Origin of the sequence: Pontibacter aquaedesilientis (genome assembly GCF_014773225.1) — a bacterium.
GTDB lineage: Bacteria > Bacteroidota > Bacteroidia > Cytophagales > Hymenobacteraceae > Pontibacter > Pontibacter aquaedesilientis.
Map to the genome: position 1 here is coordinate 230,687 of NZ_JACXAJ010000004.1, position 57,671 is coordinate 288,357.

Here is a 57,671-nt window from a genome sequence, read left to right on the forward strand (position 1 = left end):
GAGATAAATCCCAGGAAAGTAACCATCATTTATGATTACCCAACATGCCACCAAGAGATTATTGCATCTGGGATATTCAAAACAGTTTCCAACAAAACATACAGAAATCAACAGGGGTTTGACATTAAGCTATACACCAATGAGGTTTAACCCTTCCAGATATCCATGTAATTGTGTAATTATATGCTCGTTAGCCAAACAGAAGGTTTAATGATTAAACTGGTTACCTACAACACAGTCCCTAGTTGCTTTAAAACCTTGCCAATAGCCTTATCGCTACAAATGACAGCTGGTTGCTTGCCTTTCGAGGCCTGGATCACCTTCCGGGCCACAGCGGCCAGGAAGTTTGCCAGCCCCGAACGGCCGGTGCGGTGGCAGTAGAGTCCCCGCAGCACGGGCGCCCCCTCCGGCACCGGGCCGCCCGCTCGCGCAGCCCCCTGCCAGGCGCAGGCCAGCAGCCGCCCCCCGGCCCCCCAGGTATAGCACCGCTCCCCCGACTCGAAGCGCCGCATCGCCTCCGACAGAAACTCCCACCGCGTCCGCAGTGAGCCACTGTCCTCGTAGTTTAACAGGTCTTCTAACTTATTATAACTGATGTTTAGTGAAACATTGGTGTCAATCTGAGCAAGGCCAGCTACTGGAATGTTATAAAATTTTGTTTTAGGCTCGGGAATCTTTGAAAACAACAAACTCAATCCGGACGACAGTAGTGCTCCTGTTTTTTTCTTCAGAAGGTATATCTTCTTCCTGATAGCTAATTCCACTGACATCGGCCTTAAGCCTGCTCTTATCAGCCGATTATGTATTTTATTCTTGATTTGCTTTTTAAAGAAGAAACTTAATTTATTACTAACTACAAGCTCATATACATAGTCATGTGTTGTGGCCATCCGTTCTTTATAGGAATCCCCGCCCGGGGTCAGGTCAAAACAAGCAACATCTTCTTTTGAAAGGAGTTGTCCCAGCATTATAAAATGCACGAACCCGGGCGAGTAATAATTTGCATACATAGGAGAATGTATGTTAATCCCCCCCAAATGCACCCAATCCTTACTAATGATGGCTGCTATGGCTGCAATGATCTCACCATTCACTTTCAGGACAGTTGCATGCACTATCCCCTGTTCAAAAAGCTCTTGCAGGAAGATGGCCTTGCGCGGGTTCTCCCGGAAGCGGTTCTTGTTGTAGAGGGCCCCCTGCCGGAAGTCGTACTGCACGGCCAGTTCCCCGAGCACGGCCGAGAAGGCCCCGGCATCGGTCACGCGCTCCAGCCGCACCTCGCCCAGCCGGCGCAAACGGTTAAGTTTATTCATGAATTCCGATTTTCTGAATAGTTTAGGCAGTCCGGGGTCGTCCATCTCCATGAGGGGCCTTCGGGCGGCCTGTAGCACGCACCGGGACCGCCAGCCCGGGTCGGTCCGGGCCCAGTCCAGGGGGGCGCCCGGGGGAAGGAAGCGGAAGAGCACGGGGCTGCGCGCGAAGCGCCTGCCCAGCTGCTCGAGGGCGGCCGTGATGAAGACCTCCCCCTGGGCCTGCCCGTCCGCCAGCCAGCACTGGTACTCGGCCTCGAAGTGGCCGGCCCCCAGCAGCGGCGCCCCGGCCGCCGGCTGGGCCCCGGCCTGGGCCAGGGCCAGCAGGCCCGTCAGCCGCCCGCCCGGCCCCCGCGTCAGGGCCAGCACCGGCAGGTAGCGCTCCCGGTAGGTGCGGTACCAGGCGCCCACAAAGCCCCGGCTCTGGAAAACCGTCCCCCAGGGGCAGGCCTCGTACAGGGCGTCCCAACCACTTTGGAAATCCTGGTCCGATAGTAGTTCAAAAACATCCTTGCCTACGCATATTTCTAAACCTTTGACAACTATTGGCGATGTGGCTATATCGTGATCAACTATAGTTTGCATAGGCTATTATATTAAATTGTCTAGGTTATACCTGTACCTTCATTAAACGCTATCAAGCATATTACCGAAGCAGCAAGGTATAGAGGCTCAATGATTCATCAGAATGCAGGGATAGCGGGCACAGCCAGATTGACTTGAACTTCTTTTACAGAATCAACAATTTGCTGTAGATTCTCAAATGACAATTCCTGATGGACAGGCAAGGCCAGTACCCCTTCTCTCAACAATCTGCTTCTTGGGAATTCATCCACAGGAAGAGACGGGTGTGGATTTAACCAAAAGAGAAGCCCCATAACTCCTTTTAAACGTAACCGGGCAAGGAAGTCTCTCGGTTCGTTTACTTCAATTGGAAACGCAAAGGGACTGGCACCTTCAGGGAGAAATGCAAAGGGAGCAGGGACCATGTCCCCTAAGTGCTTTAGTAAGAATCTATAATTTTCTCTTCTTCGATCGGCTGTTTTCTCATCTACAATCTTGGGAATCAAAAATTTTGTCATACGGGTAGGTGGTGAGGAAACATCCCCGACCTCGAATTCCTTGTGTATTCTTTTGTTGATTCTATTCCAGAACCTGTTTAAATTGGTTTGGATGGGCTTTAGCATGAGATGGAAATATCCCAACTCTTTTCTACGTGTTGCCAGCCAGTTTATATGCCTTTTAAAAACACGCCATGATCCTGAATTAGACTGCCCGGTGGGACGAGGAGGAGGAAAATCAGCGATAACAGCCCCGCCATCTGGAAGACCATATGTCTTATAAAGACAAAACACCCCCATATGTCCAAAAGAACCTACTGGCTTATCATTCAGTGTAGCAAGTAATGCTTGCGCGGCGTCCTCTATCAGCAGAATACCCCTGTTATCGCACCATTGCCTCCAAAAAGCGGCATCTTGAGGAAAACCTAAGTAATGTATGATATATAAAGCCCGCACGTCCGTGCTCATCAAAGACTGTAGTTCCTCAGGTTCAGGTTCAAGGTTTTGATTGACCTCATAGTATCGAACTTGAAGACCCGCTTGTAGTAATGCTTCGATTTCAGAGCCATGATGGTATGCAGGGACCAGTACGGTGTCATTGGGATGAAGTCCTAACGCAGCGCATGTGTTCCATATCGCCTGTCTTGCCAGGGAAAACACTCTGCAATTAGCCTGGTCCAGCGGAAATGGCTTCCAAACTGAGTTGCTTCTGAAGTAGACGTCTAATGGCAAAGTTGGCCAAATAAGTAGACTGCGAGCCGGATATAACTTTCTCATATCGTGGTTTAACTAAATTGTTTTCATAGAATCAGTTCATTTGGTGCACTTTATCAGAAGCTCTATGCTGGTAAGTAGAAGAAATAATCTTACCTGTGCCGATCATCTTGTGCCACTTTTGAAATTTAAGGATGAGCGGTTGCCAAATACCTACTACACGACAGATATTTTCAGCAAATGAAGCGCCCTCCAAAAACCCAAACCTTGGCAGTTCGTAACTGTGCTTTAATTTTTCCTTGGTTAGATAACAAGGCTTATTGGTGAAGGCAAGCTTATAGTTAAGCATACCCAGCAATTGGATTTCACGATTTCCATAATCTCCATTAGGGTAAGCAAAGCTTACAACATCATTTTGGATCCATGATTCGAGTTTATATTTCGATAGGCAAAGTTCATCATAGACTTGGGCGCTATCGCAATTGACAAGTATAGGATGGCTATGCGTGTGGCCGCCGATCGTTACGAATTCGGAAGATGCCATACGTTTAACTTGCTCAACCGTAAGAGCCTCCCGCTCTAATAACTTGACTTTCTTAATCGTGTTTATGAGTGCCAGACGGTCGTCGTTATTGATTTTCTTTAACGATTGCTTAGATGGGAGATCCGGTATGATTTCGTTAGCAACGCTTAAATATGACCACCAGTACGCTCCTTCTTCAACGGGTTCTGTAGAAACAAAAATCGTTACAGGCACACGATGCGTTTTAGCGACTTCAACTACATTAGTTTCATTGGATTGCCACCCGTCATCAAGAGTGAGCAATACCGCGCCTTTGGGTAAAGGCAGGTCATGTTCAATTATCTTTAAAATGTCTTCAATACTCAGAAAAGTAAAGTTGTTTTTTTTCAACCACTTTATACATCTTTCAAACTCAGCCTTGGAGGGTTTATGAAAGTAAAGGGATAAAATGAAATCTCCATTCAAAGCTTTCATTTTAGCATTACGAACATTGCCCAGGAGTATTAATACAGAAGCAATTGCCCATGAGAAGATGTTCCTGACAGACATTTTCATTTGAAAGAGATTTTAGATGGTGAACTAATACCTTTAATTAGATTCACAGTTTAAAAACTGCTGATCTACGCTTCCTTTAAAAAGAATTTCAAAACTTGGATCTAGAAATTACGCCTATGTAACACCAAATGACTAGCTATATTTTATACCAAAATTTCGTATATAAGTTATATATATTTGATTAAAAAAGTACACCTTCAATCACCAGGGTTGTCCAATCCATTTAAGCTATTTAGCAGGTATCCGTTTTCCAGCATCTCATGCTATGAGGCTTAAAAGTTCAGCCTGAAAATGGAATCAACTGTACATTTATTTAAAAAAGGAAACACCATTTCTGCTCACCCGGATGTTATCGTAGAAAAGCACGCGCTTGTCTGTGGTCGTCTTCTCACTTGCCCAACGCGACTTGTAAACGCCCATCTTCCACTTCGGCAGCGGTCCGTCGTACATGTTGCCGCCTTTGCGCGAGACGATCTTCTTGCCGTTGACCCATACCTCGGTCAGTCCGTCCGAACCGTAGGAGTGCACCATGTGCACCACCACACTCTGCCACTGGTCCTTCACCACTGGCCCCAGGTCGATCTTCTCACGGGTGTCGGCGTTGTTACCCACGCGCAGCTGCAGGCGGCCGCCCTTGGTGCGCAGCGCCGCGGACGGTGTGCCCATCCCGCTCTGGTACCATTGGTTGATCACCTCGTCGTTGTCCTCGTCCACGTAGTCCTTGGCCGGGAAGTAGGCCTCGAAGGCGTACCACATTTCTTTTTGCGTCTCGTCCTTGATCACCGTGACCTCGGCTCGGCGGCTGCCCTTCACGTCCGGGTCGTTCTGGCGCAGCTCGAAGCGGGAGGTCTTGCCTCCGCCGCCCGGGCGGTCCACCACCGTCAGTGAGTGGGAGGCTCCCACCTCAATGCCGTGGAAGGAGTCCAGGGGATTGCCGCCCTCAAAGCTCTGGTTGAAAAGCAGACTGGCCGGCAAATAGAATCTAATCGCCTGTTGCTCAATTTCTTTATGAAAGTATACAACTACTACAATTCCTATTAATACGCTTGTTAATATACTACCTGCACTATACTTCATTTATTTAGAAATAGATAATAGTCTACATTCAAAATGCAACCTGAATACTGCTGTGAACAAAAGATTTCAAACTAAGTGATACATATATGTCTACTTAATTAGAATAACATAGTTTAATTATAGCAATATTATTTTACCTTATACCTATAATAATGAGTTAACCCTACTAATTAATTAGTGCCTCCCTTACCTTATCTGTTTTGATTACATTTTATGAGCTCTTAGATAATGAATTTGAATTGGTCTTTAAAGTATGTAAAAGCAAAGAGCGGTAAAGGAAAATTCCTTTACCGCTCTATTTGTCTAACAGGCTTGATTAAGCTTTAAGAATTATAACCTATTACGATTCTTTGCCTTCTTCATACCTAACATATGCCTATCCTTTTTTATTCTGCCCCTTATTGTTAGGAGCTTTTTTGTTGGAATTCGGCGCTTCAGTAGCTGGTGGCGTCGTAGTAGTAGGCTCCTCAGTGGTAGGAGTCGTTGTTGTAGGAGGAGTCGTTGTAGTAGGCACCTCTGTGGTTGGAGTCGTGGTAGTGGTTCCAGAGGCGAGCATATCGGCTAAAGTAGCACCGACTTTGCCTACCCGGATATTATCGAAGAAGAGCACACGTCTATCAGTTGTGGTTGTCTGGCTAGCCCATGCGGACTTGTAAACACCCATTTTCCACTTCGGCAGCGGTCCGTCGTACATGTTGCCGCCTTTGCGCGAGACGATCTTCTTGCCGTTGACCCATACCTCGGTCAGTCCGTCCGAACCGTAGGAGTGCACCATGTGCACCACCACACTCTGCCACTGGTCCTTCACCACTGGCCCCAGGTCGATCTTCTCACGGGTGTCGGCGTTGTTACCCACGCGCAGCTGCAGGCGGCCGCCCTTGGTGCGCAGCGCCGCGGACGGTGTGCCCATCCCGCTCTGGTACCATTGGTTGATCACCTCGTCGTTGTCCTCGTCCACGTAGTCCTTGGCCGGGAAGTAGGCCTCGAAGGCGTACCACATTTCTTTTTGCGTCTCATCCTTGATCACCGTGAATTCAGCGCGGCGGCTGCCCTTCACGTCCGGGTCGTTCTGGCGCAGCTCGAAGCGGGAGGTCTTGCCGCCGCCACCCGGGCGGTCCACCACCGTCAGTGAGTGGGAGGCTCCCACCTCAATGCCGTGGAAGGAGTCCAGGGGATTGCTGCCCTCAAAGCCCTGGTTGAAAAGCAGGCTGGCAGAGGTAGCAAGCGATGAGGCCGAGGCACTCATATCGGGAGAAATCTCCTCCATGTCTTTTTTGTCGCATGAGAAGGCTAGGGCACCTACCAGAACAGGCGCTAAAATATAACGAAGTCTAAAGTTCATCTTGTTTTGGCTAAAGTTGAAATCTTAATTTTAATATTGTACTAATACAGTAATGTTACTTTATTTTTATTTATAAACTCGCTTCCCAACACAAGGAATCAACTGTTCATAAATATAACTTTTGATAAATAAACACTTCTAAAAATTTAATCAAATACGTTCAGTTTATAATTGATAATCAATGTTTAATATCATTTTAATAAATCATCAAAACCATGCTAATTATTGAACATTTTATTAAAACATCCTACACAAAGGTAACGGACTAAAATCTTAAAATAAAAATCGAGATAGTGAAAAAATAACAAATGAAACAAATTTCATAGTTTTCATAATTTAAATCATATAAAAACACATAAATAACTGAAACAAAGGCAGATAGCTGGCGTAATTAAGCATTTTCAAAATTGCACATTTATAATTTAAAATAATAAATAAACCATTACTACAATTCGACACTTACGCTTAATAAAATCATAGACCGCACCATTTTTACAGGTAGCTTGATTCATTTGATTTTATTTAAACAGAAAAGCACTGCTTCAAAAGTGTTGATACACCAATTGCCAAAAGTAGCATTGCACTTTGTTCAAGCTAATTGAACCCCTGAGCGTAGTCAAGTTTTAGATTTTCTGGCAATCCATAATGGATCTATCAAATCAGTTTTATATAGCCAGTAGAATCTATCCAAATGTGCAAAGTGCTTAAAAGAGTATTATCCCTGTGGTCATTTAGGAAGAATATTTGGCAGATTTATCTCGTCATTTGGAAGTACCCCACCATTTTTACATCAGGAGGAAGTTGATAGCTACTGCAGCCCAGCCAATAAGTTGAGCATGATAATAAACAGACATGTACGGTAGTTAAGTAGTTTTTAATTCAGGTATACATCTTAACTTATTATTAAAAACTAGGTGTGCTACATTAGTCAGATCATGAATAATAGAATGTGCGTATTCGGCAACTACCTAAAGGAATAAATACGGCTTTCACAGATCCGCTCTTCAAATTGACCTAAAACCTCCTTTTACATACAGGAAGGCATTTTAACTGTACCCTGTGGCAAAGCTATACCTTGTCTTTAGCCGATCAGTCGATTCAACAGCATGGTATACGCCCTGTGTTAGCGTAGATATGTATTGAAACTGGATTTAGCTGTTGAGCCACCGAACATTTAGTGTAAAGGGCAAAAAAAAGGCAGCTAAATAAATTAGCTGCCTTTTATAAGTTTGAGAACTCATGCTGGTAAGGTCATTAGTTTACCTGCTTTTATCTCTCAGTTATTTAGTGATCGTAAAGTTGATTTTGTTAGTAGGGCCTGAAGCGGCGCCTGGGTCGCTCTTGGTGCCTTTGTGCGGCGTGCCTACCAGCGTATAGTTACCCAGAGCAAACGTCCAGCTGCTGTAGTCGCCCTGACGGTCTCCGAACAGTGCGTAAGGAAGCTCGTCGTCTACTCTCACCTTCTGACCAGCACCGCTCAGCTCAAGCTGCACGTTGCCTACCGTGGCAGGGAAAGTGTTAACTCGCACGTTGAATTTCTTGGCACCCAGGGCGCTAAGGCTCAACACATCACCGTTCTTAATCTCTCTGATATCTTTGTTAGTCTCAGAGTTCACCAAGGTATAGCTTACGATTCTATCACCACTAATTGCAACATTTCCACCACCTTTCACAACAGAAAAGTTGATTTTGTTAGTAGGGCCTGAAGCGGCGCCTGGGTCGCTCTTGGTGCCTTTGTGCGGCGTGCCTACCAGCGTATAGTTACCCAGAGCAAACGTCCAGCTGCTGTAGTCACCCTGACGGTCTCCGAACAGTGCGTAAGGAAGCTCGTCGTCTACTCTCACCTTCTGACCAGCACCGCTCAGTTCAAGCTGCACGTTGCCCACCGTGGCAGGGAAAGTGTTAACTCGCACGTTGAACGTCTTAGCATCCAGAGTACTTAAGTCCAACACATCACCATCTTTGATCTCTCTGATATCTTTGTTAGTCTCAGAGTTCACCAAGGTATAGCTTATGATTTTGTCAGTACCTACAGTTCCAGTTGTTGGCTCCTGAGTGCCTGTAGTTGGCTCTGGAGTGCCTATAGTTGGCTCCTGAGTTGAAGGTGTCTGCGTAGCTGGAGGTGTTACCGTGGCAGTAGAAGGCATCATGTCAGCTAGCGTAGCGCCGGCCTTGCCCACACGGATGTTATCGTAGAAAAGTACGCGCTTGTCTGTGGTCGTCTTCTCACTTGCCCAACGCGACTTGTAAACGCCCATCTTCCACTTCGGCAGCGGTCCGTCGTACATGTTGCCGCCTTTGCGCGAAACGATCTTCTTGCCATTAATCCACACCTCGGTCAGACCGTCTGATCCGTAGGAGTGCACCATGTGCACCACCACACTCTGCCACTGGTCTTTTACCACTGGTCCCAAGTCGATCTTCTCGCGGTTACTGGAGTTGTTGCCCACGCGGAGTTCAAGGCGGCCACCTAAGGTGCGCAGTGCCGCGGACGGTGTGCCCATCCCGCTCTGGTACCACTGGTTGATTACCTCGTCGTTAGCCTCGTCCACGTAGTCCTTGGCCGGGAAGTAGGCCTCGAAGGCGTACCACATTTCTTTTTGCGTCTCGTCCTTGATCACCGTGAATTCAGCGCGGCGGCTGCCCTTCACGTCCGGGTCGTTCTGGCGCAGCTCGAAGCGGGAGGTCTTGCCGCCGCCGCCCGGGCGATCCACCACCGTCAGTGAATGGGAGGCTCCCACCTCAATGCCGTGGAAAGAGTCCAGGGGATTGCTGCCCTCAAAGCCCTGGTTGAAAAGCAGGCTGGCAGAGGTGGCCAGTGAAGAGGCCGAGGCACTCATGTCAGTTGAAATCTCCTCCATGTCTTTTTTGTCGCATGAGAAGGCTAGGGCACCTACCAAAGCAGGCGCTAAAATATAACGAAGTCTAAAGTTCATCTTGTTTTGGCTAAAGTTGAAAATTTAATTTGGCTAAAGTTGAAAATTAATCTGTTTTTAATTGTACTTAAACGGTATTATATATTTTGTTATATGTTTCTCCCTCCTTGAAGAGAGCTTATAAAAATAATTGCTTTAAAATATAACTTTTAATTAATGATACCCCCTAAAAGTATAATCATATAACCCTCCTTTCTAATTAATAATCAATACTTAATGACATTTAAATAAGCAGCACAACAACTAAATAATTATTGGACATTTTATCTAAATCCCTTTTGCAAATGTAATGGAGATTATCCCAAAAATAAAAATAGAGAAGACCTAAAACGGCCATAAAATCAATAATTCCTGATTTAAAATAGGATAAGTGCAAATTAAACTAGAGTAATGGTGTAACTCCAAACAGTTTACGCCGTTGATTGGCTAATTTAAAAATTGTACCCTATAAGCTGCATAATTTTAAATGCCTTTAATTTCTATCACTGAAATTAAAATACAAACCCTTGATAAATAATTCTATGCAGGAATAATAACGCTACTATTTATCCTAATAAGCAATTGAGAATATAGTATTTCGCCATCATAAACAGAGTTAAAAGATGCTTTGAAACAAGGAATTGTACTTAGCTTGTATCGTGATGAATATAAAGATAACTCTACCCGATTTTATTTTCCATGACGCTTGAAATCTCCTATCAGTCAATCATTTATACTCCAAGGCATATTTTTATTCATCAAAACATAATCATTATTTATTGACTTGATTAAAATCTATAGAATGAAATTATCCTGTTGAGTATATGCAAAGCAGAAGATCATATGCTGATCAGGCCAAAACATTAACATTCAAAAAGTACCCATCTACAAAGTAAAATAAATATCTTACCATTTTTTATAACTTTTAGACAACATACCCCCTCTAAAACCATATATACCTGCAGAAAAGTGTCTCAAAAATTTATATAGGAAATTTTATATGAAGATGATACGCTGACACTGCAATCATTGGAAGTAATTTAAATTATATTGAACCCTCTCACATATTAACCCCCTAAGCTCCATATGAAAAAGTTCTTCTTACTATTATTATGCTCCCTCTTTATTCATATGGGAGTATTTGCGCAGTTTTCCTCCATAACACCCTTGGCCCATCAACAAATAGATGTAGGGGCAGGCACCCAAGACAAGTCGCAGTCCAAAACATTTTATCACCAAGGAAAACAGTGGGCGGTTTTTGCGAATTCTACAGGAACGCATCTGTGGCGATTAGACGATACCTCCTGGACACACATCATGAGGCTCACCACGAGAAGAGGGAGAGCTGATTGCAAAGTTGTTGACAACGTCGTTCACGTATTTGTTTTTCAAAAAAATACTTCACAGCTAATTTCTATTGAGTATCAAGCCTCTTCCAACTCCTATCAATTGTGGGGTTCCCGACCTTCCATTGTTAACTTTTCATTCAATGGTGAAGTACCCACCGCAACCATTGATATGGATGGGACCGGGAGACTTTGGCTTGGCCATGTAAGGGGAACCTCTGTACAGGTACAGTGGAGCGATGCGCCTTATTCTAACTGGAGTAATCCGATCACAATTGCCTCAAACGTGCGCAGCGATGATGCGGCGGCCATTATCTCTTTACCTGGCAAAATCGGGGTATTATGGTCGAACCAGGTTACGAAGCGATGGGGTTTCAAAACGCATACAGATGGAGACAGCCCGTCCAACTGGTCGTCTGACGAAGTACCCGCTTCTCAGTCAGCTTACAATGTAGGCCATGGCATGGCTGATAACCATATGAACTTGAAGGCGTCGAGCGACGGAACTTTATACTGCGCCATCAAAACTGGATTTAACGATCAGGATTATCCCTTAATAGGCTTGTTAGTCCGTAGGCCAAACGGCTCATGGGACGATCTCTATGATGTCTCTCATATTGGCACCACCCCCATCGTCGCACTAAATGAAGCAGCAGGCAAACTACGGGTTATATACCCATCAAAGACGTATGGTGGGGATATCTTGTATAGGGAATCCCCTTTATCGAATATTTCTATAGGCCCTCAGATGACTTTATTGGCTGGCTCGGCCTACCGTGATCCAAGTAGCAGTAAACAAAATTTTAATTCGGCAGGAGTAGTGATTACAACCGATGCTGAGGCGGGTGTCGTGGAGGGCGTTCTATTAAATGACAATGCCACTCCCCCTCCTACTGTACCCAATGCACCTGTATTGGCATCGCCAGCGAATGGTGCCACAGGGATTGAGAGCAGTTCTACGCTCTCTTGGAATGCCGCTGCTGGTGCTTCTACTTATCGGGTTCAGGTAGCTACCTCGACAACGTTTACCTCCAACGTTTATGATCAGAACGGCATAGTCGGCAACTCCATACAGGTAAACGATCTCTCAAACGGCACCACCTACTACTGGAGGGTACAAGCTTCTAACTCGGTGGGTAATAGTGGCTGGTCCGATGTGTGGAGTTTCTCAACCATAAACAATCCAACGCCTACTGTACCAGCCGTGCCATCGCTGGTTTCGCCATCCCACGAAGCAACAGGTATTGCGCTGCCTCCTACTTTGAACTGGAGCGGCTCCACTGGTGCTGATTCGTACAGGGTTCAGGTTTCGAGATCTTCAGATTTTTCGTCACTTGCCTTCGATCGGAACGGTCTGGCGAGTACATCTGTACAGGTAAACGACTTAGCGCATAACACTGTTTATTACTGGAGGGCAAGCGCTCAAAACTCAGCGGGCACAAGCGATTGGTCTGCGAGTTGGCGCTTTACAACTTCCGCGAGCACTCCTCCACCCTCCACGGCTAGCCTGGTTGGTCACTGGAAGATGGACGAGGGAAGTGGCAGTGTATTAGTTGATGACTCCGGATATGGAAACAATGCTGTCTTACAGAACACCTCTAAGGTTAACTGGATTGCGGGAGTTAATGGACTAGCATTGGATTTGCCAGGAAACTGGTATCGCTTTGCTATTGCCCCCAATAACGCCTCCTTGAATATGACCAATGAAATAACGATTTCGGCCTGGATAAAGCCACAGGTTCGCAAGGGCAGAATGATATTAAGCAAGGTAGATCCGGATGGCTACCAGTTGGGCACAAATGGTAACGGCAAGATTGAATTCTGGTTTAATTCAACATCCAACGGTACTGCTTACCGCTTATATTCTAACGCCAACTATCCGTTCGATGGAAATACTTGGATGCATGTTGCCGCCACTTTCGATGGACAGACGTCTAAAATCTATATTAATGGTGTAGAGGATAAAGCTGTAAGATACGCTTCTTCTTTAACTTTAATCTCTAATACATCGGACCTAGTTATTGGGGCATTGAAAGAGGACAACAGATGGAACGGGGCATTAGACGATGTAAGACTTTACAACAAAGCGTTAGGTGCTTCCGAAATCGCAGCTTTAGTCAATTCTGGTTCTGCCTTCAATAGCAGTAATGTTGCCCAAAAGAATGAGCTAGTTGAGCCAGTGCATGAGCATGAATTGTCAGTATACCCTAACCCCTTCTCTACAGTTGCTAAACTAAGTTTTTACATGCATGAGGCCGGCGACTATACCTTAGAATTGTACGACAGTAAGGGAGTGCTGGTGAAAAAGCTGAAGCAGGGCCAAGCTACCTTAGGGGAGCACAACACAGTTGAAATAGATGGCTCTCAACTCAGCAAGGGGCTCTACATGGTGCGACTGCAAACAGCCAAGGGCAGCCGAGCGCTCCGGTTGATTTTACAAAAGTAAGCCATCCCCCGTTAGTGCTCAAAAGCCGTAGTGCTGTGATATAGATAGGTACTAGGTATAAAGACTGATATTGTTGTTACCTCCACTACAAGGTACACGAATACAGGTCGAGCAATGGATGCCTTAAGTACAGGCAGAAGCAAGGCCCCTTTTCTTAGAAAGAGAAGGGGCCTTGCTTTGCCAAAAGATTAAGAAGCTCTGTTAAGCCGTTCTGTTAAATATTGTACACAGCTAAAATATGACAGTCGACCTGAGCAACCACAAGCCTATAAGTTTGCGAATAGCCAATCTGACCTAAAGGGAGTTGCTTTGAATATTACCGGTTGTGGAATAATGATTAAGCAAAATTGTGAACGAACCATAATAGGTATAGTACAAAACAATGCGCATTAATTTGATTGATGCAAAACTCTTGTCTACTACTATATCATCTAACTGTGAGCAAATAAATAATTTATAAAAATACTATTAATAAGCATGACATAGTGTTTTAATCTATTATAAAAAGCCCAAAAATATAAAATATATATAAATGAATCGATTTTAAATTATAAACGTAAGCATTTAATAATACCTCTACCAGTGCTTTGCAAGATCATTGGGGTAGTTAATTAATGTCTTAAACGATCTTCATTTTTTATTCTACTTTACAGATTGTTGTATGCGTAACTGAATATAAATACAATTTAACCTTAACCGCTTTGTCACTATGAAAGCCAGATTTACGCTTCTTATAATCTGCACCCTTCTTATATTTCATGAGTCAGCTGCACAGTTCAGTTCCGTTACCGAACTCACCCCATTACAAGCAAGTCCTTTTGCGACAAGAGAAAAACAGCAGTCTAAAGTCTTCACGTATGCTGACAAGCATTGGTCCATTCTAGCAAGTTCTACTGGCACGCACCTCTGGCGTCTGGACGGTTCTGCATGGGTAAAAGCCTTGGAACTGGTCACAAGAAACTCCAGAGCTGACTATGCAATAGATGGCGATGTCGTGCATATACTTTTATACTCGGGCACTTCTTCGCAGTTCGTCTCCATTAAGTATAACAAGGCTGCGAATAAGTTTGAAAAGTGGGACCAGAACAAATTGCCTGTTTCCATCAATCTGGAAGAAGGAGTCCAGATTGCTTCTGTGGATAGGGACAAAACCGGCAGGATGTGGATTGCCTCTACCGGTCTCAATGGTACAGTCAATTTGCGTTGGAGCGACACCCCCTACACGACCTGGAGTTCTCCGATTGTAATAGCCAATGGATTAAAGGAAGATGACGCAGCAGCTGTCATTGCGATGCCGCACCAAAATCAAATAGGTGTTCTTTGGTCTAACCAAAACACAAAGCGATGGGGATTCAAGGTTCACCGGGATGGAGATAGCCCTACAAGCTGGTCGCAGGACGAGGTACCGGCGTCTCAATCTGCCCTTAGTACGGGATCAGGTATGACCGATGACCATATGAGCATGAAGGTAGCAAGCGATGGCTCATTGTTCTGTGCCATCAAGACAGGTTATAACCGGGAAGGCCTTCCCCTTATTGCCTTATTGGTAAGGCGCCCGACAGGCTTATGGGAAAATTTGCATGAGGTTTCGCAAAAGGGCACGCTGCCAATTATCGTACTCAACGAGGCCATAGGCAAATTAAAAGTGATATACACTTCCCAAACTTATGGCGGAGACATTCTTTACAAAGAGTCCTTGATGTCTAAAATCTCTTTCTGTACTGAGCATACCCTTATTCGGGGCAATTATAATTATGCGACAAGCACTAAGCAGCTATACTCAGACAATGTCGTCATATTGGCTTCGAATGAGACGCAGGTGGTTGGGGTAATCGGTACAGATGCCCTGTCTGGTTCTGACGTCTCCCTGGCCTGTGATGTCGATCTTGAGCCAAAGAATAATTTATTCATAGCGTACCCCAACCCTTTTGAATTGGAAGCAACTGTCAGCTTTGTTTTAAACCGGGACAGTGACTACTCCTTGATCTTATATGATAGCAAAGGTTCGCAAGTGGTCATCCTTAAAGAAGGGAACGCAGTAGCAGGCGAAACCAATCATGTGAACCTGGATGGATCAATGTTATCCCGTGGCCTCTATTCGTTGAAGTTGCAGACAACAGATGGACACAGAGGAATCAAGCTCATCCATCATCAATAGATTTAACTTCTGATTCACTCGCTTTGAATTAAAACTGGCTCGATGTTGCAATCATATACCCCTTTCTACCATATAGCAGTGGCTCCAAATCATAGCCATCTCTTTTAATATCTGCTACTAAGTCATCGCATTCCCGTATTACCCTTTTGAGAATACGAGAATATATGAGTACACTGCAAGCTAACGATATCTTTGCTGAGCACTATCTGCTGAAAACACGCCTCAGTTCTGGCCCCATTGCGGAGGTATGGGCGGCTGAGGATTGGACGGCAAAAGAGAGAATAGTGGCGCTAAAAATACATGGCGCTGCTAGCAAGCTGGATGACCAAACCTTGGAAATGCTGCGTCAGGAGGTTGAGGAGATCCAGTCCCTTGAACACCCACAGCTTTTATTACCTTACCAATTCGACGTTTTCCAAGGTATACCCTACCAGGTAATGCCCTACGTGGAACAAGGGTCGCTTGGCAAGTATCTATTGGAGCACGGTCCCTTTAACGAGGAAAAAATAGCCCTGTTATTGAGTCAAGTCGGCAGCGCGTTGGAGTATCTTCATACCCACCAACCTCCTATACTGCACCGTCAGGTTACGCCAGACAACATCCTGCTGCTGGACAATGGGGACTATACCCTGACCGCACCAGGATTAAGCAACCAACTAAGCACTGCTCTGCTTAAAGCTACCGCGAACAATTATGCCGCCGCAACAGCATACGCCGCACCGGAGCTTTTCAGCGCTCACCCTCAACAGCAGCAAGCAAGTGATATCTTTGCACTTGGCGTTACGCTCTATGAACTGTGCACCGGTGCACTACCCTGGCTTGGCAATGGTGGCCTGAGTTTGCAGCAAGGGGCTGAAGTTCCCTATCTGCCAGCCCCCTATTCCCGTGTCTTGAGTAACCTGGTTCGGGCATGCCTGCAGCCAGATTGGGAAAAGCGCCCTTCTGCCGGACAACTCGTTGAGGAAGCCGATTATTTTCTTGAAAATGGCAACTGGAAACCCTACGGCATTTTTGGCAATGTGACTGCCGAGACCATCGTGTATAAAGAAAGACCTCCCTATGTCTCCATTTTACTGATCGCATTGCTGGCAGGTGTGGTCTTGGCGGCAGTGTATTTTATTTTTTTCCGGGATCAGTCAGACCGTGAGGCGGAAATAGCGCAGGTAGAAAATGCAGCAGAGAACTCACCTCTACCAACTGAGGAGCCGCCTGTAGAGGTCCAGCCACCAATGCAGGGCGACAGCGCTGACCAAGAAGTCAAACAGGCAGCCAATGGAAAGCAGATCGCTCAAGATACCCCGCCCACCACTACGCCACCTCCTGTGCAACAGCCGGAAGTAACACCACGTCCTGCCCTTACGCAAAAAACTTCCTACCCCCGGCCTAAAAACCTGGAAGGTTACTTAAGTGCGATGCTAGATGAAGAAATCCCTTTACAAGTCAAGGACCGATGGCGGCCAACTGTGAGGAAGTATTTTGCTCCGGATGCCATCGTGTACGCCCAAATGAATGACTCCCCGCTTGGTAGTTTTGGGGTAGCTGAATTCTTGGATATCTTGCTTAGCAGTGAAGCCGGAAGCTCCATCCGTATCGACAAGGTTATCTTAGACGAGCAGGAGGAGAAAATCGATGAGATCAATGTAAGCCTCTATTCAAGAAAATAAGTTGACTGCCTCTTAGGCTTGGCGCCCTATACCTGCACATGTCCTGAAAGAGTCTCAGCCAATTCTGATTTGTTCTGCTAAAGTGCTAAACCCCCTACATGCTGTTTGATTTGTAGATATTTATCACAATATTTATAAATCAATATATTTTAAGACAGCATGTTCGGAATTTTACTCGCACAGCAATGGAAACAAGCCCGACGCTCCCCGGTTTTTCAGAAGAGCGTCGTGGTCAACATCATTCTTGGCTTCCTGATCCTGTACTTCTCGCTCATATTTATATCACTGGGCTTTTTCGCCGATAAAGTCTTGCTCAAACTATACCCTGCCCAGAGCGTAGTGGACTCCCTGAACAGTTTCCTGCTGCATTATTTCCTGATTGATCTGTTTATGCGTTTCATGCTGCAGGACCTGCCTGTAGTAACTGTCCAACCTTACCTGCACTTGCCTGTCAGCCGCAGCAAGCTTGTACATTTTGCGCTGCTCCGCTCCCTACCCAGCATGTTCAATCTGCTAATGCTTCTGTTATTCGTGCCGTTCATGCTTCGGGTTGTCACCCCTGCGCATGGATCAGGTATAGCGGGTGTCTGGCTGGCTTCTTTGCTTCTGCTAACTTTCTTCAACAATTTCCTGCTTATTTATTTTAAGCGACAGTTGGTAAGCAAGCCGAAGCGTACCTTGCTTTTCGGACTTGCGGTTGCAGGCCTTTTCCTGCTTGACTATAGTAGTGTGCTCTCGCTCCGACAAATTTCAAGGGTAGCATTCGGGAGCCTACTGCAACAACCCTGGCTGGTGAGTGTACCCGCCGCTTTGCTGGCCATTGCCTATTGGTTGAATTTCCGCTTTTTGCGTGATAACCTGTACCCCGAAGAAATATCCATCAAAAAGGTGTCTTCTGTTGCAGGGGGAGACATTGCCTTCCTCAATCGCTTTGGTGACACAGGCAGGCTCATCGCCCTGGAACTGAAACTCATATGGCGTCATAAGCGACCACGTTCTATTATCGTTATGTCGGCTCTCATGTTGTTTTACGGCATGATATTCTACACGAACGAGAAATACCAGGAAGGCTATGGCATGCTTATTTTCGTGGGCATTTTTGTGACTGGCTCACCCATGTTCAATTATGGGCAGTTTATACCTGGCTGGCAGAGCAACCATTACGACGCTTTGCTCACCCGGCCCATTTCAACTTACCAGTATCTGCACGCCAAATACTGGATGTTTGCCCCGGCCGTGCTCCTGGCATTTATCCTCACGTTGCCTTATGTTTTTTTTGGATATAAGATACTGCTCATCAACCTGGCTGCCTGCCTTTTCAACATCGGCGTAAACAGCTTTATGATCTTTTATTTTGCCGTTTTCAATAAAGACCGGCTTGACCTAAGCAGTGGCTCCGCCTTTAACTGGCAAGGAGTTGGCGCCTCTAAGTTTGTGATGATGCTGCCGATGATTCTGCTTCCTATCCTACTCTATTTGCCCTTTAGTTTTTTGGATTTACCGGAGTGGGGCATCTTTGCCATCGGTTTGGCGGGGCTTCTGGGCATTGCGTTTCATAAGCACTTGCTGGCCTTGACTACCCGCCGCTTTGTTTCACACAAATACAAACTGGCCAGTGGCTTCCGGCAAGGCTAGCAGCGACCTCCTATACCTGTACCATTGAATGAGATCAAAAGAAGACTTACAAAATAGAATGATAGAAGTAAAGAACCTAGAGAAGTCCTACAGCGGCACTACTGTCGTAAAAATAAACGCCCTGCAGGTTACAAGCGGAGAATCCGTGGGATTGGTGGGCAACAACGGGGCAGGCAAAACCACTCTTTTCCGGATGATGCTCGACCTGGTGCGGCCTACCGGAGGCGAAGTGTTTTCTAAAGGTATAGCAGTGGCTGAAACAGATGCCTGGAAGTATTACACTGGTTCGCACCTGGATGAAGGTTTCCTGATTGACTACCTGACGCCGGAAGAATACTTTAAGTTTATCGGTGAGCTGCACGGACTTTCGCAAGGCGATGTACAGGAGCGGCTTTTACCTTTCATGGATTTTTTCAACGGAGAGGTCTTGCAGCAGCGTAAGTACATCCGCGATTTCTCGAAGGGCAACCAAAAGAAGATAGGTATAGCTGCAGCAGCCCTCTCTCACCCGGAACTGCTGGTGCTCGACGAGCCCTTCGCCAACCTGGACCCGACCTCCCAGATTCGGCTGAAGAATTTGCTGAAATACCTGCACGCACAGCACAACATGACCATGCTGATTTCCAGCCACGACCTCAACCACGTGATAGAAGTCTGCGAGCGCATAGTTATCCTGGAGAAAGGACAGATCGTGCAGGACATGCAAACCACTGAGAATACCCTGCAGGCATTGGAAGCGTACTTTACGGTGTAACGCACTAGAATTATACCTCCTTATACCTGAACAAAGCCGCCCGTCAGTTAGCTGGTGGCTTTTGCGTTGCCACTTTCCAGCTTGATTTACGTTGAGTAAATCGTGTCCTTCAGCAAACCCTTTGGCCTCGGCTAAGGAGCCATACCGGTCCTTCTTGAACTTTTGGCCGTAAAGACATGGAGCAGGCACCGCACCTGGAAGGTATGCGGGCTGGGGACACTTACTTGCACACAGCTTACATTTTGCACGAACTTAAAAAACTGAAAAAACCGCTGCGATAGAAATGCTGAACCTAAGGACCCTTTGCCTGTTAGGTGTGCATTATACCTTAATCTGACCAAAACTCTTACAACATGAAATTAAAAGCTCTCCTGACATTTGCCGGCATGCTGGCGATTCTTTTTGCCACAGCCCAGAAAAACCACCCAGACCAGATCAAGACAGACAAAGGCCCACTCACTATACAGCCTGTCCTGCACGGCACGGTTGCCCTCACCTGGGACAACAAAACCATTTACGTTGACCCTTACGGCGGCGCAGCGGCCTTTGCTGGTATAGCCGCCCCAGACCTTATCCTCATCACCGACATCCACGGCGACCACCTGGACCTGAAAACCCTGGATGCCATCAACACAGACAAAGCGCGATTGGTGGTACCGCAGGCCGTTGCGGATAAGCTGCCGGAGCCCTTGAGGCAAAAGGCTGTTGTGATCGGAAATGATGAGCACACCGAGCAGCTGGGAATAGCCATCAAAGCAATACCAATGTATAACCTGCCCGAGAGCGAAGACTCCCGCCATACCAAGGGCCGCGGCAATGGGTACGTTTTAACGATGGGTGGCAAGACCGTATACCTGTCCGGCGACACAGAGGACATACCTGAAATGCGTGCGCTGCGCCACATCGATGTGGCCTTTGTGTGCATGAACCTTCCCTATACCATGGACATTGACCAAGCCGCATCTGCTGTGCTGGCGTTCAAGCCCGCCATCGTGTATCCTTACCACTACAGAGGTCAGGGCGGTCTGAGCGATGTAGAAGCTTTTAAGCAGAAGGTGAATGCCGGCAACAAGCGTATCGACGTGCGCCTGCGCAACTGGTACCCCGAAAACTCGCGTTAACTCGGCTATGCAGGTATGGCGTCATCCTGACAGGCAGATTTTACGTTAACCCAGGGATAGTACATTTCGGAGTTTACGTAAAAATTGCCTAACGCCAAACTATGCACGATTTCAGGCTATACATAGAGTACATTGCACGCGTCATCGAAGCCATTGGCGTCCTGATTATAGCAGTCGGAGCCGCCATCGCCCTGTTCAGATTTATATTCCCGCTGCAAGGCAACACGCACAGATCCTACAGAAAGCTGCGCCATGACCTCGGCAAAGCAATCCTGCTTGGCCTCGAGATATTGGTGGCTGCCGACATCATTGCCACGGTCGTGACCGAGCCCACCATGGACCGTGTGCTGACACTCGGGCTTATCGTACTTATCCGTACCTTTCTGAGCATCTCCCTTCAGGTGGAGTTAGAGGGGCGTTTACCCTGGCAGCAAAAGCAAAATACCGAAATTCCGGAGTGATGTCAGCTTTTGCCGCTGATGCGTATACAGAGTAAGCCCCGTTATACGCCCCCACCGCCCATGGCCGCACAGGCCATGCTATCGTTCGCTGCTATACCTGACTCCGATTGACTCCTTGAAGACGCGCACCAAAACTATACATATAGTACAAACTGCCATTCTCGTTCTCGCCTTATTTTTGGTAGCATTTATTTTGTACAGGCACTTCTATGCTTATACCCGGTTAAGTGGTCATTATACCATCGGTGTGATTTTGAACAACATCGAGCTTAGCCCAAGCGACATGGAGGTGGTAAAGTCCATTATAAGCAAGCGCCTGGAGCAAATAAACCAACAGGGCGGTATCAACGGCAAAGAACTTCGCGTAACATACCTCGATGACCAGGGCAGCCCCGAAACTGCCCAACAAGTCGTAAGGGAGACCATGAACGACAAACACCTGATCGGGTACATCGGCTGTTGGAGCTCCACCAGATCCAAAGCCGTCTCTACCCTGATAGGCCCTGCCCGGATTCCATTTATAGGAGGCTATGCCCTGACTAACCTCTTCGAACAATACCCAAACATGTACACAGCTGAGCAGGGTATCAGGAATGTAGCGGCCAACTTCGAGAAGCTTTTGCTGTCAGGCTACCTACGGCCCTCGTTCGTCGGGAAGAAAGATGACCTTTACTCCATTGCCATACTGGAGAAGATGTATGAACTGGAAAGAAAAAACCCCTCCTTTAGGGTGGTTCATGAGAAATGGTTTCCGGGTGAACATACCTATATCCAAGCCGACTTCGACTCGCTCAACAAAGTCCTGAAGGCAGAGAAATCTGACTTCCTGGTCCTTTCCTTCGAAAGTCTGACAACGTCCGCACTCATCAAGGAAATCAGGAAAGCTGGAATTGACGTCCCGGTTTTCACAGCACTCGGGGATCTGGGCTTTGTGGCATCCATCATCGACAAGAGACTGGCTGGTGAGCTGTATGACCTGAATGTAGTGGGTATACCCGGCACCTTCAACCTGAGATTGCAGGAGCAGATTCCCGCTTTTCGCAGGGAGATTAGGCATAGCGAAACGCTGGAACTGCAACTGAGCTTCGGTGCCCGGTTGGCAGACAGTATTGGTATTATAGCAGAGGCTGCCAAGTCTGGTAACGCAGATCCAGCCGATAACATAAGAGAGCGGATTAACAGAAACATGATGCGCTATATTGGCGGTAGCCGCATTTACAGAGGCTGGTTCAATGACTGGTATTTCACGCCGGAAAGGGCGATTGCCGGGGATGTGCTGCTTGCCTGGAAACCATCCACTTCACGACAGCTCATCCTGGCCCCCAAACAGTATATGCCTATAAACGACACGCTGCGCCAGGTACCGGTACTTTATACCCATATGGACATGGTGCAGCTAAACCGGGTAAGCGACACCGAGGGCAGCTTCTATGCTTCTTTCTACCTCGAAATTACCTCGTCAAACCCTTTTTCGATGCAGCAGCTCGATTTTACGAACGCGGCACGCAGCGAAACCAGCCACGAGTACCTGCTCGACATCAAAAAAATAAGGGAGAGAAGGCAGCTCCACGATATGCACCTTTACAACTACATGTATAAAATTTCCGGCAAGTTTCTGTTTGAGCCGGATTTACGCAACTACCCCTTCGACCGGCAGCGGTTCTCGATCTCTTTCCAACCTTCGAGTGCCCTATACCCCTTCCTGGTACAGCCCTCCCCTCCCGAAACGCGCGACACCGTGTTTCAGGTAAGAGGCTGGGAATACAGCAGTCACTACGTAGGCTTCGACCATGACATCATTAGCTTTGTCAACACTTTCCGGCAGACACAGCAAACCGTGCCGTTCTACAAATTCAGCTATACCTTTGTGCTGGAGCGGGCCCGCATCGATTTCTTCCTGAAAGTGCTCACGCCCCTGCTCGTCATCCTGACCATCACCTATTTTTCGGTCTATATTCCGCTGTACCGTTTCGAGACGCTGGAGGCCATACAGGTCACGTCACTTTTGGCATCCATTGCCCTGTACTTCTCCGCCTACAAACCCCAGATGGAGTATGCCACCATCTCCGATAAGATTTTCATATTCACCTACATCATGATCACATCCCTGATCGGCACCTCTATACTTCAGTTTGTGAAACGCAAGAAACACAACACTGAGAGCCACCTCGCCAAGGCGTACCAGCGCTATGTATTTCCCATTATTGTCCTGACTTTCACGCTCCTGATCGTCTGGTAGCCCTGGTGTTGGCCTCCAATTCAGAGGCAACCGGCGACCTGATGTAGAACTAATTGGCCCAACCCGCTGTTCAGCCTTGATGTGACGGACGGGCTGTTTGAGAGGGGGCAGCATCCAAGGCGTGTATACCTCCCGCCAATTCCTTTATGGCCGGACGACACAATAAAAAAGGGAATATTAAAGTTAGGGTAAAAAGGTTCTTGAATTAACGGCATAAAATACGCCTTCCTACTTTCTTCAAAAAATATTATTTTTATATTTACCGCAGTACAAATTTCATTCTTATTCAATTCAACATGAGAGCATTCTTTCTTTCCTTATTGATTGTGCTGACATTCGCAGCACCACTGGTTCAGGCACAGGGAACAGCTACAGAAGACAACAAACTTTCAGGTCAGTTCAACGACCTCAAGACCAATTCCAATTCTTACAGCGAGGGCAACAGAGAGTACAAAGTTGTGAACGTAAGTCTGCTCAATGCCTTCTGGCAAAGCGTGCAGGCCACCATCAAGCAAACAGAGCAGAAGCAGATCAAAGATTTGAATGCGACCAAGGCCGATCTTGCCACGGCACGCGCCAAAATAAACGAGCAGGAGAAGCAGCTACAGGCCCTGAAACTGGACAACGCCGCCAAGGAGGCTGCAGTGCAGCAGAGCGAGGATGCCGTAAACAACATATCGGTGCTCGGCATTGGCATACACAAGCAGGTATACGTGATCATCAACACGGCTATTATCGCCTTGCTGCTGATTGCCCTGGGCGTCATCTACACGCAGTATAAGAGCAGCAAGAAGGTGACAGACGAGAAAAGAAAGGAATTCGAAAGCATCGACCAGGAGTACAACGACTTCAAGAAGAACGCCCGCGAGCGTGAAATCAAAATAAAAAGAGAACTACAGACAGAAATGAACCTGGTGGCTGAGTTAAACGATCAGATCGCTTCTTTGCAGAAAAAGGTGCACGCTTAGCCTGTCTGTTCACAATTCCTATACCTGCGCACCAACCAGGTAGAGACATGCCGCTCCTTTCTGTGGAAAGGAGCGGCATTTTTTCGTTAACCCATAAAACCTATACCTGAGATTCAAGGCCAGAAATGGTCATAGAATCTTCGCCTTCTCTTGCTATTGCTATCTTTGGCGTACATGTAATACACAAAGTATCCCACAGCATACAGGGCCAATACGGAGGTGATGATGATAATTTCCATGAATATCTATACGTAAATCTGTAACAACGGACATATACAGGTATAGGCCAACCTATTGCGTCTGGTATTTTATTCTTGGCCAACCAATCGGCATATACACATAAAATTTAGGTATCAGCTATCAGAACTCAAACCGCAGGGCCAGCCCCGGGTGTGACGCTATTTTACAGATGATAAAAGGCGCATACACGCCATTGGCACAACTTGGCAGCTCAACCTGCTCTAAAGGCTCCCCTTTATGGGTAAACTTCGCCAGAAGAATTTTAGCCGAGGGATCGAAGCACCTGTTGTGCAGCAGCAAGTCACGCAGCGAATTTGACAAGCCATAACATACCCAGTAAGTGGGGTTTTGAAAATCGGTTTGAAGAATCAGCGCATATTTCATAATACCAAATCTTTACACCTTTTTTAGTACGAAATTAACCTCCATTGGTATTATACAAATCCTAAACTGTTGAGGCACCTATTACTGCAAACGGAAGACTTTATCTTGACATCCTGCTTTAGGTCATGTTGCAGTTTGTCCGTCCCTGTTCTTTTCACCCCTAATTGCCTGACTCTGTCAACGTAGCCGTAAATGGCGCAGATTCAAGCAGATATAGGACATCTCCTCCCGTTTTTTTGCGTTTATAACTGTCAAAAGACAACTATTTTCAATTTATTTCATATATAAACATATTTTAATCGTTTGACAAGCAAGATGATAAGTGTTATCTTTTTGATTCAAATTGATGAAACAAAATATACACCGACCATAACGAAACCAGACAAACCTAAAATATTTGAATCAGGTATAGAAACCGAAGCAAACCTATGCGAATCACCGATTTTCAATATATTAAAACTACGTACCCATGATCTAAAGCCTGCCTTTTAAAAGTTTACACATCATATTCTTTCACCTTGAAACATTGCGAGTCCTATGAAAAACACATTTACTTTAATCATGTTATTCCTCCTTACCTGCTGGTCCACCAGCGTTGCGGCACAGCAACGGGAGGTTAGCGGCCGTGTGACAGCAGCCGACACCGGCACAGGTATGCCGGGGGTGAGCGTGGCCGTAAAAGGCACCACCACTGGTGTGGCCACCGACACCGACGGCAACTACCAGATCCGGGTACCCGACAACAACGCTATACTGGTGTTCCGTTTTCTGGGCTATCAAACCCGCGAAGTACCGGTGGGCGGCCAATCGACCATTAATGTGAGTCTCGCCACCGATGCTAAACAGCTGGGGGAAGTGATGGTAACAGCCATGGGCATTACCCGCGAAAAGAAAGCGTTGGGCTATGCTGCGCAGGGCGTAGAGTCGCAGGAATTGGTGCAGCACCGCCAACCCAACGTACTCAACGCCATGCAGGGCAAAGTGGCCGGTGCCGTTATCTCCAGCACAGGCGGTGCGCCGGGCCAGGGCACCAGCATTCAGATCCGGGGTATCAACTCCATCGATCCTACCCGACCTAGTCAGCCTCTTTTTGTGATCGACGGCGTGCTGATGGACAACTCTACCTCCACTTTCGGCCAAAGCGCCGAGCTAAGAGGTATGAGTAACCGACTGGCCGACATCAACCCCGACGACATTGAGTCGATAAATGTGCTGAAAGGCGGTGCCGCCACAGCCCTCTATGGTCTGCGCGGTGCCAATGGTGTGGTGGTGATCACGACCAAACGAGGACAGCAAGGCGCACTCAGCGTGAACTTTACCAGCACTGCCGGTATAGAGGAAGTCAATAAATTTCCGGATGTGCAGGACAAGTATACGCAAGGGTATAGAGGAGTATATGATCCTGCCAGCTTCTGGCCATCCTGGGGACCAACCGTGGAAGCGGCTCGACAAATTGATCCTACTCACCCTGCAGAACTCTACAATCACTTCCGGGACGCCTACGAAACGGGCAATCAGTTCAGAAACTCGCTTTCGGTTTCGGGCGGTAACGAGACCATCACGTTTCTCAGCTCCCTTTCTCACCTCAAGCACGAGGGCGTGCTGCCCTTCACCGATTTCGAGAACTTCTCGGCCCGCCTGAACACGGATGTGAAGCTAAGCGAGAAGTTCAAAACCGGGGCCAACTTCAACTATTCCAAGTCGGGGGGCAAGCGCTACAACGCCGACCGCTTTAACGAGAGTTTGAGTTACTGGTCGCCCCGCTGGGATGTGCGTGATTTCCGCAAACCGGACGGCACCATGCAAACCTACCGCAACAACAACCCGATTTACGGGGCTGCCACAAACCAAATGGAAGACGACGTGAACCGCTTCATTGGCAGTGTGCACTTTGGCTATGCGCCGCTTAAATGGCTAGACCTGAACTATCGAGTTGGTGTGGACTCGTATACCGACGACAGAACCCGTACCGCCCCCGGCCCGCGAGGCCTGGCGGGTGAGCAGGTATACGAAGACAACGGCCAGGGCTTTGTGTATGAGTACACCACCAAATTCAGAAGTGTCAACTCCACCTTCGTGGCCACGGCCAACTCCAGCTTCGGGGAGAACTTCAACGCTACTTTCCGTCTCGGGCACGAACTTTACGACGAGAACATCAATAGCTTCGGGGTGGAAGGCAACGAGCTGACCGTGTTCGACTACTTTGACCTGCGCAATGCCAAACAGCTCAACGCCCGGGATGACCAGTCGAAATATCGCCTGATGGGCTTTTTCGGAGAAGCTTCCGTTGACTACCGCAACTTCCTGTTCCTGACCCTGACCGGCCGAAACGATATTACCTCTACCCTCCGGGAAGATAATAACTCTTTCTTTTACCCTTCGGCCAGTTTGAGCTATGTGTTCTCCGAGCACCTCGACCTGCCTTCTTTCATCAACCAAAGCAAGCTGCGACTGTCTTATGCCCAAATAGGAAAAGACGCTCCCCGCTATTCGACTTCGTTTGGTTTCTCGCCTTACTCCGGCTTTCCGACAGGCTTTACGGGCTTCACACGGTCGGCCTTGCTAGGCGATGTTAACCTGCGCCCGGAGTTTACCGACACGTATGAGGCCGGCCTGGAAATGTCTTTCCTGGATGATCGTTTGGGCTTTGACTTTACCTACTACTATTCGCTGAGCAAAGACCAAATCATCCCGATCGATGTAGCCGCCTCCACGGGCTATGTGCGGGCAGCCGTAAATTCGGGCAGTATGCGCAACAGGGGTGTCGAGATCATTCTCAATGCCACGCCAGTACGCTCACAGGACTTCAGCTGGGACTCCAAGATCATCTTCTCTGCGAACCGCAACAAGATCGTGAGTATACGTGAAGGCCTCGAGGAAATTCCCTACGCCGCGCAGTTCGGTTATGTAGGATCTACCGTGACCATGAAGCTTATTCCGGGGCAGCCTTATGGCAACATCTACGGGTCGCATTGGCAGCGTTACTATGGTCCGGGTGAGGAAGAGGATCCGTTGTTCCTGGATAAGGATCGACCAATTGTTATCGGAGCCAATGGCTTCCCGGTGCGGGCACCGCTCTCCAGCCAGAAGATTCTGGGCAACTCACAGCCTGACTGGATCGGAGGCTTCACCAACACTTTCACCTACAAAAACCTGAGCCTGACCAGCTTGCTAGACGCTCGTGTGGGCCACGAGAAGTATAACCAGATGGGTAACTTTTTTGCGGCTTTTGGTATAGCCGAGTATACCGAGGACCGGGAGGATTTCAGGGTGTTTGAAGGGGTATTGGCCGACGGCACTCCAAATACGAAACAAGTATGGCTGGGACAAGGCATGGGACCAGACGGTGTAGACTACGGCGATGGTTACTACCGCCGCTTCTTCCGGGGCGTTTCTGAAAATTTTGTGGAAGATGCCTCCTGGGTGCGCCTCCGTTCCCTTACCCTGAGCTATAACTTGCCAAGCCGCTGGTTTGAGAACAACTTTATCCGCAGCAGCTCTGTCTCGCTCACCGGAAACAACCTCTGGCTATCCACCGATTTCTCCGGCTATGACCCCGAAAACAGCTCTACACCAAGTGGCAGTAACGTGGACGGATTTGCCGGTTTTACCTACCCTGCTGTGAGAAGTTACCTGTTTACCCTGAATGTTGGATTCTAAAAAAGAAACATCCCTATGAGAAAGATATATAGATACGCGATGGCCTTTATGCTGATGGGAGCATCGCTGTGCTTGCAAAGCTGCGAAGATTATTTTGACCTGAACGAAAACCCGAACCTCGTCTCGAGCCCGCCGCTGAGAGCCATGCTGTCGACTGCTACCCATAAGACGGGCCTGAACAGCCAGCGGGTGGCCGCCACCACTTCCTTTTTTGTGCAGTACGTGGCCAGCCCTGTTGCCGGCAATGGTACTGACACCTACCAGGTGACCGACTACACCAGCACCTGGGATGCCCTATACCTGGCCATGGCCGACATTTACGACATGAAACAGAAAGGGATAGAGGAAGGTGCTTCGGACTATGTTGGCGTGGCCAACATCATGATGTCCTACCACCTGAGTCTGGTGTCTGACCTGTGGGGAGATGCGCCTTATTCCCAGGCCTTTGACAACAGCACCCTCACACCGGCATTCGACTCGCAGCAGGACTTATATGCAGAATCGCTCCGGCTCCTTGACCAAGGTATAGCCGAACTCAACAAAACCGATTCTAAGGTTGCCCTGAGCGCCGATAATGACCTGATTCATGGAGGCGACAAAAGTAAGTGGATAAAAACCGCCAATGCTTTCAAGGCCCGCCTGCTCAACAAAATCAGCAAGCAGTCATCTTACAATCCTGCGGCTGTCCTGACAGCTGTTGAGAATTCGTACCAGTCTAATGCAGATGACGCCGAGATGAAAGTGTTTGCGAACCGCAACCCTTGGGCACAGATCGCGCTCAACAACCAGAACCTGGTGCTGGGCGGCTGGCTTTCCAGGCAGTTGGTCAATCAACTGAACGGCACAACCTACGGGGTGGTTGATCCTCGCCTTACGCGGATTACCGACCCAACCGTTACGGGCACTTTTGTGGGCACCCCGAATGGTACCGGAAACGTTGGCCCAGCCAACAACACGGTACGCGACGAGGTGTACATTTCACGCAATTCTCCTTTGACAGGTGACCTTTCGCCGATCATCATCGCCTCGTATGCCGAAATGAAGTTTATAGAGGCAGAGGCCGCCTTTCGGGCTGGCAATCGCGACAGAGCCTACACCGCCTACCTGACAGGTATACGGGCCCATATGGACAAGCTGGGTGTGCCGCCTAATGAGCGTGACGCCTACCTGAACAACCCGGCTGTGGCCGTGGGAGCCGCCAACCTGACGCTTGCCCTTATCTTCAAGGAAAAGTATGTCGTGACTTATCTGAACCCTGAGGCCTGGAACGATGCCCGCCGCTTCGACTACCAGTACGCTGGTTTCACGCTACCTGTGGGAGCCGACCTGCCTACCTTCATCCGTAGGGTAGCCTACCCGCAAGGCGAGTCCAGCAAGAACCCAAACACACCTAATTCTCCTGTTCTTTCCGATAAACTTTGGTGGGACAGGTAGGAGTTAGAAAGTTAGAAAGTTTAGGAGTTAGAAAGTTAAAACTCCATATAAGACAAAGAAGCCGGTCTGCTTGCGCAGCCGGCTTCTTTGTTTGGTGCTCATACATTCGTCTGGAATCAGACAGCAAGGTATAGGTCGATTAATACTTTATTCTGAACTTGTCGAGATTGGGTAGGTGCTTTCTTTTTCGCTTCAGTTCGTGCTCGTAAATGGTCCGGCCCAGGTTCTTCATGAAGGGGTACCCTACGGTATCGTAATCATATTTGCCATCGTTGAATATTTCGTCTTCGTTTGCCAGGATGACGGCCGTGACTAGGAACTCTACGTTCTTGTCGAAATCCACGATGTAGGCATTGTCGATCAGGAAGCCGTAAGCGTTGCCGACTTTGTTAAAAATCCGGATGTTGTCAGGTATAGACTTTTCGGATTTGCCATACATCAGGAACTTCACGTACCCGTCTGGGTACTCCTGCGGGTCGTAGCTTGGGTAATTACTCTCGCGAGGCAGCATGCTCATGTATTTGTAAAGGAAGGCATAGTCCTCGTCTGTCAGGTTGAAACGCTGCTGAGCCGGCACCGCCTCCGGAAACAGCACACTTCGGAGTATCCCTTGCAGCGTCTCGATCGAGATATAGTTTTTGGCCCTGAAGTCCATCGGCCCGTTCACCAGTTCATCGCCTTTCATGTACCCTCTACCCAGCATGCCGTCGAACCTGGCTTGGTTAAATAAGATCGGGTTATTGACCAGAGGCTGCTCATAAATCACTTGTCCGTTTTTGTAAAACCGGAAAGGGTTGGTATGGCGGTTTTCGTCCGGGGTGAGAAAAATATCCAAACGGTGCACCAGTTGTACATCTTTAAATCCTTTCTGGTGGAGCGAGTGATTGAGTCGCTGCTGGCCCACAAACTCATAGAGCCGGTTGTAGGCGTCGTTGTCACTCACTAGCAGCACCTTTTTGATGTAATGCGCAATAGAAGCCTGCCCATCAGCCGAGGTGCTGTCGCCTGTCACCGGACTTTGGCCCGCATAGGCGCTGTCTGCCTGCAAAGGCGTGTACTTGTCTAGTCCAGGTATAGCCAGTTCGTTGAGTTTTTCGAGTGCCACAAGCGCTCCGGGGAATTTCACGGTACTGGCCGGGTAGAAATACTCCTGCGGGTTTAGGCGGTAGGTATGGGAAGTGAAGTGCGGCTGGTTGTTCTCGTCGCGGTCTATCTGCGTGTACAAGATCTGCACCCTGTACTTCTCCGGGTTGTCGAGTATAGCCTTGAAATGCGCAGGCTCTGCTTGCAGGAGTTTCTCTATCATATTCGTTTGCTTGCTTCCCCCCTGCTGACTGCCAGCACAGGATGACAGGGCGATTCCAGAGATCAACCCCAGGTATAGTGACAGTCTGCGCCGCTGTTGGTGTAACGTTCTTTTCATGTCAGGCAGGTATGGTGTGAGTGAAGTTAAGAAGCTTTTTTGGGTTTGCAAGGAGGAAATGAGGAGCAGTTTTTAAGCAATAAGTTTGAGTTAAAGATTAGATAGGAAATTGCTATATTTAGAAGAATTATGGTCTTTCAAGGCGGTAGTTGTAGTAGATATAAGGCTGATAAACGTCATAGTGACGTTTACACAGTCGTTAGGCTTTATAAACATTATGAATTAGATGTATAGAATTGTTCTTCTTGTGTTCATAATGTTTTCAGCTTTTGCGTCTAAGGCTCAAGACAAAGCAAGGTTCTTCTCGGACTCAATTAACGGTGTCTATATACCTAAGAATTTAGAAGAAAGCCTTAAGCAAATTGACACCTTCTGGAATGATTCTACAAAACAGGAAGTAGCCAAATGGACAGAAGATGAATTTATTGGAAAAGCTCATCATGGGTTTGGCACATGGATTAGAAACAACTGGGGATTATGGGGCGGTTCACGGCTCTCGGAGTACTTCCACAAAATGGGAGTAAATCACCCAGATGACATATCGGGTATAATACTTACATCCTACCATAGAAAAATAACTGGGAAGCCACTAGAAGTTCAGTCACAGATTCAACATATCAAGCAGTACTGGGAGAAGGCAGAAATGGAAGAAAAAGAGCTAAAGCAAAAAGCTTTCAAAGAATTTTTTAAGGGCGATACTGTAGAGTTCTCTTACTATTACGAGTTCATTAGCCCTGAACAAGAAGCTTCTTATATGAATGATTCATGTGAAGCTTATGGTATAGTAATCGATAAAAACGAAAAGGATTTAACCCTTCTTGTTAAGCTACTCAGAGCTTGTGACGAGAAAGGGATCGTAGTTGACAGATATGCTAGAACTGACAATTCTGGAAAGCAGGTTAGGGAAGAGCACATCGAAGTAATGCTAGAAGGAGAAAAGAAGTGGCTTGGATATAATCTGTGGCATGTTAAATAAAGAAATACATAGCCTAACCCTATGTATAGCGCATTAAAATGCACCATACATTAACCGTTATGCCTCGCCCACCAGCCGCGCTTACAATCCGCCAGCACTAAATTGAGCAATCATTAAAATTTTAAGTTTATGTTAGGAATAATAATAGCTCTGATCGTTTCCTGGATAGTACTATACCTGTTTGAGAAAGAATCCATCCTTTGCTTAGGCTTCCTACCGATCTCAAAAAGAGCGAAGCAGTTGATCATCGGATTCTGTATTACAGCAGTCCTATGCGTTTTCACTCAAATTTCCGTGATGTTACTAAAAGGCTCAAGTTTCCACTTAAGCACTAACTACAGCCTAAATTTACTCGCCAGCATGTTCTGGTGGGACCTAAGATCAGTGCTAACCGAAGAGTTGGTTTTCAGGGGAGCACTGTTATTCGTCCTGATAGAACGATTGGGGATGAAGACAGGGGTTCTGATTTCAGCAGCAGCATTCGGAATCTATCACTGGTTTTCGATGGGAGTATTCGGAAATATCTTCCCCATGATCATCGTCTTCATTGGTACCGGCCTGATGGGATATGCCTGGGCCTTAGCCTTTGCTAAAACTAATTCCATCTTTTTACCCATCGGATTGCACCTCGGATGGAATTTTACTTTCAACACCATTTTTTCGAAAGGACCGCTTGGTCAAGGCTTATTAACGGAAACAGGGGGCAGCCTCATAAGCGATTGGTTTTCTTTGATTGGACTTTGGGTCGTTCCCCTTGTTGTTCTGCTCATCATCAAATACTGGATTCCAACCGAGTTGACTGAGCAGTTAAACTTAAAAACCAACACCTCTGCCAACACATCCAATGTCCATTAATATCAGACAAGAGCAACCCACGGACTATCCCTTTGTCTTCAGCCTGATCGAAGCGGCTTTCAGGCAGGAGTCGATGAGCGACCATACGGAGCAACACCTGGTGGAGCGCCTACGGCAATCGGCTGCGTTTATACCTGAGCTCTCGCTGGTGGCTGTTGATGGGGAAAAGGTCGTGGGGCACATCCTGCTGACGAAGTTAAAAATAAAGCGTGGAGAGCAAGAGTTCGATTCGCTCTCGCTGGCCCCGGTGGCCGTGCTGCCTGCCTATCAGCACCAAGGTATAGGCGGCATGCTGATCAGAGAGGCGCATGAGATCGCCCGACAGTTAGGCCACAGGTCTGTTCTCCTCGTTGGTCACGAAAATTACTATCCTCGTTTTGGCTATAAGCGGGCTTCTTCCTTCGGTATAAATTTCCCTTTCGAGGCTCCGGATGAAAACTGTATGGCAATTGAGTTGACTGAGAACGGACTGGCCGGGGTTAGTGGCACGGTGGTTTACCCCAAAGGATTTTTCGAGTAGCGCCACCCCGCTTGCAACGCCTGTTATGGAATCTGGCTCTTACCAGTAGCGGCTATACCTGTAGCCCTCAGCTCCATGACACACAACACACTTTGTATTTTCTTATTCCTGTTATTCCTGATCAGCTGCCACAGTACAACATTAGCGCAAGGGTCTCAAGCGTCCTCCAGACAGGTGTTACAATTGTCGGGGCAGGTTGTGAGCAACGACAGTCTGTTGGGGCTGGAAGGTGTCGCAGTATATGTGTCGGGCACGACAAGGGGCACGCATACCCGCAAAAGCGGCTATTTCTCTCTGCCGGTTGTGGCAGGCGACACGGTTGTATTTGCCGCGTTGGGTCATGAAACAATATACCATAGCGTACCCGCCAGTACGACAAAAAGCAGTATTACCTTGTATGTTAAATTGAAAGAAAAGAGCAGCACACTGCCAACTGTGGATGTGATGCCTTGGGCCACCGAACATGACCTGAAGCAGGCTGTTTTAAGAACGAAACTACCTAAAGATACACAGGACCTCCTGGCACCTATTCCGCCACCAGTCGTTTATAAATCGGTTACAGATATGCCCGCCATGGATGCCGACGCCAACTTTAAACACGGTCTCCAACAGCAGAAACAATCGCGAGATGCACGCATCAGAGTACCTGACATCATAAAGATCTTCTCCATCCCGATTAAGTATTATTAGTGCTGCTTCAGCCAAAAGGAAAGTCCTCTCCTTTTGGGTAAGATTTTGCTTTCACCGATTAGGAAGGCACATAAATTCGAAGCAGCTGTATGGGCTAGATTTGAGTAAGTACACACTGTCTGTCAACGTGGCTATACCTGCCGTAGTCCATCCCAAGCCAGCCACCGATGTGAAAGCCAATGGCTATACCCTGGTGTCGCAGAGCCGCACCGTGCTGTTAGAACAGACCCAGCATGTGCTGGCCAGCATGATGGGCGACGTCCCCATCTGCAACGTCTGCGGCCACATCACCCTACGCTCGGGCACGTGCTACAAGTGTCTGAACTGTGGGAATAGTTTGGGGTGTAGTTAAGGGAGTTGAGTGGAAATGAAACAGGAGCGCCTGGGTATAGGCGCTCCTGTTTCATTTCCTCTAAACTCATATTAAATATATTAAATGTAAAATACATATTATTATAGTTACTTTTTTTAATAATATTCTTTTACTTATATATATTTAATGTTTATTATTGTAATACTACACATCATACGAAATATTTATGAAACAAATTTGCTTTACAATCATTCTCGCAACAGTACTCTTTTATCAAACGGCATTCGCTCAGGACCAACCCAGTAAGACTGTATTCAGGAATAATATCGCCATCAATACGCTTGTGGTGCTTGATGGCAATTTCTTTCCGTTCGCAGACGGGAACATGCCACTTCAGCTTATTTATAAACGGGTAAAAAATGAGAGTGAAGCCATGAGGTTAGGATTAACATTCCAAGGCAGACTTCAGAACTATAATAATCAACGCTCCTACCTTATTGCTGATTCAATTGATTACACGGTCGCGTTGCGTGCTGGCTATGAGTGGAATCGACCTATAAAAGGCAGATTTAGTGCAGTTTACGGAGTAGACCTAATCCCTTCTTTTACTAAAAAAAGCTTTGAGACGAGAACCGATGAACAAGATTTCTTTACGCACGGCTTTACTGAAAGAAAAACCTATTCTATAAAAGGAAGACCATTTGCAGGTATAAATTTTTCGATTACCGATAGGCTACAGGTTTACTTGGAAGCAGGAATTGAAGGGTGGTATTCACTTTACAATAAAAAAGATGATTTGTGGTATGTTAATAAAGAAACAGGTGCTATAGACAATCCTCCAGGCTATAACTGGTGGAAGTATCAGACAGTAGGTTTCAGGTACGTACCGGTTTCAGGTGTTTACTTTAATTATGCTTTCTAAATATTTCCAATAACTATAAACAAACTTTTATGAAAAAATTCTACTTCTTAATCCAGTTAATACTTATTACCCTATCAGTAAATGCGGCTGACATATAATTTTACAGGACAGATTGCTTAACCAGCAAGTTATTATAAAACGCAAGGAAGTACATTGCAATAGCCCACAAGAAAGGGAAGCATTTAAATGCTTCCCTTTCTTGTGGGCTATTGCATATTAAATTCATTGTAAAATATCCCACTCACCTCCAACCTAAACAGCATGGATATATTCGCACAGAACATCTGCCAAAACGAAAGCACATAAATACAATATTTCCGTACAGTTAAGGCGCAGCTATTTTTAACTTCCTGGATTATTTAAAAATGTCATACAAAAGTGGAGACGTTATTTAGTTGAATAGTATAAAAAAATGTGAAAAACTATGGGCATAAAAAAAATAGTCGATAAAGTAAAAGAAGAATTGAATGTCCTGAAAGGCGATGAGCCCAAAGACAAGATATACCAGAACGAACAGCACTACCCGGATCTTGGCAGCGCAAGGACAGCGTTTGAAGAGTCGAAAAAGAAGCTTTTCAATGTGAACCTATGGTCAAAGCTAGAGGGAATTAACTCTACTTTTGAGTTGCACGACGATCAAGGAAGGAAGACGACAGCGGAGGTTCCAGAAGTAGGGTACTATGTAAAAGTTACGCTTCCGGGGGCTGAAGTCGAAAACTGGGTGCAGGTAAGTGACATTAAACAAACCGAAAACATGGCCGAATTCACGGTTCACCCCAGTCACAAACCCAACTCTACGACCGACGAGAAGAAAGTTACGCAGCATTTTTTCACCAGCGAAGCCACCAGTACATTCCGGGTAGCGCTGCAAGGCACTTTGCTGATTGGTTCTGAGATCGGGAAGAACGAGTACATCAACAACCAGGGAGAAGAGTCGGGTGACCGCTCTATGCTGAATACCCTGATTGCCGAAGGTGGCTGGGCTGGTTTTCAGGGGCTGCAATGGGACAAACTAACCGGTTACCTCGTGAACCAGGCTGAGGCCAAAGCCGAGTAGATCAGCCATCCTTTCACAATTTAAAGTCCGACATGAAGATTCTGAGCCTGATTCTTTTCCTGATGTTTCTCACGGCACTGACCTTTGTTTTGAGAAGAATAGAACGGCGTAGAAACCGCAGAACTTGAGCCTATACCTGTCCAGGCTATACCTTACCTACAGGTATAGCTTGGGCACTATACCTGTTTTCACCTATCTTTGGTAAAACAACTAATCTGATCTGAATGAAACGCTTTCTGTTTATGGCTCTGAGCTGTGGTATTTTGCTGCAAGGAAGTGCCGCTGCCCAGTCGCTGACACTCGACAAACCCGTTGAGAAATCACTTAAAAAAGTGCAGCCAAACGATATAAAAGCCCATATTAAGTACTTGGCCGACGACCGACTGATGGGCCGTAAACCCGGCACCGAAGGCTACCAGATGGCCGTGGACTATGTGGTGGAGCATTACCGGAAGGCAGGTATAGAACCTGGCGGTGAGAACGGCACCTACCTGCAACTGGTGCGCTTACGCCAGTCGTTCCCTGGCAAAGAAGCCAGCATGGCGCTCACCGACTCGATGGGCAGCGAACTGCAGCTGACCTATAACAAAGACTTCTCCATCTATCCGCACGCCGAAGAGCCTGAAGTCACCGTGGAGGCTCCGCTGGTATTTGCAGGCTATGGCATCAGTGCGCCTGACCTGGGGTATGATGACTATGCAGGTATAGACGCTAAAGGTAAAATCGTGGTGGTGATGCGCGGTGCCCCGACCAGCTTCCCTTCTACCGTTTCGGCTTACAGTCGCGACATGATGACGGTGCTGAAGACAGCCGCAGAAAAAGGTGCTGTGGGTGTGCTCGTGGCAACCGACAATCCGAAGGCAGGCGTTGGCAATCTGCAGAACGGCACTTATAGTGTGATGGACCCGAACGGCAAAGTAGCCGTATCCCGCAACTACGTTTCCGACAAAATCCGGGTGCTGGCCAATATCAACGCCACTACATTCGAGCAGATTTTAAGCGGCACAGGTATAAACATGTCGAAAATCGGGGAACAGCTGAAGCAGGGTAAGCCCGCCTCTACCCCACTCGCCTATACCCTGCGCACCAGCTATACCTCCAACTACAAAGATTTTGAGAGCCACAACGTGGTCGGTAAAATAACAGGAGCTGACCCGCAACTGCAAAACGAATACGTCGTGCACAGCGCCCACCTCGACCACGTAGGTATAGGCAAAGCCATCAACGGCGACTCCATCTACAACGGTGCCCACGACAACGCCTCCGGTGTGGCCAGTGTGCTCGAAATCGCCAAGATCTACTCCAGACTAAATGAAAAGCCGAAGCGTTCCGTGCTGTTTGTGATGGTAACCGCCGAAGAGATGGGCCTGCTGGGCTCCGCCTATTTTGCTCGCTACCCCACCGTGCCTGTAGAGCAGATCGTGGCTAACATCAACACCGATATGCCGACCATCATCGCGCCGCTTTTGTCGGTAGTAGGTCTAGGGGCCAACCACTCGACCCTGGAAAGCGAAGTAGCCGCTGCCGCCAATTACCTGGGCCTGACAGTAGAGGAAGACCCGGAACCAGATCAGATGCGCTTTATCCGCAGCGACCAGTACAGCTTTGTGATGCAGGGTATACCTGCACTGCACATCAAGTATGGCAATAAGACCAAAGACGGCCTGAATAACCTGAACAAGCAAGTGGAGCAATGGCGTGCCGTTCACTACCACAAGCCGCAGGACAACTTCAACAACACCTTCGATTACAATGCGGGGAAAAAGTATGTGCAACTCAATTTCCTGATCAGCTACCAGGTGGCCAATGCAACGGAACGGCCAAGCTGGAAACAGGGTGATTTTTTCGGTAGCCGCTTCGGCAGATAATTGTACCCGACCATCCCATAAAAAAGACCAGTCCTGTTGCCAGGGCTGGTCTTTTTGGTTTGAGCCTTTCGTCAGAAATTCCTCGGCCCTATACCTAATACATTATCTCATAATACTGGTGCGCCATGCGGTCGGACTCAAAGAAAGGCAACACGTCGCGCATTCCTTGTTTCACAATGTTCATCCATTTCCCGCGGTCCTGGTAGTAGGTCGGGATGATCTCGTTTTCCAGAATAGCCATCAGGTTTTTGTGGTCAATCTCGTCCTGCATGGAGTCCGGCAGGTTGTTATCCACCACGGGCAGCACAAAACTGTTCTCGCCGTGGCGGGCAAACTCAGGCAACCACCCGTCCAGCACCGAAAGGTTGACAGCCCCGTTCATGGCAGCCGTCATGCCGCTGGTGCCCGAGGCCTCCCGCGGACGGCGCGGCGTGTTGAGCCATACATCGGCCCCGTGTTTCAGCTTCTTCGAAAGTCCGATCTCGTAACCTGTCAGCACGGCAAAGTTTTTACGCTGGTAAGACAGACTCACCAAGCTGTTGAACACGCTCACGGCACCTTCATCGAACGGATAGGGTTTGCCCGCCCAGATTACCTGCACCGGCTGGTCTTTGTTCGAAATCATCTCAAAGAAGCGCTCAATGTCATGCACCAACAGGTCGGCTCGTTTGTAGGCTGCAAAGCGACGGGCCCACACAACGGTCAGCACATCCTTGCGGAACAGCTTGCCGGTTTGGTCGGCCACGATTTCAAACAGTTCCTGCTTCATTTCGGCCTTGCGTTGGCTCAGCGCCTGGCTGTCATCCCGATCCAGTGCCTGGCGCATGGTGCCGTCCATCCAGAAGCGGGCGTTCTGCGCATTGGTAATAGCTTTTATTTCGCACACGTTGTCGTTCTCGTACCACATGCGGCGGGCTACCTCACCGTGCAACTGCGACACGCCATTGGCTAGCTTGGCGATGCGAAGCGCGGCAAGCGTGTAGTCAAAAAAATTGCCATGCATCCCTGTCATCCTGCGGGCTTCTTCCAAAGGCATGGAGTTGAAGAAAGACATTTTATGAAGCAAGTGGATGTCATGTACCTCATTGCCTGCTTTTTCAGGGGTGTGGGTCGTAAAGACAATGCGTTTTCTCATTTCCTCCACGCTTCCAAACTTTTCATGCAGGTGGAATGCCAGCGGCAAGGCGTGTCCCTCGTTCATGTGGTAAATATCAGCGCCACCCAGTTCCTCCACCACTTTGGCACCGGCTATACCGAGCACAATGCTTTGCGCGATGCGGGTTGAGGGCTCTTTGTCGTACAGGTGATAGGTAATGGTACGCGCCAGGTGATCGTTCTCCGGGATGTTGGTCGTGAGGAAGTACATCGGAATCGTACCGAAAATCTCAGGCCGCAGCACGAGTGCCTTCACTTTCACCGGATGCCCGTTCACCATCACGGTCACGGTTATACCTGAGTCCTCCAGGTAAGTATAGTATTTCTTCTGAAACTGCACCCGCATGGTCTGGTCGTCGTTGCGCACCTGGTCGTAGTAGCCGTACTTCCAAAGTATGCCAATGCCGATCATGTTTTGCCGCAGGTCGTGGGCGCTGCGCATGTGCGAGCCCGCCAGGAAGCCCAGTCCGCCAGAGTAAGTTTTGAGGGCCTGATGGATGCCGAACTCCATACTGAAGTAAGCCACGCGCTTCTGATACTTCTCGTTAATCTCGTAAGGATGATACCACTTGCTATATACTGTCATAGATTAAATACTAATTGTAAATGTAGAGGCAACCCCTGTTAGGTATAGCTAACTATTGTTCTGCTCACCTGTTAAGGTACCGCTCCTTCCTGCAAAGTACAACCAATCACGAAACATTCTACCATCCTTCGTGTTATCATACAAATCACAGCAATCAAAGGATTTTATCTCTTCTGTTGTACCTGCCACCCAGTTGAAGCAGAGCTGCCTCATTTAAACAGGTTTAAGTACCATATACTCGTAACATCCCCAAAGTGATACAGTTAATTTAGATTCTGACCTATAGGCATAAAAAAAGGCTCCCGCTATCGCGGGAGCCTTTCATATTAGCCAATGACAATTATTTCGTCAGCAGCATTCTGTTGGAGTATACTTTACTGCCTGCCTCCACTCTGTAGATATAAGTTCCTGACGGCAGATTTTCCGCCCGGAAGTCTACGCTGTGGTCGCCAGCCGCTTTGCTCTCCGATACCAGTGTTCGTACTTTTTTGCCCAGAACATCATATACCTCTACCAAAACTGGTCCGGCCTGCTCCACGCTGTAGCGGATGGTAGTTTTTTCTGAGAATGGGTTCGGGTAGCTGACCAATCTGCCTTCTTCTGAAATCGCCAGGTTAGAGGTACTCTCAGCGGCCAATGGCTGCTGTCCGCTGTTCCACAGGCCATGCGTACGGGTAATGATCACGGCAAAGTCTGCACGGGTCAGGTCCTGCAATGGCTTAAAGGTTGCATGCAGTACAGGCTGCAGATCGTATGGTCCCTGGGTTACGCTAAAGAAGGCATTGATTATGTTCAGCTCGAGCGCCACGCTCACGTAGCCTTCCAATCCGGCAGGTATAGTGGCTGCATCCTCTATTGGGTAGCTGGTGCCATTTAACTCCACGGTCGGTGTCTTGCCGTTGCGCTGCAGGGCGAATTCCTGTAAACCCAGCGCCTGCACCAGCGAGTACGCTACGTCAGCCCGGCTCACTTTGCCGTTAGGAGAGAATTTGCCGGAAGAGGTTGCCAGCATAATGCCATTCTGCTGATGGCCTTTATCACGCTGTGCGGCACCGCGGGCCGTTACCGACTCTGCGATCAAGTTGCGATCCTTTACATCGGTCAGGGTATAGGAGCCGTCAACCGGCAGGTATTGGCGAATCGCCTCCCCCATTACCAGGTAATCGGCCATGTCGATGCGCTTCAGCAGTTCATTTGGCTTGAAACCACCGCCGTTCAAACCATCCATCAGACGGGCGCTTACCGCCATTTTGATGGAAGCCTCGGCCGGATGACCAGCTATGTCAGCCAATCCTGTAGTTCCGGCGGCGGTCATCATGTTGATCACACCGTTTATCTGCTCCGGAAATGCCACTCCGTTCAGACCGGAGATACGCACGGTCCAGGTGCCTGCCTGCGGGGAGGCCACCGCCACCCCACGGTCGTAGCTCAGGGCAAACAGCGCCGGTATACCGGAGCGGGTTTCGGCTCCCGATGGCGAGACCAGCGATAGGCTGACAGGGTTGCCCGTCTCACCATTCAAACCTGTGGTTCTGATTTTGGCTTCGATCGATGTGGTGCCTGCTGCTACGTTGAAGGTATAGGTATTGGTAGCCGTGGTGGCTGGGTTGTAGTTGATGACGAAGTTCTCTGTCAAGGTGTTGGCATTTACTCCGCTGTTGAATACGCGGTTCATGTTCAGCGTCGAGCCGTATGGAGCGGTTGCACGGTAGGCTCTGTCTACGGCAGCAAAGGCGTTTACGTAACCGGCACCTACTTCCCACTTCTCACGGTTAGGTATGTTGGTGGCTGTCTGCTGCAGAATTGCTTTTACTTGGTAAGGGGTCAGGGTTGGGTTCGCCTCCAGCAGAAGCGCTACGATACCGGCCACGTGTGGTGCCGCCATAGACGTCCCGCTCATGTGGGTATAATATGGCACATGCGCCGGCTCCAGTTCTGCCGCGTCTTTCTGAGCCGAAAGTGAGGACACAGGCGCGATCACCCGGGCGGCAATGATATCCACACCCGGAGAGGTAACGGTAGGTCTGTCTTCCCAGGTAAAGGCCTGGCCATCGAGCGTAAAGGAGCCTCCTTTGCCTTTTATCCCTCTGGATGAGAAACTAGCTAATCTGCCGGATTTGTCGCCGGCCGCCACTGCAATTACCCAAGGGGCTTTTTTATACTGGCCGGTCATGGTGCCGGAGCCCGGGCCGGAGTTGCCTGCCGAGAACACCACCACAATGTTGCGGTCAACGCAGCGCTTGGTGGCTAGTGTGATCGGGTCGGCTGGGTTTACTTCCGTACCGGTGTCGCTGGTTGTTCCAAAAGAGTTGGTGATGACACGAATGTTGTAACGCGCCTGGTTGGTTATGGCATAGTCGAAGCCAGAGAGCACGTCCAGCAACAGCAAAGCTGCTCCTGAGCCATAGCCTACCAGCCCAGCACCTGGCGCCACGCCTTCGTACAACCCCTTCGATGCTTGTCCTGTTCCGCCTACTATACCTGCCACGTGCGTGCCATGACCACCGGTAGCATCAGTGTTCGGCACATTTTCGATAGGTGTGTAGGGCAGAATTCCAGAAATCGAATTCAAGTTAGTCGCTGCGGTCACGTTCTGCTTTAAGTTTTTGCCGAACTGCAGGTCAGGATGGGTACCATCCACGCCGCTGTCGTTCACCAGCACGCCGATGCCTTTGCCAGAAACCGGAAAACCGCCGTTACGACTGGTAAACAGCGGCTCTTTGCGCAATTTGTCAACTCCTGTGAGTGCCGTACCGGTGTTGTTCTCATACTGAAGCGATTCGTTCAGGTAGAGTGATAGCACACGGGAACTTTTGGCCAGAGCCTCCACTTGCAGCCCTGTGGCTAACACACCGGCAATCGGAAGCGATTTGAGAGTAAGGCCTTTTGTGATGCCAGCCTGGGTGAGTGCGGTGAGGTCGAGCAGCGAGGGAGCACCTTCCCCTTTAAAAGTAACGACCACCTGCACGAGTTTGGTCTTGTCGGTTATAGCAGACTGGAGTTTGCTGTCTACAAAGGCTTGCGCATAAATCTGGCTAACAGCCAACAGGCAGAAAGCAAAGACAGTTAAAATTTTTCTCATAAATCAGAATAGTTAAAGGTGTTACATAAAATTCTTAAAGGGGTAAGCAAACGTAAATAACAATTACCTGAAATGCGACGGAAAGCTCACGGCGAAATCAGGTGCTCATAATCAGAGTTGTACGAAATGATCTCCTCAAAAAAAGTAGATTATTAAGACAAAGATTGGCACCTCAAAAAGAAAAAAAGCACATTTCCGGGTAACCAATCTGCTATGAATTGTTATATTCGAAAGGTGTTATAACATTGGATTCTTGAAAAGAAATATTCCCTGAGATGCGGTAAAATCCGGGGGCGGAAAAGAGGAAGGGTATCAGCAGTTGGAGCGGGGCTGCCTTCGGGTTACTCGATCAATATACCCATTTTGCCAATCTGATAGTCACGCATGGCCTGCATGATCTCCGATTGGGTGTTCATCACAAAGGGGCCGTGCATGGCCAGCGGTTCTTCCAGCAGCTTGCCTGCCATCAGCAAAACCCGTGTGTCTTCTTTGGCCGTGAAAGTGCAGCCTTCGCCATCGCGGTTCAGAAGCACCAGGTGCAGTCCGTCCACCAGGCCAAATCCCTCCAGCGTTATCTGACCATCCAGCAGGTATAGAAAAGCGTTGTAGTCGGCAGGTATAGGTATAGCGCAGGTGCCGCCTGCCTTCAGTGTCAGCCTGATCGCCAGTATCGGGCTCGATGTCTGGATGGGGCCTTTAAGATCCCGGTATTGACCGGCCACCACGGCCAGTTGTACGCGGCCCGCGTCTTCAGTCACGGTCGGGGTATCGTTGGCCTGCAGGGGGAAGTAAGCGGGTTGGTCCATTTTGTGAGCTCTCGGCGTATTGACCCAAAGTTGTATGATCTCCTGCACGCCGCCATGCTCCTGTATATCTTGGGGTGGGCGCTCGCTGTGCACAATTCCCATACCGGCATTCATCCACTGTGTGCCTCCGGCATACACCACGCTATCGTTGCCACGCGAGTCGCGGTGGTGCACCCCACCCTGGTAAACAAAAGTAACAGGTGAAAAACCCCGATGCGGGTGCGGTCCCACCCCTGATTTATGCGGTATAGCCGTGGCTGGTATAGTGGCAAGGTGGTGATGAAGCAACAGAAAGGGGTCGTGCTGCTCCACCTGGCTGGTAGGCAGCGGCTGCCGCACCGGCAGACCGCCCATGTCTACTTCTTCGGCGTATAGAAGCCGCGCTACTGTCCGGTTGTGCTGCATTTTCGGGTTTACCAATGGATGTTTCCCTTAAGATACGTTTCATACGATCAAAAATGCATTCCGGGTATACCTGCAAACCTGACAGACCTTTCCCGATGAATCAGGAGATCAGCCCTCGTTGCAGCGCGTATTTGATGAGTGTGGCGGTATTTCGGGCTTTGGTTTTGTCGAGCAGGTTCTGGCGGTGTGTTTCGATGGTCCGCTTGCTGGTGAAAAGTTTATCGGCTATCTCGGCATTGGTGTATCCCTCGCCGATCAGGTTAAGCACCTCCAGCTCCCTTTTCGAAAGATCCCGGTTTTCCTCCCGGCTACCATTAATGTGCTGTACTGCAGGCAGGCTCTGCACTTTGCGCAGCAGGTCCATGGTCACATCCGGGCTAATGTAGCGGCAGCCTTGGGCGATGAGTTGAAGGGCGCAGTAAAGCTCATCTTTTCCGGCGTTCTTGAGGATATAACCTGACACGCCCAGGTCTATCATCCGGTTCACGTATTTCTCGTGGCGCAGCATAGAGAGCACTACGACTTTCAGATCAGGATATTGCTCCAGCACATAGGCCGCTGTTTCAAAGCCATCCATTCCGCCAGGCATGCTGATGTCCATCAGCACGATGTCGGCACACAGCTTGGGCAGCAGCTCAATCAATTCACTCCCACTGGCAGCCTCCCCCACCACCTGAAAAGTATGGTGGTGATCCTGCAGGAGCGCTTTTAGTCCGTCGCGCACTATCTTGTGGTCATCTGTGATTATTATGTCTATCATGATAAAAAATGCGTGGAAGATCGCGGCATTTGTCCAGGGCGATTCAAATAAAACGTGCCAGGTATCAACACCGAGCAGTAGCAGGAACAATCGGAACGGAAATCCTCAACATGAAGCCAATCAATGTCAGAACTTGCATTCAGGCCCACTCCTAACAAAGACAATTTTCACAATAAATAACCTAATGTCCAATCACAGGGGGGATAGAACCACAGCAATTTTCGATTTCTTAGCTATAATTAAGTATTTCAAACAAGCATCTATACGTATTTATAGCATAGTGTCAACCATTCTTAGGGAGTATTTTTAATTGCGCCTGTGCGATGTTTCTTATACCTGTTGTTGTGGCCTCAGATCGCCTGGAGGCTAACCACAAATTGGCCATATATGCCATACTTTCGTATCTTGCCACTATAGCCCCTGGTTTTAGCCCACAGAGGTAAAGGCTGGGGTAGAATCAGGAGTAACCGGAGAAAAACAGGCGGAAAGGAATTGTAGGGGCAAAAGCTACGCAGTCGGCAGTAAATATAAGGAGAACTGCTGTACGCTCTGGTTAAGAATTTAATGATGTGAGGAGCTTAATTTTATGAAAACTTTCAGTGTGACGACAGACACTCTAGGGGAGGGCACGATACTCAGATTCAACGGCGAACTAGACGCCAGTTCGTCCCTGTATGCCGACAATGCCCTGGAGGAGGCCATTGCCTTGTCTTCGGGCTTTGTGCTGATCGACTGCAGCCAACTGATCTATATCTCTTCAGCAGGACTGGGTGTGCTGCTGGCTGCGTTTCAGGCATGCAACATGAAGGAAATCCAATTGATTATGGTAGACATGCAGCCGAAGATCCGTAACGTGTTTGAGATCTTGGGACTGGATCGCCTGATCAAGACGGCCGACACGGTGGAGGATGCCATGCATATGGTGGCGAAATGATAATTCAACAAAAAGGACCGCTTGCTTGCGGCCCTTTTTGCTTTTGTATCTTACCAGTTGTAATCGCTGTCATACCTGTCCCTCGATGAGGAGCCGCGTCTGCCTTCGTCTCTATCTGAAGAGCGGTAGCTGCCGCCGCGATTGGAAGAGGAGCCATAGTCGGAGCTGCCGTAGTGGCCTGTTCTGCCCATCGAACTGCTGCTTCCAGCCTGAGAACTGCCTCTGCCCTGTCCTCCATAGCCTGACGCACGACTGCCATACCGGTCCTGCGATTCGCTTTGTGACCTGTAGCCACTGCCTCCGGTATCGCTGAACTGCCCCCCACTGAAAGGACCACCGCCGCTACCGAAGTAACCGCCTCCCATAGAGCCGGAGCCGCCGCTGCCATAGTCTGAACCTCTCGGATAGCCCATGGAGCTGCTACCATAGTTTTCTGACGATTTCCCGTAGCCCGACTGTTCGTAGCTGCCGCTGGTACCAGAGCCATACCTACTATCGGAGCCTTGTCCGCCGCTTCTGCCATAACTGCCTTCTGAGGTACCGTAGCGGCTTTGTGAGCCTCTGCCCGATGCCCCATACCCGGAACTTCTTGAACCTGTACCATAATCGGAGCTGCTGCTTCCGTAGCCGCCCTGGGAGGGCGAGCCGTATCCTGAATAGCTGCCATAACTGCTTCCTGGGGAACCTGGGCCATACCCTCGGCTGGAAGAACTGCCGCTTTGTCCGGAACTGTAGTCTCCCCTGCCTGAGCTGCTGCCCTGGGCGCTATACCTGCCTAAGTGTGACGGACCATAGCCGGTGTCTTCGCCATAGGAGCTGCTGCCACTGCCATACGAAGAGCCTCTGTTGTAACCGCCACTGCCTGAAACGCCGTATCCAGATCCCGAAGAACGGTAGCCTCCTCTGTCATAATCGCCCGAGCCCGAACGGTACGACGAGCTGCCCCCATAACCTCTGTAAGAACGTTCCCTTCTTTCTCTATCTTCGTCTTCGTCCTCATGCCCTGTCACACGCTCCCACACATTGCTGATTTTTTCGCCAATGCGATCAAGAAAACCTTGATCTTCGTGGTGTGAGCGGTGGTGGCCATAGGAGCGATAATCCCCTTCATCGTAATTGCCCTGATAGTCTCTTGCCATAGCTGTATGAATTATTAGTTTATTAATTGAACAAAACACATGCTCCTTTAACGGTCCATTAAAGATCAGGTTTTGAATTTATACGGTCGCTTTGCTGCCCACACAACCGGCAATCAAACCCACAAATACAAGAGCAACAAGACTTTATAGTTCGCATTAAAAATCCTGACAGAAAAAGCATACGGTCTTGCGCAATCGAAAGCCTGATGGGCTACGCAAAAACCCTTTTGGTGAGACCAATTGTTTTTTTACTAAAATTAAGCCCTAAATCTGCTGCTAAACTTCCCCTATTGGCTTGGCTTGTCCGTAAAATCATCAGTGCAGTTTCCGATATAGCCTGCTGAGAACTTTAGGCTCTCTTCCTGGTAAATGCCCCGAGTGCAGTGCCCTAGAGGTAAGAGCGTTTGTAAATCATGAAAGCAAATGAAAATACTTGAATTAAGGATTATGCGCGGACCTAACTATTGGTCTATCAAGCATCCGAAAATAATTGTGTTGAAGCTCCACCTGGAAAATTTGCAGGATGTGCTCACCAACGAAGTTCCTCAGTTTGCCGAGCGACTCGAAAAACTGTTCCCAAGCATGTACGAGCACCGCTCATCGGCCGGTTCGCCGGGAGGGTTCTTCAAACTCGTGCGCGAAGGCACCACCTTCAGCAAAGTGGTGCAGCACATCGCCCTCGAGCTGCAAACCCTCGCAGGTATGGACAGCGGCTATGGCCGTCGCTACGCTGGTCCGGAGCCGGGGGTTGATTTCATCGTGTTCTCTTACCAACAGGAACGGGCCGGCGAGTATGCCGCCCATGCCGCCGTGCGCATAACCGAGCTGCTTGCCAAAGGCAAAAAGGCCAGCGTGGTGCAGGATGTCGCCAAACTGCACCAGATCCGCGAGGATGAGTATTTCGGACCAAGCACCGAAGCCATCGTGTCAGAGGCGGTCAGTCGCGGCATACCTTATATCAATAACCACCGCAGCGGATTGATCCAACTGGGCTATGGCGTGCATCAAAAGCACATTCAGGCCGCCATGACCTCCCGCACCTCCTGCTTCGGGGTGGAGAACGCCGGCAACAAAAACGCCACCAAGCTGATTCTGGAGGATGCCGGAGTGCCTGTACCCACAGGCAGCATCGTAACTGATGCCGAGGAGCTGGAAGCAGCCATAGAGGAGCTGGGTTACCCAATTGTCATCAAACCGCTGGACGGCAACCAAGGCAAAGGCGCTACCATCAACATCACAAGCTGGAAGGAGGCTCACCGGGCGCTCGGGGATGCGCAGCGGTATTCAAAACAGGTCATGGTGGAGCAATTCATTGTAGGGGCCGATTTTCGTCTGCTGGTTATCAACGGCAAATTTACAGCTGCAGCCAAACGCACTCCTGCTATGGTAGTCGGAAACGGCATCTCCAGTATACAGCAGCTTGTGAAGGAAGTCAACAAAGACCCCAGGCGAGGCATTGGCCACGAAAAGGCGCTTACCCATATAAAAATAGACAAACACACCCGCAGCCTGCTCAAAGAGCAGGGACTTTCCCTGCAGTCGGTGCTGCCGGAAGGCGAAGTGCTATACCTGAAAAGCACGGCCAACCTGAGCACGGGCGGCACTGCGACCGACGTCACCGACCTCGTGCATCCTTACAACGTGCTTATGGCCGAGCGCATAGCCGGCATTATCGGGCTGGACGTGTGCGGGGTCGATGTGATGACCACCGACATTGCCATCCCTTTGCCCGAAACACGAGGGGCTGTGATTGAGGTGAATGCTGCACCGGGTCTGCGCATGCACATCTCCCCTACCGAGGGGCTTCCACGCAACGTAGCTGAGCCGATCATCAACATGCTCTTCCCCTATGGCAACCCTACCCGTATCCCTATCGTGGCTGTAACGGGCACCAACGGCAAAACGACCACTACCCGGCTGGTAGCGCACATGCTCAAGTTCAAAGGCTACCAGGTTGGTTACACCACTACCGACGGCATCTATATCCAGGACAAAAAAATCATAAAAGGCGACACGACCGGGGCCTACAGCAGTGAGTTTGTATTGAAAGACCCCACGGTGAACTATGCCGTGCTGGAGTGTGCCCGGGGCGGCATGCTGCGCTCCGGACTGGCATTCAGGCAGTGCGACATCGGCATCGTCACCAATGTGTCAGCTGACCATTTGGGATTGGGCGACATCAACACAGTGGAGGAAATGGCCGAAGTGAAAGCCGTTATACCCCGTACCGTGTGCCAGGACGGCTACGCGGTGCTCAATGCCGACGACGACCTCGTATTCGAAATGGCCACGGGGCTTTCCTGCAAAGTGGCATTCTTTAGCCTGGACGAGGAGAACCCCCGCATACTCAAGCACATCAGCAAGGGCGGACTGGCAGCAGTACTCGAAAACGGCTACATTTCCATCTTCAAAAACACTTATAAGATTCGGGTAGACCGGGTGGCTGACATTCCGTTAACCTTTGGGGGCCGGGCCCGCTTTAACGTGCAGAACGTGCTGGCCGCCACGTTGGCGGGCTACATCAGCCATTTCGAGATAGCCGAGATCAGGACCGCTCTGCGCACCTTTATACCTTCTGCCGAAACCACGCCAGGCCGCATGAACCTTTTCAAACTGCCCCGGTACGAGGTACTCATCGACTACGCCCACAACATTGCCAGCATGGAGGCCATCGCTGACTTCATAGACAACGTGCATGCCACCTATAAGATCGGCATTGTGGCAGGTATAGGCGACCGCCTGGCAGAAGATACCGTAGAGATTGGCAGGATAGCAGCCGAGACCTTTGATGAGATCATTATCCGGCAGGACAAAGACCTGCGCGGCAAATCCGGGCATGAGATCAACAGCCTGATCAAACAGGGTATTATGTCGGTGAAACCCAATATGAAACTCACCGAGATCAATCAGGAAACCCGCGCCCTTGCCCATGCCCTGGAGTATGCCCCGGAAGGTGCTTTCATTGCGCTCTTTTCTGAGGATATTCCGGAGTCAGTCAAGCTGGTGGAGAGTTTCCGTATTATCGAGCACAGGCAAATTTCGTCGCTGGAGCAGGACTCCCTTTAAATGATTCAGAACCGTACCGCTCTTTTCGCTACAAAAGGCAGGGAGAAGTACGGTTTTTCCCAACGCCTGGCAATTGCTTCAGGTTTAGGCTACTGCTATGCTCGCGAGTTGTTTGCAGCTACTCCAAAGTCGTTGCAATTCCTACTGTGTGTTCGGGTGGATTAGGTATGACTTCTTCGCCTGTGAGCAGCAGGAAAACCGAATATTGTTATGTAAGCCGACTGAAGGGCTGTATCTTTACTAAAGCGGAAGCACCGAACCAAAACGCTGAATTAAATGGAAAAGATAACAACCGATATATGCATTGTGGGCGCAGGCCCGGTGGGCCTGTTTGCCGTATTTGAGGCCGGCTTGCTCAAAATGCGCTGCCATGTGGTGGACGCACTGCCTGTAGTGGGCGGACAGCTAGCTGAGATATACCCTAAAAAACCGATCTACGATATACCTGGGTTCCCGTCGATACTGGCTGGTGAGCTGGTAGAAAACCTAATGAAACAGATCGAGCCTTTCCACCCTTCTTTTACCCTGGGCGAGCGGGTCGAAAAACTGGACAAACAGGAGGATGGTTCCTTTATTGTGCATACCTCTGAGGGCACTGCAATTGCCTGCAAAGTGGTCGTGATAGCGGGTGGACTGGGATCGTTTGAACCCCGCAAACCGGCCATCGCCAGCCTGGAGAGTTACGAGGGCAAAGGCGTCACCTACATGGTGCGCGATCCGGAGCAGTTCCGCAGCAAAAGGGTTGTATTAGCCGGCGGCGGCGACTCCGCCCTTGACTGGGCCATCTACCTGGCTGGTATAGCCGAAGAATTAACACTTATTCACCGTGGCTCTACCTTCAGGGGAGCGCCGGAATCGGCGGAGAAAGTGCTTTCCATGGCCGAAGAAGGCCAAATCAAGCTATTGCTCAAGTCCACCGTAACCGACGTGCAAGGCGATGGCAAACTCGACGCTGTGACCGTGCTGATTGACAATGAAACCGAGTACCAGATCGAAACCGATTATTTCATTCCACTTTTCGGGCTGGTGCCGAAACTGGGTCCGCTTGAGCATTGGGACCTGGAACTGGAGAAGGGTGCCATTGTGGTCAATACACTCGACTACTCCACCAACATACCAGGGGTATACGCAATCGGCGACATCAACACCTATCCGGGCAAACTCAAACTGATTCTGTGTGGTTTCCATGAGTCGGCCCTGATGGCCCAAAGCGCCTATAACATCATCTACCCGGATAAGAAATTCGTATTGAAGTACACCACCGTGAACGGCATTCAGGAGTTAAGCTAATGGAAGAGATGATCAACCTACAGGTGGAGCTGCCGGATGGCAGCCGCGTGACACTGGAAGCACCAACCGACATGGGACTTTCTGTGATGGAAGTACTGAAAGCCAACGAACTCGAGGTGCCTGCCATTTGCGGGGGTATGGCCATCTGCGCCACCTGCCATGTGGAGGTGCTGCAAAGCGGCGAGTTGCCTGAGCTGGGTGACGACGAGGCCTACATGCTGGAGACCTTGCCTCACGCCACTGCCACCAGCCGCCTTTCCTGCCAGTTGCGGGTAACACCAGCCCTGGACGGACTTGTGGTAAGACTAATGCCCGAAGCCTGAATAACGGATACCTTATTACCAAAAAGCCATACCCTTTGTAGGTATGGCTTTTTTTATGGCGCAAAGTTCTAACGTACTACCTGATCACTTCCACCCAACCTTTTAGCAGGTGAGCTTTCACCTTGGTGCTGAGTTGGTAAAAATATACGCCTCCCTGTAGGTTAGCAGCATCCCAATCACCTTTGTAATCGCTCGATGAGTACACTTCTTTCCCCCACCTGTTAAATATCCTGAGCTGAGAGCCTGGGTAGAATTGCAGGTTGATAATCTCAAACCTATCGTTTTTACCATCCCCATTTGGCGTGATGATGTTAGGAATGGATAGCGCGTTCTCCAGATCGAAACAGATACTGTTGGACCAACTTTCCTTAGTGCCTGCAATGGCCCTGACTCTGTAACACAGCGTGAAACCCTCTACAGGCAGCGTTAAGCTAACCGTGCTCGAGGCGGAATTGACGCTTTGGTCAAGTTTGTAAGCAGTCGCATTATCAACCTGTTTCCATAACTCATAGCGAACAGGCTCCTGTGACCAACCGTTGTAAGCGTTCCATTGTAGCTGAATGTTGCTATTTTGGCCCTCGTTATGTTTGCCACTAAGCAATATGCTGCTATGTACCGGCGACACCAACACCGAATCACAGGTATTTGTGCCCGTCAGTCGGTATTCATAACTTGATTGACTTGTTTGCAGATTTACGTCTACAAATTGGTTGCTCGCCAAAGGTACAGCCGCAATGGTGGCCCAAGTCATATCTGTGGGTAGCTTGCGCTGCAAATCGAATGTCTTGTCAGCCGGATAGGTATCGCTCGTTACTATGTTATACTTCACCAAAATGTTCTTCTCATTCGTGAGTTCTGTTCCGATAGAGGTCATGGCCAAAGAGGTTGTATTCGGAACCAAATTGAAGAACAGGGTATCAGAAGTTCCGAAGCATCTATCAGTGGCCGTTATACTGGTCTCGTTTATCCATAGCTTCCCTTTTCCGCTATCGTTCCAACTCACTTTCACCTGGTTTGTGCCTTGCCCACTTACAATCCGACCACCACTGATATTCCAGGTATAGACAGATCCGTTTGTAAGCTGGACTTTGTACGTCACATCATTCTTATCCTGACGGCAAAGCAACTCTGGCCCTTTAGGGGTTTCTGGTGTTAAAAGCTGATTGATCACTACCTTAAATTTAACCGTATCGCCTACACAACCCAATTTGCTGGTTGGCACAGCATACACAAGGGCATTCGCATTAGTCTCACCCCAATCAACGGTTATATCACTATTCGCATTCGAAGCGATCTGGCCCCCTTTCACGCCCCATTTAAATGTGATATCCTGTGGATGCTCAATCTGATAACTTACGCCTGTAATATTGGGACACACCGATGGGCTGCCCATGATCCTGGCTGCTGGCAACGGATTGACGGTAACAACTACTTTGTCTGTTTTGATACAACCGTTTGCATCGGTCACGGTAACTGTGTAAGTGGTAGTGGCTGTCGGCGAAGCGACTGGCTTGGCCACGTTGGTAGCCGACAAACCCGCAGCCGGTGACCACAAGTAGCTAACGCCACCGGTGGCTGACAATACAGTGGCGGAACCTGCACAGATCGCCACATCAGGGCTGATATCAACAACTGGCAAAGGATTTACCTTTACGATAACCTCATCGGTAGACGAGCAGCCATTCAGTGTTGTGGTTACTTTGTAGGTATAGCTTACCGGAACCGCAGTAAGATTAGATAACGTGACAGTAGGATTGGCGGCTGTAGCACTTGATAGGCCTGTTGCAGGAAACCAACTGTAGGTATAACCTGTAACGGCACTCTTACCAAGGGTGGCGCTGCTGCCAGAGCAAAGCGTCACATCAGCACCAGCATTTGAGAGGGGCAAGGGCTTAACTGTTACAGCAACTGCTGAAGATGTAGCTGAGCACCCTTTAGCATCTGTTACTGTAACGGAATAATTACCTGAGGCTGAAACAACAATAGATTTGGAAGTAGCCCCGTTGCTCCACTTATAAGACGCTCCATCTGTCGCGCTTAATGTCACACTTTCTCCTGCACAAAAAGTAGTTACACCAGAGACTGTAATGGCTGCGGTGGGTAGCGGGTTGACAGTGACCACAACCTGATCAGTACTTACACACCCGTTTCCATCGGTTACAGTAACTGTGTAAGTAGTAGTGACTGTTGGCGAAGCGACTGGCTTGGCCACGTTGGTAGCCGACAAACCCGCAGCCGGTGACCACAAGTAGCTAACGCCACCAGTGGCTGACAACGTAGTGGAAGCGCCAGCACATATACTCACATCAGGGCCTGCATCGGCTAAAGGCAATGGATTAACAGTCACCACCACCTGACTTGTAGCCACACAACCATCAAGCGTAGCTGTTAAGGTATAGGTTTGAGAAATTGGCAACTGTGTCGTATTGGTTAAGGTTACAGTCGGGTTAGCTATAGTGGTAGAAGATAGCCCAGTAGCAGGTGACCACTCATACGTATGATTCGCCTGGCTCTGTGAACCAATTGATACAGTAGTACCGCTACATACGGTTTTGTTTGAACCCGCTTGTGCAATTGGAGCTGGTTTAACGGTAACTATAACCGTATCTGATACAGTACAACTGTTAAAAGTGGCTGACCGGATATACTGGTGTCTGACTAATTTGCCAGTAGTGTTTGTCAGCTGAACGGTAGTTTGAGCAGCATTGGCAGTAGAAAGGCCGGTTGCAGGGCTCCAGGAATAAGCATAACCACTTAAGGCGGGCAATCCAATGGTGGTTTTATCTCCGCTGCAAACCGTTACATCTGGTCCTGCATCTCTTGTTAAGGCCGGCTTTATGGTGATAACAACCGAGTCACGCGCTGCACATTTTGTAGTTGCATTAACAGCATCGAAATATAGCTTCTGGGTGATATTGGAGCTTCCGGTGTTGATCAACTGGAAAGTAGGGTTGGCGATGTTGGTAGCTGATAAACCCACGGCCGGAGACCAGGTATAAGTTATACCTGTAACCGCAGTCTGGCCCAATGTTACTTTATCTCCTGAGCACAGTACCAGATCAGGACCTGCATCGGCAGTTACAGCAGGGTTCACCACAATTTCAAATGAGGTAGAGTCTTTTGACTCGCAATCTATATTGTTGGGCTTGGTAGTGACAAGAGATGCCGTATACTTACCAGGGTTTGTAAATGTCTTGGAGGGGTTGGTTTGCGTAGAGGTAGTGTTATCACTGAAATACCATTTCAGGCTGGTTGGGGTATAGGTGAGGTTGGCTTTGAAATTAACAGTTCCAGGTCCGCAGAAATTGCTTTGGTCTGCCGATATGTACTGTTCTAAGCTCTTTATATTAGCACCAGCCGAGTAACCATAAGATTCTACGTTTCCGAAGCCATAGGCAATGGCATTGAAGCCAGCAGAAGCCGTTAGCCTGTGATTACCCGCACTAACAGTTACCTGCGCATAAGAGTATACCGGATTTGCACTGACTGGGATAAAGGTAACCGGCATACCATCCAACCTAAATCCAGGCGTGTCCGCGGTTTTCATGACGATGTTTATGTAATGGCCGGTTATCTGAAAAAACGGCGAAGAGTATAGCGTGATATCCTCCAGCGTTTGCTCAATTGGGTTAACCAAAATCATCTCTGGATCACCCGTTACATTATCACAGTTCTGCGTTCGTGCATATTGCGCCAAGGTGATGGGTTTATCAGATGTTATAAAGTTGGCAGTAGCACTTGTAAACTCATAAAACTGCCCAGCGTTGAGTTGGATGTCAGAACCGTTAATTGTTACCGTGGTATTATCGGAAGCCGCCAGCACCCGGAACACATCCCCTCCTAACCTGGTTTTGAAGGGGGCAGTTATAAAATTCCTGCCCCATGTACTTAAAGGGTACAGCTGCTGATACAGGTTGTCCTTACTCCCCGCATTTGTACAACCGATACCGGCAAACGAACTGCCCGAAAACACCGCAATTTTTTTGCACGAAGGGCCATTGTCACTCACAGAGATAACTTTACTACCCGTCAGGTCCACGCTTGACTGCACCTGATAAACTTCCCCTTTGTTTAGCGTTACCCTAAAAGGAACATTAGCCGGTCGCCCCAAGCGTGTGGTCGACTTCGGTGTAATCTCAACTTCTGTATTATCCTCGGTGCCAATCACCATAAACTCAGAGAATTGATTGGCAACGTCCTGCTTATAGCTTGCTGCGTAATATTCTTTGCCTAACGTATTGGTGGGCAGAACAAGCGTTGCAGCAGACCGTGCAGAGGCGTAAATATGAGCATACACGACTATTGGCTGCTCAGACACGACCTGTATCCCTTTGTTTTCTATCATTTCTGATGAGCCGACATAGGCAGCACTGGAAATAGGTGCAATCGTCACGGTATTAGCAATGATGGCATAAGTCGTGGAGATACCTAGTTTCGGTATCGAAACTGTAGCTGTCGTGTTTACATCTGATGTCAGGTATAAACTCATTTTAGAGCCTGTGCCGTCGATGTGTGCCGTGTAACCTACCCAGAAATTGGTTCCTCTATTGGAGGTGCTTTGAGCTTCTACGGCTTGTATAAGCCCTATCAGGGTATACAGTACCACACAGAAAAATAAATTTCTCCGTAAAATCTTATTCATAAGTGTATGCAATTTGAATACAAGGGCAATTGAAAGTGCGCAGAAAATGGCTTAGACCCCAAACGCCAACCTAAGTTTAATACTTATTATATAAAATACAATTTATATATATAAAATGAAGTATAATAAGCTGTTTGGGTTATGATTCTTCACCACACTGTATCGGTAAAACTTTGTAGCAAACCGTTGCCGGCGGCATTCAAATTAACCTCCTGAACAGCGTTGAGACCAAAGTGCAGAGCCTTGTCAAGTTCTTTAAAACAGCAAAGCCATACCTGGGCAGATATGGCTTTGCTGTTGGCTATACCTGGGAATGCTCTTCCCTATCAGGGTTCCCGGTATAGTGAGCATCACGTGAGACGTGCTGGTTGTAGAAGGCACTTCAAGTTTTGCCCCTCAACTCATTACTTATTCAGGTAGATCCGGAACGTCGTGCCTACGTCAACTTGGGTTTCCACCTCTATGCGCCCTCCAGCGTTCTCAACGATTTTCTTTACCATGTAAAGCCCGATCCCGGTACCTTCCACATGGTCGTGGAAACGCTTGAACATAGAAAAGAGCTTGTCGATTCGATTACTGCTTATACCCAAACCGTTGTCCTTGATGGCTAGCACCTGGTGTTCATCGGTACTGGAGCAGGTAATGTGTACTTGCGGTATGCGATCCGGAGAGCGGTATTTGAGGGCATTGGAAAGTAGATTGTAAATTACGCTTCGGAGGTTCTTCTCAGAAAACCGGATGGTGGGGCAAGACTTTACATCAATCTTTAGCTCTACGCCGGCTGCATCAAGCTCAGGCCTCAGGTCCAGAGTGACATCCTGTATCACTTCCTGCAAATCCACCTTCACGATA

Annotated in this window: 39 protein-coding genes (2 of these 39 running past the window's edge); 24 read left to right on the forward strand and 15 right to left on the reverse strand. The window is 48.6% G+C overall.

Going from position 1 to position 57,671, the window contains the following annotated elements; all coding sequences use genetic code 11:
* A protein-coding gene (locus H9Q13_RS11130) for a class I SAM-dependent methyltransferase (protein ID WP_191183870.1) crosses the window boundary here: on the forward strand, nucleotides 1–150 show its final stretch. 534 nt of this gene lie to the left of the window's left edge; only the last 150 of its 684 coding nucleotides appear in the window; the start codon falls outside the window, past its left edge; it ends in the stop codon at nucleotides 148–150.
* A gap of 77 nt (nucleotides 151–227) precedes the next feature.
* Here H9Q13_RS11130 and H9Q13_RS11135 read toward each other — a convergent pair whose 3' ends face one another.
* The 6 genes from H9Q13_RS11135 to H9Q13_RS11160 form a co-directional block, all read right to left on the reverse strand.
* Complete coding sequence (locus H9Q13_RS11135; RefSeq protein WP_191183871.1) at nucleotides 228–1,895, reverse strand: GNAT family N-acetyltransferase; 1,668 nt, start codon at nucleotides 1,893–1,895, stop codon at nucleotides 228–230.
* A 98-nt stretch (nucleotides 1,896–1,993) separates the two neighbouring features.
* Nucleotides 1,994–3,148 (reverse strand): DegT/DnrJ/EryC1/StrS family aminotransferase, encoded by a 1,155-nt coding sequence (locus H9Q13_RS11140; RefSeq protein ID WP_191183872.1) that lies wholly within the window; start codon nucleotides 3,146–3,148, stop codon nucleotides 1,994–1,996.
* Nucleotides 3,149–3,179: 31 nt separating this feature from the next.
* Nucleotides 3,180–4,163, reverse strand: coding sequence for a polysaccharide deacetylase family protein (locus tag H9Q13_RS11145; RefSeq protein ID WP_191183873.1), 984 nt, complete (start codon nucleotides 4,161–4,163; stop codon nucleotides 3,180–3,182).
* Between the two features lie 309 nt (nucleotides 4,164–4,472).
* Nucleotides 4,473–5,240, reverse strand: a complete 768-nt coding sequence (locus tag H9Q13_RS11150; RefSeq protein WP_191183874.1) for a polysaccharide lyase — start codon at nucleotides 5,238–5,240, stop codon at nucleotides 4,473–4,475.
* Nucleotides 5,241–5,616: 376 nt separating this feature from the next.
* On the reverse strand, nucleotides 5,617–6,582 hold the full coding sequence (locus H9Q13_RS11155; RefSeq protein ID WP_191183875.1) for a polysaccharide lyase: 966 nt from the start codon (nucleotides 6,580–6,582) through the stop codon (nucleotides 5,617–5,619).
* Between the two features lie 1,280 nt (nucleotides 6,583–7,862).
* Entirely contained in the window at nucleotides 7,863–9,518 is a 1,656-nt protein-coding gene (locus H9Q13_RS11160; protein WP_191183876.1) for a polysaccharide lyase, read from the reverse strand.
* 1,065 nt (nucleotides 9,519–10,583) lie between these two features.
* Here H9Q13_RS11160 and H9Q13_RS11165 point away from each other — a divergent pair.
* The 9 genes from H9Q13_RS11165 (at nucleotide 10,584) to H9Q13_RS11205 (ending at nucleotide 24,289) form a co-directional block, all read left to right on the forward strand.
* The gene (locus H9Q13_RS11165) at nucleotides 10,584–13,289 is read left to right on the forward strand and encodes a LamG-like jellyroll fold domain-containing protein (RefSeq protein ID WP_191183877.1); all 2,706 of its coding nucleotides are present in this window, start codon (nucleotides 10,584–10,586) and stop codon (nucleotides 13,287–13,289) included.
* Nucleotides 13,290–13,998: 709 nt separating this feature from the next.
* Nucleotides 13,999–15,447 carry a T9SS type A sorting domain-containing protein gene (locus H9Q13_RS11170; protein ID WP_191183878.1) on the forward strand — a complete coding sequence of 483 codons (1,449 nt, stop codon included), beginning with the start codon at nucleotides 13,999–14,001 and terminating at the stop codon, nucleotides 15,445–15,447.
* Nucleotides 15,448–15,611: 164 nt separating this feature from the next.
* Nucleotides 15,612–17,111: a serine/threonine protein kinase gene (locus H9Q13_RS11175; protein WP_191183879.1), complete on the forward strand. Its 1,500-nt coding sequence runs from the start codon at nucleotides 15,612–15,614 to the stop codon at nucleotides 17,109–17,111.
* A 159-nt stretch (nucleotides 17,112–17,270) separates the two neighbouring features.
* Nucleotides 17,271–18,746: a DUF5687 family protein gene (locus tag H9Q13_RS11180; RefSeq protein WP_191183880.1), complete on the forward strand. Its 1,476-nt coding sequence runs from the start codon at nucleotides 17,271–17,273 to the stop codon at nucleotides 18,744–18,746.
* Nucleotides 18,747–18,804: 58 nt separating this feature from the next.
* Nucleotides 18,805–19,500 carry an ABC transporter ATP-binding protein gene (locus H9Q13_RS11185; protein ID WP_191183881.1) on the forward strand — a complete coding sequence of 232 codons (696 nt, stop codon included), beginning with the start codon at nucleotides 18,805–18,807 and terminating at the stop codon, nucleotides 19,498–19,500.
* A gap of 353 nt (nucleotides 19,501–19,853) precedes the next feature.
* On the forward strand, nucleotides 19,854–20,621 hold the full coding sequence (locus H9Q13_RS11190) for an MBL fold metallo-hydrolase (protein ID WP_191183882.1): 768 nt from the start codon (nucleotides 19,854–19,856) through the stop codon (nucleotides 20,619–20,621).
* 101 nt (nucleotides 20,622–20,722) lie between these two features.
* Nucleotides 20,723–21,082, forward strand: a complete 360-nt coding sequence (locus H9Q13_RS11195) for a DUF1622 domain-containing protein (RefSeq protein WP_191183883.1) — start codon at nucleotides 20,723–20,725, stop codon at nucleotides 21,080–21,082.
* 253 nt (nucleotides 21,083–21,335) lie between these two features.
* Nucleotides 21,336–23,321, forward strand: coding sequence for an ABC transporter substrate-binding protein (locus tag H9Q13_RS11200; protein ID WP_191183884.1), 1,986 nt, complete (start codon nucleotides 21,336–21,338; stop codon nucleotides 23,319–23,321).
* Between the two features lie 296 nt (nucleotides 23,322–23,617).
* Complete coding sequence (locus H9Q13_RS11205; RefSeq protein ID WP_191183885.1) at nucleotides 23,618–24,289, forward strand: hypothetical protein; 672 nt, start codon at nucleotides 23,618–23,620, stop codon at nucleotides 24,287–24,289.
* A gap of 360 nt (nucleotides 24,290–24,649) precedes the next feature.
* Here H9Q13_RS11205 and H9Q13_RS11210 read toward each other — a convergent pair whose 3' ends face one another.
* Complete coding sequence (locus tag H9Q13_RS11210; RefSeq protein ID WP_191183886.1) at nucleotides 24,650–24,913, reverse strand: hypothetical protein; 264 nt, start codon at nucleotides 24,911–24,913, stop codon at nucleotides 24,650–24,652.
* Nucleotides 24,914–25,474: 561 nt separating this feature from the next.
* On the opposite strand from H9Q13_RS11210, the gene H9Q13_RS11215 reads away from it, so the two are divergent.
* Together H9Q13_RS11215 and H9Q13_RS11220 are read left to right on the forward strand one after the other, a co-directional pair.
* Complete coding sequence (locus H9Q13_RS11215) at nucleotides 25,475–28,573, forward strand: SusC/RagA family TonB-linked outer membrane protein (RefSeq protein WP_224744233.1); 3,099 nt, start codon at nucleotides 25,475–25,477, stop codon at nucleotides 28,571–28,573.
* A gap of 15 nt (nucleotides 28,574–28,588) precedes the next feature.
* Nucleotides 28,589–30,007 carry a SusD/RagB family nutrient-binding outer membrane lipoprotein gene (locus H9Q13_RS11220; protein WP_191183888.1) on the forward strand — a complete coding sequence of 473 codons (1,419 nt, stop codon included), beginning with the start codon at nucleotides 28,589–28,591 and terminating at the stop codon, nucleotides 30,005–30,007.
* A 139-nt stretch (nucleotides 30,008–30,146) separates the two neighbouring features.
* Here H9Q13_RS11220 and H9Q13_RS11225 read toward each other — a convergent pair whose 3' ends face one another.
* Nucleotides 30,147–31,430 (reverse strand): serine hydrolase, encoded by a 1,284-nt coding sequence (locus tag H9Q13_RS11225; protein WP_224744234.1) that lies wholly within the window; start codon nucleotides 31,428–31,430, stop codon nucleotides 30,147–30,149.
* A 226-nt stretch (nucleotides 31,431–31,656) separates the two neighbouring features.
* Between H9Q13_RS11225 and H9Q13_RS11230 the strand changes: the two genes are divergently transcribed.
* From H9Q13_RS11230 to H9Q13_RS11265, 8 genes are all read left to right on the forward strand, one after another.
* A complete protein-coding gene (locus tag H9Q13_RS11230) occupies nucleotides 31,657–32,406 on the forward strand; it encodes a DUF6794 domain-containing protein (protein WP_191183889.1) in 750 nt (249 codons plus the stop codon).
* A 129-nt stretch (nucleotides 32,407–32,535) separates the two neighbouring features.
* Nucleotides 32,536–33,261, forward strand: a complete 726-nt coding sequence (locus H9Q13_RS11235) for a CPBP family intramembrane glutamic endopeptidase (protein ID WP_191183890.1) — start codon at nucleotides 32,536–32,538, stop codon at nucleotides 33,259–33,261.
* On the forward strand, nucleotides 33,251–33,781 hold the full coding sequence (locus tag H9Q13_RS11240) for a GNAT family N-acetyltransferase (protein ID WP_191183891.1): 531 nt from the start codon (nucleotides 33,251–33,253) through the stop codon (nucleotides 33,779–33,781). The genes H9Q13_RS11235 and H9Q13_RS11240 overlap by 11 nt, the downstream gene beginning before the upstream one ends.
* A 75-nt stretch (nucleotides 33,782–33,856) precedes the next feature.
* A complete protein-coding gene (locus tag H9Q13_RS11245) occupies nucleotides 33,857–34,471 on the forward strand; it encodes a carboxypeptidase-like regulatory domain-containing protein (RefSeq protein ID WP_191183892.1) in 615 nt (204 codons plus the stop codon).
* A 100-nt stretch (nucleotides 34,472–34,571) separates the two neighbouring features.
* Nucleotides 34,572–34,823 (forward strand): hypothetical protein, encoded by a 252-nt coding sequence (locus H9Q13_RS11250; protein WP_224744235.1) that lies wholly within the window; start codon nucleotides 34,572–34,574, stop codon nucleotides 34,821–34,823.
* Between the two features lie 187 nt (nucleotides 34,824–35,010).
* Nucleotides 35,011–35,706, forward strand: a complete 696-nt coding sequence (locus H9Q13_RS11255) for a hypothetical protein (protein WP_191183893.1) — start codon at nucleotides 35,011–35,013, stop codon at nucleotides 35,704–35,706.
* Between the two features lie 424 nt (nucleotides 35,707–36,130).
* Complete coding sequence (locus H9Q13_RS11260; RefSeq protein WP_191183894.1) at nucleotides 36,131–36,763, forward strand: hypothetical protein; 633 nt, start codon at nucleotides 36,131–36,133, stop codon at nucleotides 36,761–36,763.
* Nucleotides 36,764–36,987: 224 nt separating this feature from the next.
* Nucleotides 36,988–38,631, forward strand: a complete 1,644-nt coding sequence (locus H9Q13_RS11265; protein ID WP_191183895.1) for a M28 family peptidase — start codon at nucleotides 36,988–36,990, stop codon at nucleotides 38,629–38,631.
* Nucleotides 38,632–38,725: 94 nt separating this feature from the next.
* On the opposite strand, the gene glgP is transcribed toward H9Q13_RS11265, so the two are convergent.
* The 4 genes from glgP to H9Q13_RS11285 form a co-directional block, all read right to left on the reverse strand.
* A complete protein-coding gene (gene glgP / locus H9Q13_RS11270; RefSeq protein WP_191183896.1) occupies nucleotides 38,726–40,372 on the reverse strand; it encodes an alpha-glucan family phosphorylase in 1,647 nt (548 codons plus the stop codon).
* A 340-nt stretch (nucleotides 40,373–40,712) separates the two neighbouring features.
* Nucleotides 40,713–43,454: a S8/S53 family peptidase gene (locus H9Q13_RS11275; protein WP_191183897.1), complete on the reverse strand. Its 2,742-nt coding sequence runs from the start codon at nucleotides 43,452–43,454 to the stop codon at nucleotides 40,713–40,715.
* 341 nt (nucleotides 43,455–43,795) lie between these two features.
* The gene (locus H9Q13_RS11280; RefSeq protein ID WP_191183898.1) at nucleotides 43,796–44,665 is read right to left on the reverse strand and encodes a pirin family protein; all 870 of its coding nucleotides are present in this window, start codon (nucleotides 44,663–44,665) and stop codon (nucleotides 43,796–43,798) included.
* Nucleotides 44,666–44,765: 100 nt separating this feature from the next.
* Nucleotides 44,766–45,425, reverse strand: a complete 660-nt coding sequence (locus H9Q13_RS11285) for a response regulator (RefSeq protein WP_191183899.1) — start codon at nucleotides 45,423–45,425, stop codon at nucleotides 44,766–44,768.
* A gap of 586 nt (nucleotides 45,426–46,011) precedes the next feature.
* On the opposite strand from H9Q13_RS11285, the gene H9Q13_RS11290 reads away from it, so the two are divergent.
* Nucleotides 46,012–46,359, forward strand: coding sequence for an STAS domain-containing protein (locus tag H9Q13_RS11290; RefSeq protein WP_191183900.1), 348 nt, complete (start codon nucleotides 46,012–46,014; stop codon nucleotides 46,357–46,359).
* 50 nt (nucleotides 46,360–46,409) lie between these two features.
* Here H9Q13_RS11290 and H9Q13_RS11295 read toward each other — a convergent pair whose 3' ends face one another.
* Nucleotides 46,410–47,498 carry a hypothetical protein gene (locus tag H9Q13_RS11295; protein WP_191183901.1) on the reverse strand — a complete coding sequence of 363 codons (1,089 nt, stop codon included), beginning with the start codon at nucleotides 47,496–47,498 and terminating at the stop codon, nucleotides 46,410–46,412.
* Between the two features lie 423 nt (nucleotides 47,499–47,921).
* On the opposite strand from H9Q13_RS11295, the gene cphA reads away from it, so the two are divergent.
* The 3 genes from cphA (at nucleotide 47,922) to H9Q13_RS11310 (ending at nucleotide 52,177) form a co-directional block, all read left to right on the forward strand.
* Nucleotides 47,922–50,564, forward strand: a complete 2,643-nt coding sequence (gene cphA, locus H9Q13_RS11300) for a cyanophycin synthetase (protein WP_191183902.1) — start codon at nucleotides 47,922–47,924, stop codon at nucleotides 50,562–50,564.
* Nucleotides 50,565–50,840: 276 nt separating this feature from the next.
* Complete coding sequence (locus H9Q13_RS11305; protein ID WP_191183903.1) at nucleotides 50,841–51,854, forward strand: NAD(P)/FAD-dependent oxidoreductase; 1,014 nt, start codon at nucleotides 50,841–50,843, stop codon at nucleotides 51,852–51,854.
* Complete coding sequence (locus H9Q13_RS11310) at nucleotides 51,854–52,177, forward strand: 2Fe-2S iron-sulfur cluster-binding protein (protein WP_191183904.1); 324 nt, start codon at nucleotides 51,854–51,856, stop codon at nucleotides 52,175–52,177. Before H9Q13_RS11305 ends, H9Q13_RS11310 begins: the two co-directional genes overlap by 1 nt.
* Before the next feature lie 76 nt (nucleotides 52,178–52,253).
* On the opposite strand, the gene H9Q13_RS11315 is transcribed toward H9Q13_RS11310, so the two are convergent.
* A complete protein-coding gene (locus H9Q13_RS11315; protein WP_191183905.1) occupies nucleotides 52,254–56,819 on the reverse strand; it encodes a gliding motility-associated C-terminal domain-containing protein in 4,566 nt (1,521 codons plus the stop codon).
* Between the two features lie 404 nt (nucleotides 56,820–57,223).
* Nucleotides 57,224–57,671, reverse strand: the 3' portion of a protein-coding gene (locus H9Q13_RS11320; protein ID WP_191183906.1) for a PAS domain S-box protein. It continues 3,392 nt past the right edge of the window; the window shows 448 of its 3,840 coding nt (coding positions 3,393–3,840); its start codon lies beyond the right edge, outside the window; it ends in the stop codon at nucleotides 57,224–57,226.

Bases quoted from the DNA above. Each gene is read 5' to 3' on its own strand.
- H9Q13_RS11170 (WP_191183878.1), top strand. From the start codon at position 13,999: ATGAAAGCCAGATTTACGCTTCTTATAATCTGCACCCTTCTTATATTT.
- H9Q13_RS11295 (WP_191183901.1), bottom strand. From the start codon at position 47,498: ATGGCAAGAGACTATCAGGGCAATTACGATGAAGGGGATTATCGCTCC.
- H9Q13_RS11255 (WP_191183893.1), top strand. From the start codon at position 35,011: ATGAAACAAATTTGCTTTACAATCATTCTCGCAACAGTACTCTTTTAT.
- H9Q13_RS11315 (WP_191183905.1), bottom strand. From the start codon at position 56,819: ATGAATAAGATTTTACGGAGAAATTTATTTTTCTGTGTGGTACTGTAT.
- H9Q13_RS11155 (WP_191183875.1), bottom strand. From the start codon at position 6,582: ATGAACTTTAGACTTCGTTATATTTTAGCGCCTGTTCTGGTAGGTGCC.
- H9Q13_RS11225 (WP_224744234.1), bottom strand. From the start codon at position 31,430: ATGAAAAGAACGTTACACCAACAGCGGCGCAGACTGTCACTATACCTG.
- cphA (WP_191183902.1), top strand. From the start codon at position 47,922: ATGAAAATACTTGAATTAAGGATTATGCGCGGACCTAACTATTGGTCT.
- H9Q13_RS11205 (WP_191183885.1), top strand. From the start codon at position 23,618: ATGAGAGCATTCTTTCTTTCCTTATTGATTGTGCTGACATTCGCAGCA.
- H9Q13_RS11145 (WP_191183873.1), bottom strand. From the start codon at position 4,163: ATGAAAATGTCTGTCAGGAACATCTTCTCATGGGCAATTGCTTCTGTA.
- H9Q13_RS11220 (WP_191183888.1), top strand. From the start codon at position 28,589: ATGAGAAAGATATATAGATACGCGATGGCCTTTATGCTGATGGGAGCA.
- H9Q13_RS11230 (WP_191183889.1), top strand. From the start codon at position 31,657: ATGTATAGAATTGTTCTTCTTGTGTTCATAATGTTTTCAGCTTTTGCG.
- H9Q13_RS11310 (WP_191183904.1), top strand. From the start codon at position 51,854: ATGGAAGAGATGATCAACCTACAGGTGGAGCTGCCGGATGGCAGCCGC.
- H9Q13_RS11165 (WP_191183877.1), top strand. From the start codon at position 10,584: ATGAAAAAGTTCTTCTTACTATTATTATGCTCCCTCTTTATTCATATG.
- H9Q13_RS11245 (WP_191183892.1), top strand. From the start codon at position 33,857: ATGACACACAACACACTTTGTATTTTCTTATTCCTGTTATTCCTGATC.
- H9Q13_RS11180 (WP_191183880.1), top strand. From the start codon at position 17,271: ATGTTCGGAATTTTACTCGCACAGCAATGGAAACAAGCCCGACGCTCC.
- H9Q13_RS11195 (WP_191183883.1), top strand. From the start codon at position 20,723: ATGCACGATTTCAGGCTATACATAGAGTACATTGCACGCGTCATCGAA.
- H9Q13_RS11260 (WP_191183894.1), top strand. From the start codon at position 36,131: ATGGGCATAAAAAAAATAGTCGATAAAGTAAAAGAAGAATTGAATGTC.
- H9Q13_RS11290 (WP_191183900.1), top strand. From the start codon at position 46,012: ATGAAAACTTTCAGTGTGACGACAGACACTCTAGGGGAGGGCACGATA.
- H9Q13_RS11160 (WP_191183876.1), bottom strand. From the start codon at position 9,518: ATGAACTTTAGACTTCGTTATATTTTAGCGCCTGCTTTGGTAGGTGCC.
- H9Q13_RS11240 (WP_191183891.1), top strand. From the start codon at position 33,251: ATGTCCATTAATATCAGACAAGAGCAACCCACGGACTATCCCTTTGTC.
- H9Q13_RS11175 (WP_191183879.1), top strand. From the start codon at position 15,612: ATGAGTACACTGCAAGCTAACGATATCTTTGCTGAGCACTATCTGCTG.
- H9Q13_RS11275 (WP_191183897.1), bottom strand. From the start codon at position 43,454: ATGAGAAAAATTTTAACTGTCTTTGCTTTCTGCCTGTTGGCTGTTAGC.
- glgP (WP_191183896.1), bottom strand. From the start codon at position 40,372: ATGACAGTATATAGCAAGTGGTATCATCCTTACGAGATTAACGAGAAG.
- H9Q13_RS11140 (WP_191183872.1), bottom strand. From the start codon at position 3,148: ATGAGAAAGTTATATCCGGCTCGCAGTCTACTTATTTGGCCAACTTTG.
- H9Q13_RS11185 (WP_191183881.1), top strand. From the start codon at position 18,805: ATGATAGAAGTAAAGAACCTAGAGAAGTCCTACAGCGGCACTACTGTC.
- H9Q13_RS11280 (WP_191183898.1), bottom strand. From the start codon at position 44,665: ATGCAGCACAACCGGACAGTAGCGCGGCTTCTATACGCCGAAGAAGTA.
- H9Q13_RS11190 (WP_191183882.1), top strand. From the start codon at position 19,854: ATGAAATTAAAAGCTCTCCTGACATTTGCCGGCATGCTGGCGATTCTT.
- H9Q13_RS11285 (WP_191183899.1), bottom strand. From the start codon at position 45,425: ATGATAGACATAATAATCACAGATGACCACAAGATAGTGCGCGACGGA.
- H9Q13_RS11215 (WP_224744233.1), top strand. From the start codon at position 25,475: ATGTTATTCCTCCTTACCTGCTGGTCCACCAGCGTTGCGGCACAGCAA.
- H9Q13_RS11265 (WP_191183895.1), top strand. From the start codon at position 36,988: ATGAAACGCTTTCTGTTTATGGCTCTGAGCTGTGGTATTTTGCTGCAA.
- H9Q13_RS11235 (WP_191183890.1), top strand. From the start codon at position 32,536: ATGTTAGGAATAATAATAGCTCTGATCGTTTCCTGGATAGTACTATAC.
- H9Q13_RS11150 (WP_191183874.1), bottom strand. From the start codon at position 5,240: ATGAAGTATAGTGCAGGTAGTATATTAACAAGCGTATTAATAGGAATT.
- H9Q13_RS11210 (WP_191183886.1), bottom strand. From the start codon at position 24,913: ATGAAATATGCGCTGATTCTTCAAACCGATTTTCAAAACCCCACTTAC.
- H9Q13_RS11135 (WP_191183871.1), bottom strand. From the start codon at position 1,895: ATGCAAACTATAGTTGATCACGATATAGCCACATCGCCAATAGTTGTC.
- H9Q13_RS11305 (WP_191183903.1), top strand. From the start codon at position 50,841: ATGGAAAAGATAACAACCGATATATGCATTGTGGGCGCAGGCCCGGTG.